General features: G+C 33.0%; 51 protein-coding genes and 1 riboswitch (2 of these 52 only partly in view). Of the genes, 42 read left to right on the top strand and 9 right to left on the bottom strand.

Features of this window, described 5'->3' with window-relative positions:
- On the bottom strand, positions 1-1,084 hold the 5' portion of the coding sequence (locus EDC18_RS06020; RefSeq protein WP_132251314.1) for a helix-turn-helix domain-containing protein. Its footprint begins 146 nt before the window's first position; the window shows 1,084 of its 1,230 coding nt (coding positions 1-1,084); its start codon is at positions 1,082-1,084; its stop codon lies beyond the left edge, outside the window.
- A gap of 216 nt (positions 1,085-1,300) precedes the next feature.
- Between EDC18_RS06020 and EDC18_RS06015 the strand changes: the two genes are divergently transcribed.
- The 12 genes from EDC18_RS06015 (at position 1,301) to EDC18_RS05960 (ending at position 16,180) form a co-directional block, all read left to right on the top strand.
- Positions 1,301-3,529 carry a glycoside hydrolase family 2 protein gene (locus EDC18_RS06015; RefSeq protein ID WP_132251312.1) on the top strand — a complete coding sequence of 743 codons (2,229 nt, stop codon included), beginning with the start codon at positions 1,301-1,303 and terminating at the stop codon, positions 3,527-3,529.
- Between the two features lie 198 nt (positions 3,530-3,727).
- Positions 3,728-5,248, top strand: a complete 1,521-nt coding sequence (locus EDC18_RS06010; protein WP_132251310.1) for a sugar ABC transporter ATP-binding protein — start codon at positions 3,728-3,730, stop codon at positions 5,246-5,248.
- Positions 5,249-5,257: 9 nt separating this feature from the next.
- A complete protein-coding gene (locus tag EDC18_RS06005) occupies positions 5,258-6,217 on the top strand; it encodes an ABC transporter permease (RefSeq protein WP_132251308.1) in 960 nt (319 codons plus the stop codon).
- A gap of 18 nt (positions 6,218-6,235) precedes the next feature.
- The gene (locus EDC18_RS06000) at positions 6,236-7,510 is read left to right on the top strand and encodes a hypothetical protein (protein WP_132251306.1); all 1,275 of its coding nucleotides are present in this window, start codon (positions 6,236-6,238) and stop codon (positions 7,508-7,510) included.
- Between the two features lie 115 nt (positions 7,511-7,625).
- A complete protein-coding gene (locus EDC18_RS05995; RefSeq protein ID WP_165878494.1) occupies positions 7,626-8,567 on the top strand; it encodes an ABC transporter permease in 942 nt (313 codons plus the stop codon).
- Positions 8,568-8,582: 15 nt separating this feature from the next.
- Positions 8,583-10,340 carry a glycoside hydrolase family 3 protein gene (locus EDC18_RS05990; RefSeq protein WP_132251302.1) on the top strand — a complete coding sequence of 586 codons (1,758 nt, stop codon included), beginning with the start codon at positions 8,583-8,585 and terminating at the stop codon, positions 10,338-10,340.
- A 4-nt stretch (positions 10,341-10,344) separates the two neighbouring features.
- A complete protein-coding gene (locus EDC18_RS05985) occupies positions 10,345-11,154 on the top strand; it encodes an HAD family hydrolase (RefSeq protein WP_165878493.1) in 810 nt (269 codons plus the stop codon).
- 123 nt (positions 11,155-11,277) lie between these two features.
- Positions 11,278-12,678, top strand: coding sequence for a methyl-accepting chemotaxis protein (locus EDC18_RS05980; protein ID WP_132251298.1), 1,401 nt, complete (start codon positions 11,278-11,280; stop codon positions 12,676-12,678).
- Between the two features lie 90 nt (positions 12,679-12,768).
- Positions 12,769-12,999, top strand: a complete 231-nt coding sequence (locus EDC18_RS05975; RefSeq protein WP_132251296.1) for a hypothetical protein — start codon at positions 12,769-12,771, stop codon at positions 12,997-12,999.
- Positions 13,000-13,348: 349 nt separating this feature from the next.
- Positions 13,349-14,020, top strand: coding sequence for a GntR family transcriptional regulator (locus EDC18_RS05970; protein ID WP_132251294.1), 672 nt, complete (start codon positions 13,349-13,351; stop codon positions 14,018-14,020).
- Positions 14,021-14,286: 266 nt separating this feature from the next.
- Entirely contained in the window at positions 14,287-15,330 is a 1,044-nt protein-coding gene (locus tag EDC18_RS05965) for a mannonate dehydratase (RefSeq protein ID WP_132251292.1), read from the top strand.
- Positions 15,331-15,334: 4 nt separating this feature from the next.
- Positions 15,335-16,180: an SDR family oxidoreductase gene (locus EDC18_RS05960; protein WP_132251290.1), complete on the top strand. Its 846-nt coding sequence runs from the start codon at positions 15,335-15,337 to the stop codon at positions 16,178-16,180.
- 131 nt (positions 16,181-16,311) lie between these two features.
- Here the strand turns inward: EDC18_RS05960 and EDC18_RS05955 are convergent, their stop codons facing one another.
- Positions 16,312-16,563, bottom strand: coding sequence for a helix-turn-helix domain-containing protein (locus tag EDC18_RS05955; RefSeq protein WP_132251287.1), 252 nt, complete (start codon positions 16,561-16,563; stop codon positions 16,312-16,314).
- 149 nt (positions 16,564-16,712) lie between these two features.
- A riboswitch (cobalamin riboswitch) is annotated at positions 16,713-16,888 on the top strand.
- 32 nt (positions 16,889-16,920) lie between these two features.
- Between EDC18_RS05955 and EDC18_RS05950 the strand changes: the two genes are divergently transcribed.
- The 9 genes from EDC18_RS05950 to EDC18_RS05910 all read left to right on the top strand — a co-directional run bounded on the left by EDC18_RS05950 (position 16,921) and on the right by EDC18_RS05910 (position 24,149).
- Positions 16,921-18,414 carry a cobyric acid synthase gene (locus EDC18_RS05950; protein ID WP_132251285.1) on the top strand — a complete coding sequence of 498 codons (1,494 nt, stop codon included), beginning with the start codon at positions 16,921-16,923 and terminating at the stop codon, positions 18,412-18,414.
- Between the two features lie 12 nt (positions 18,415-18,426).
- Positions 18,427-19,386, top strand: a complete 960-nt coding sequence (cbiB, locus tag EDC18_RS05945) for an adenosylcobinamide-phosphate synthase CbiB (protein WP_132251283.1) — start codon at positions 18,427-18,429, stop codon at positions 19,384-19,386.
- Between the two features lie 12 nt (positions 19,387-19,398).
- Positions 19,399-20,472, top strand: a complete 1,074-nt coding sequence (locus EDC18_RS05940) for a pyridoxal phosphate-dependent aminotransferase (RefSeq protein WP_132251281.1) — start codon at positions 19,399-19,401, stop codon at positions 20,470-20,472.
- Positions 20,473-20,486: 14 nt separating this feature from the next.
- Positions 20,487-21,044 (top strand): bifunctional adenosylcobinamide kinase/adenosylcobinamide-phosphate guanylyltransferase, encoded by a 558-nt coding sequence (gene cobU / locus EDC18_RS05935; RefSeq protein ID WP_243115073.1) that lies wholly within the window; start codon positions 20,487-20,489, stop codon positions 21,042-21,044.
- Between the two features lie 16 nt (positions 21,045-21,060).
- Entirely contained in the window at positions 21,061-21,795 is a 735-nt protein-coding gene (cobS, locus tag EDC18_RS05930) for an adenosylcobinamide-GDP ribazoletransferase (RefSeq protein WP_132251277.1), read from the top strand.
- Positions 21,777-22,355 carry a histidine phosphatase family protein gene (locus tag EDC18_RS05925; protein ID WP_165878492.1) on the top strand — a complete coding sequence of 193 codons (579 nt, stop codon included), beginning with the start codon at positions 21,777-21,779 and terminating at the stop codon, positions 22,353-22,355. The genes cobS and EDC18_RS05925 overlap by 19 nt, the downstream gene beginning before the upstream one ends.
- 18 nt (positions 22,356-22,373) lie before the next feature.
- Positions 22,374-22,865, top strand: a complete 492-nt coding sequence (locus tag EDC18_RS05920) for an ECF transporter S component (protein ID WP_371829312.1) — start codon at positions 22,374-22,376, stop codon at positions 22,863-22,865.
- A 68-nt stretch (positions 22,866-22,933) separates the two neighbouring features.
- The gene (locus EDC18_RS05915; RefSeq protein WP_132251273.1) at positions 22,934-23,365 is read left to right on the top strand and encodes a DUF4944 domain-containing protein; all 432 of its coding nucleotides are present in this window, start codon (positions 22,934-22,936) and stop codon (positions 23,363-23,365) included.
- A 31-nt stretch (positions 23,366-23,396) separates the two neighbouring features.
- Positions 23,397-24,149, top strand: a complete 753-nt coding sequence (locus tag EDC18_RS05910; RefSeq protein WP_132251271.1) for an AIR synthase related protein — start codon at positions 23,397-23,399, stop codon at positions 24,147-24,149.
- A gap of 176 nt (positions 24,150-24,325) precedes the next feature.
- Here the strand turns inward: EDC18_RS05910 and EDC18_RS05905 are convergent, their stop codons facing one another.
- From EDC18_RS05905 to amrA, 3 genes are all read right to left on the bottom strand, one after another.
- On the bottom strand, positions 24,326-25,534 hold the full coding sequence (locus EDC18_RS05905) for an NAD(P)/FAD-dependent oxidoreductase (protein WP_132251269.1): 1,209 nt from the start codon (positions 25,532-25,534) through the stop codon (positions 24,326-24,328).
- A 260-nt stretch (positions 25,535-25,794) separates the two neighbouring features.
- On the bottom strand, positions 25,795-26,655 hold the full coding sequence (gene amrS, locus EDC18_RS05900; protein ID WP_132251267.1) for an AmmeMemoRadiSam system radical SAM enzyme: 861 nt from the start codon (positions 26,653-26,655) through the stop codon (positions 25,795-25,797).
- A gap of 7 nt (positions 26,656-26,662) precedes the next feature.
- Positions 26,663-28,069 carry an AmmeMemoRadiSam system protein A gene (gene amrA / locus EDC18_RS05895; protein ID WP_132251265.1) on the bottom strand — a complete coding sequence of 469 codons (1,407 nt, stop codon included), beginning with the start codon at positions 28,067-28,069 and terminating at the stop codon, positions 26,663-26,665.
- A 211-nt stretch (positions 28,070-28,280) separates the two neighbouring features.
- Here amrA and EDC18_RS05890 point away from each other — a divergent pair, with 211 nt between their 5' ends.
- The 4 genes from EDC18_RS05890 to tpx all read left to right on the top strand — a co-directional run bounded on the left by EDC18_RS05890 (position 28,281) and on the right by tpx (position 33,313).
- Positions 28,281-29,990, top strand: a complete 1,710-nt coding sequence (locus tag EDC18_RS05890; RefSeq protein WP_243115072.1) for an ATP-dependent metallopeptidase FtsH/Yme1/Tma family protein — start codon at positions 28,281-28,283, stop codon at positions 29,988-29,990.
- A gap of 225 nt (positions 29,991-30,215) precedes the next feature.
- Positions 30,216-31,007, top strand: coding sequence for an ABC transporter ATP-binding protein (locus EDC18_RS05885; RefSeq protein WP_442929347.1), 792 nt, complete (start codon positions 30,216-30,218; stop codon positions 31,005-31,007).
- 3 nt (positions 31,008-31,010) lie between these two features.
- Positions 31,011-32,651: a hypothetical protein gene (locus tag EDC18_RS05880; protein ID WP_132251263.1), complete on the top strand. Its 1,641-nt coding sequence runs from the start codon at positions 31,011-31,013 to the stop codon at positions 32,649-32,651.
- 143 nt (positions 32,652-32,794) lie between these two features.
- Positions 32,795-33,313: a thiol peroxidase gene (tpx, locus tag EDC18_RS05875; protein WP_341472715.1), complete on the top strand. Its 519-nt coding sequence runs from the start codon at positions 32,795-32,797 to the stop codon at positions 33,311-33,313.
- A 67-nt stretch (positions 33,314-33,380) separates the two neighbouring features.
- Here tpx and EDC18_RS05870 read toward each other — a convergent pair whose 3' ends face one another.
- Both EDC18_RS05870 and EDC18_RS05865 read right to left on the bottom strand, forming a co-directional pair.
- A complete protein-coding gene (locus EDC18_RS05870; protein ID WP_132251261.1) occupies positions 33,381-34,409 on the bottom strand; it encodes a 3-deoxy-7-phosphoheptulonate synthase in 1,029 nt (342 codons plus the stop codon).
- A gap of 221 nt (positions 34,410-34,630) precedes the next feature.
- Positions 34,631-35,800, bottom strand: a complete 1,170-nt coding sequence (locus EDC18_RS05865; protein ID WP_132251259.1) for an iron-containing alcohol dehydrogenase — start codon at positions 35,798-35,800, stop codon at positions 34,631-34,633.
- A gap of 416 nt (positions 35,801-36,216) precedes the next feature.
- Between EDC18_RS05865 and EDC18_RS05860 the strand changes: the two genes are divergently transcribed.
- Genes EDC18_RS05860 through EDC18_RS05850 form a run of 3 tightly spaced genes read left to right on the top strand, consistent with a single transcriptional unit; the run spans position 36,217 to position 38,493 of the window.
- The gene (locus EDC18_RS05860; RefSeq protein WP_132251257.1) at positions 36,217-36,450 is read left to right on the top strand and encodes a TIGR04540 family protein; all 234 of its coding nucleotides are present in this window, start codon (positions 36,217-36,219) and stop codon (positions 36,448-36,450) included.
- Between the two features lie 19 nt (positions 36,451-36,469).
- The gene (locus EDC18_RS05855) at positions 36,470-37,522 is read left to right on the top strand and encodes a DNA cytosine methyltransferase (protein ID WP_132251255.1); all 1,053 of its coding nucleotides are present in this window, start codon (positions 36,470-36,472) and stop codon (positions 37,520-37,522) included.
- Positions 37,510-38,493, top strand: coding sequence for a DNA cytosine methyltransferase (locus EDC18_RS05850; RefSeq protein WP_132251253.1), 984 nt, complete (start codon positions 37,510-37,512; stop codon positions 38,491-38,493). The genes EDC18_RS05855 and EDC18_RS05850 overlap by 13 nt, the downstream gene beginning before the upstream one ends.
- 37 nt (positions 38,494-38,530) lie before the next feature.
- On the opposite strand, the gene EDC18_RS05845 is transcribed toward EDC18_RS05850, so the two are convergent.
- Both EDC18_RS05845 and EDC18_RS05840 read right to left on the bottom strand, forming a co-directional pair.
- Positions 38,531-40,081, bottom strand: a complete 1,551-nt coding sequence (locus EDC18_RS05845) for a hypothetical protein (protein ID WP_132251251.1) — start codon at positions 40,079-40,081, stop codon at positions 38,531-38,533.
- Between the two features lie 26 nt (positions 40,082-40,107).
- Positions 40,108-40,860, bottom strand: coding sequence for a hypothetical protein (locus tag EDC18_RS05840; RefSeq protein WP_132251249.1), 753 nt, complete (start codon positions 40,858-40,860; stop codon positions 40,108-40,110).
- Positions 40,861-41,090: 230 nt separating this feature from the next.
- Here EDC18_RS05840 and EDC18_RS05835 point away from each other — a divergent pair, with 230 nt between their 5' ends.
- The 14 genes from EDC18_RS05835 to EDC18_RS05765 all read left to right on the top strand — a co-directional run.
- Complete coding sequence (locus tag EDC18_RS05835) at positions 41,091-41,282, top strand: hypothetical protein (RefSeq protein WP_132251247.1); 192 nt, start codon at positions 41,091-41,093, stop codon at positions 41,280-41,282.
- A 662-nt stretch (positions 41,283-41,944) separates the two neighbouring features.
- Complete coding sequence (locus tag EDC18_RS05825) at positions 41,945-42,274, top strand: hypothetical protein (RefSeq protein ID WP_132251243.1); 330 nt, start codon at positions 41,945-41,947, stop codon at positions 42,272-42,274.
- 420 nt (positions 42,275-42,694) lie between these two features.
- A complete protein-coding gene (locus EDC18_RS05820) occupies positions 42,695-45,424 on the top strand; it encodes an AAA domain-containing protein (RefSeq protein WP_132251241.1) in 2,730 nt (909 codons plus the stop codon).
- Positions 45,425-45,582: 158 nt separating this feature from the next.
- Positions 45,583-45,984, top strand: a complete 402-nt coding sequence (mscL, locus tag EDC18_RS05815; protein WP_132251239.1) for a large-conductance mechanosensitive channel protein MscL — start codon at positions 45,583-45,585, stop codon at positions 45,982-45,984.
- A gap of 148 nt (positions 45,985-46,132) precedes the next feature.
- Entirely contained in the window at positions 46,133-47,287 is a 1,155-nt protein-coding gene (locus EDC18_RS05810; protein WP_132251237.1) for a PucR family transcriptional regulator, read from the top strand.
- A gap of 207 nt (positions 47,288-47,494) precedes the next feature.
- Positions 47,495-48,832 carry an aminotransferase class III-fold pyridoxal phosphate-dependent enzyme gene (locus tag EDC18_RS05805; protein ID WP_132251235.1) on the top strand — a complete coding sequence of 446 codons (1,338 nt, stop codon included), beginning with the start codon at positions 47,495-47,497 and terminating at the stop codon, positions 48,830-48,832.
- Positions 48,833-48,845: 13 nt separating this feature from the next.
- Positions 48,846-49,967 (top strand): iron-containing alcohol dehydrogenase family protein, encoded by a 1,122-nt coding sequence (locus EDC18_RS05800; RefSeq protein WP_132251233.1) that lies wholly within the window; start codon positions 48,846-48,848, stop codon positions 49,965-49,967.
- 35 nt (positions 49,968-50,002) lie between these two features.
- Positions 50,003-51,313, top strand: coding sequence for a M20/M25/M40 family metallo-hydrolase (locus tag EDC18_RS05795; RefSeq protein ID WP_132251231.1), 1,311 nt, complete (start codon positions 50,003-50,005; stop codon positions 51,311-51,313).
- 27 nt (positions 51,314-51,340) lie between these two features.
- A complete protein-coding gene (locus tag EDC18_RS05790; RefSeq protein WP_341472713.1) occupies positions 51,341-52,672 on the top strand; it encodes a M20/M25/M40 family metallo-hydrolase in 1,332 nt (443 codons plus the stop codon).
- Positions 52,673-52,702: 30 nt separating this feature from the next.
- The gene (hydA, locus tag EDC18_RS05785; RefSeq protein WP_132251229.1) at positions 52,703-54,064 is read left to right on the top strand and encodes a dihydropyrimidinase; all 1,362 of its coding nucleotides are present in this window, start codon (positions 52,703-52,705) and stop codon (positions 54,062-54,064) included.
- Positions 54,065-54,097: 33 nt separating this feature from the next.
- Complete coding sequence (gene preA, locus EDC18_RS05780) at positions 54,098-55,606, top strand: NAD-dependent dihydropyrimidine dehydrogenase subunit PreA (RefSeq protein WP_132251227.1); 1,509 nt, start codon at positions 54,098-54,100, stop codon at positions 55,604-55,606.
- 93 nt (positions 55,607-55,699) lie between these two features.
- Positions 55,700-56,470 carry an ABC transporter ATP-binding protein gene (locus EDC18_RS05775; protein WP_132251225.1) on the top strand — a complete coding sequence of 257 codons (771 nt, stop codon included), beginning with the start codon at positions 55,700-55,702 and terminating at the stop codon, positions 56,468-56,470.
- 2 nt (positions 56,471-56,472) lie between these two features.
- Entirely contained in the window at positions 56,473-57,273 is an 801-nt protein-coding gene (locus EDC18_RS05770; RefSeq protein WP_207669171.1) for an ABC transporter permease, read from the top strand.
- On the top strand, positions 57,270-57,671 hold the 5' portion of the coding sequence (locus EDC18_RS05765) for an ABC transporter permease (RefSeq protein ID WP_132251223.1). It continues 366 nt past the right edge of the window; 402 of the gene's 768 nt are visible here — the first part of the coding sequence; it begins with the start codon at positions 57,270-57,272; the stop codon falls past the right edge of the window. The genes EDC18_RS05770 and EDC18_RS05765 overlap by 4 nt, the downstream gene beginning before the upstream one ends.

Genomic DNA, 57,671 nt, shown 5'->3' with positions numbered 1-57,671 from the left:
TATTCAGGAGCTTAATAGCGGTTTGAATACGTAATTGATTAATGTACTTGATAATTGTTATCCCTACTTCTTTTTTAAAGAGACTGGATAAATACGGAACAGATAAATTATATTTTTCAGCAAGATCGTTTAGATTGAGTTTTGAATCAAGATTGAACTCAATATGGTGTAAGATCTGACGAACCGTTGGTGAATATTGATTGGTTGATTTATTTCGTACTAATAGACAATAGTCTCGAATCATTTTTTCATACAAGTTGTTTAAGGCGGTACTTGTAGAAGCATTTTCAATTTGATTAACAAATTTACTAGAAATCTCATGAAGATATATTGGGTGAATTTCGTTTCTTTCTATAGATTTTCTAAATAAAGCATTGGCAGTGCTAAGTAAATATTTTAGATTCCGTAAAGAGTTTTTTAACCTAGGTTCAAAAGGGGCACTAACGAACTTTTCTGCTTCAGCTAATGCACTTTTTTGATCTCCGTTACTGATGTATTTTAATAGTCTTTGCTCCGTTTTATATCGTTCAAAAACCCGATTGGCATAAACATCAAAATCATTTTTTGGCTGATACAAATCATCACCATTTTTTTTATTTGACATTTCATGATATTTTACTGTATATGGTTCTGTTTCAGGATTAATATAATGAACAATATTATTTATGATTGAGATTAAATGAAGGTTATTATCAATGGTCGGCATACCATAAAGAAAGCCCTTTAGTTTTTGCACTTGAACCATTGAAAGTTTGTTCTCGTTTGTAATTTCAAGCCAGTAATCGTCGTCTATCTGAGTGTTGAAGTAAGGTCCAATAGAGATTAAGTCTTTTTTATATTCGTAAGGATAGAAAAATATATAATTGAGGTGGTAGCCGTCTTTTAATATGTAGAAAGTATTATGATCTATTGTTTGAACAAAACGTTGTACTTGGTTGTATAAGATTTCTGAATTCTGAAGACTATTTCTTAGAAAACGGTCAAATGTAGAAAGGTCATTGTAAGGTTCAATAAAATAATGCATATCTACTTTCATAGTATCTGATAATAATTTTGAAATAAAGTCTAATGTTTTATTATTCATATACAAGCTCCTGTTTAGTATTTTAACTTAATATTATAATAGTATTATACTTTTAAATGGTAAAAAAAACAATGATTTATTAAAGTTATATTAAAAATGTACTAATAAAAAGAGGATTTTTCTACTTGAATAGGGATAAGTATGATATAGTTTACTCAAGATTTGTATTGTTGATTAATAAAAGACGATTATTGATATGCTGAAAGGAAGAGTGATATGAGAAAACAATATTCATTAAATAAAGGATGGCGTTTTGATAAAGCTACAGAGGGAAATGATAAATTCTCCGGCTACCTTGGTCAAAGAGGTGTTGAGATAAACTTACCACATACATGGAATACAGGAACTGATAATTTTAGAGGTTTATGTATGTACCAAAAGGTGTTAAAAATAGAAGAAGAACATCAAAAAGATCACATATTTTTAGAGTTTTTAGGTGCAAATTCAGTATGTCGAGTATATTTGAATGACAAATATATTGGAGAACATCGAGGTGGGTATTCGACTTTTAGATTCGATATTACCCAAGTATACGATTGGAAAAAAGAGAACATTCTTCGTGTATACGTTGATAATGGTCATACTAACGACGTTTCACCCCTGATGGGTGACTTTACCATATACGGAGGACTATATCGTTCTGTCAATTTGATTTGTGTACCTAGTTCTCATTTTGATTTATTATTTTATGGTAGCGATGGTGTTATACTTCAAAGCGAAGTTGATGAAAATGATAATGGTGTTTTAAATATTGATTGCCACGTTGTGAATGGAGAAGATTTATTTCTCGAGATGGAAGTACTTGATGCAGAAGGCATAGTCGTAATCAAGAGTGAAAGTTTACCAGAGAATAGAAAACAAACCTTAATCATTAAGAAATGTGAATTTTGGAATGGTAAATCTAATCCTTATTTATATCAGCTAACAGCAACATTGAGATCGGAACAAAAAATCTACGATCAAGTCAAACTGCCTTTTGGCTTTAGACAATGCCATTTAAACAGTGAGACAGGATTTATATTAAATAATGAGCCTATGAAGATTAATGGTGTAGCAAAACATCAGGATTTTTCAGGTGTGGGTAATGCGATCACATCAGAACATATTAATAAGAGTTTTGAATTAATTGAGGAAATTGGTGCAAATGCATTAAGACTTTCACATTATCAGCACGCTCAAGAAGTATATGATTTGTGTGATCAATTAGGTTATGTAACCTGGGCTGAGATACCGATGATGTCAATGCCCAATCATGAAGGTGTGCTAGACAATGCTAAAGAACAGCTTATGGAATTAGTGTATCAAAATTGTCACCATCCTTCTATTTGTTTTTGGGGGATTCAAAATGAAATCGCCATGGGTGGAGAATCCTTAGCCATGTATAAAGGTGTACATGAACTTAATGATCTATTCCATACCATTATGCCTAATGGTATATCGGCTTCAGCAAATATGTATTATGTTAAAAATCCAAGTCCTTTGAATTTTATTACAGATATGCTTGGTTATAACTTATATTATGGATGGTATTATGAGGAAATTGAAAAATTAGATGAATGGTTTGATCAGTTTCACAAAGAAAATCCTGGGGTCAATTTAGGTATGTCGGAATATGGTGCGGACAGTAATTTAGCATTCCACTCAGACAACCCTAAAGTAAAAGATTATTCAGAGGAATTCCAATCATTATACCATGAAAAAACATATGCGATTATCGAATCTAAACCGTATTTATGGGGAAGTTTTGTATGGAATATGTTTGATTTTGGTAGTGATATACGTGATGAAGGCGGAACTAAAGGAAAAAATTGTAAAGGCTTGATTACTTTTGATAGAGAAATAAAAAAAGATGCATTCTATTTTTATAAAGCTAAGTGGTCTGATAAATTTTTTGTTCATATTTGTGAAAAAAGATACGTTAATAGAAGTGATGAAGAGATTACGGTTAAAGTATACAGTAATTTAAAAAATGTTACGTTATTTATCAACGATGTACAAGTTGGCTCATTAGAAGGAGAAACAATTTTTAGCTTTAAAAATGTTCCATTGCAAAAGGGTGACAATAAAGTTGTTGTAATAGCAAATCAAAATGGAAATGAATATCAAGATATGGCAGTCTTTGTAAGAAAAGACACCAAAGATGAATCTTATGTTTTTGTTGATCCCAATCCAGGACTTAATGTAGAAAATTGGTTTACTCAGGAGAAAGGTGAATTAGACTTTTTTCCTGAAGGTTATTATTCTATTAAGGATAAGATTGGTGATTTAATGGAAAGCAAAGAGGCTTGGAGGGTGTTAGAAGAAAAAGTGCCCCAAGTTGTTAAACGCTCCTCCCCAGGATCACCAATAACTTTAATGTGGGTCTTTGATAAAATGCGAAATCATTTTTCAGAAGAGGCAATTTTGGAGATTAACAGTCAGTTGATTAAAATTCCAAAAAAGTAAAATGTAAGAATAATTTCTATAAAATTACAATATTTATTTTTGTAAAAGGAATAAAGTAGTAAAAATAAAACAAACAAACAAAAATAATATTAAAATAATACTAGTATAAATTGTTTTATTCTATTGGAACAGGAATTAATGTGCTATAATATCGTTATATAATCAACTAGAAATTTATTACGGAGGTTAATTTATGCTATGGAAATAATAAAGAATGGTAAAAACGAAAAACCTTTAATCCGAGTAGAAAAATTAAGCAAGCATTTTGGTGTGACCATTGCTTTGAATGAAGTATCCTTTGAGATTCCCAAAGGGGTAATATGTGGATTGGTTGGAGAAAACGGAAGTGGAAAATCAACATTTGCTTCAATTTTTGCAGGGATAATCGAAGAAACAAAAGGTGAGATTTATTTTGAAGATAAATTATGGAAGCCTTGTGATGTTTTAGAGGCACAAAAAAATGGTGTTGCTATGATTGTCCAGGAAACAGGGACTATTGAAAATATAACAGTAGCTGAAAATATATTTTTGGGTCAAGAAATGTTGTTTTCTAATGGGCTTTTCATTAGTCGAAAAAAAATGTTTGCAGCAGCTCAAGAAATACTAGATGATCTTGAAATTAGTTCTTTTAGAGCAGACACACCAACCCATCGATTAGACATGCAGGGTAGAAAACTTGTTGAGATTGCTAAAGCTATGTACTGGAAGCCTAAAGTTTTTACTGTGGATGAGACAACAACGGTTTTATCTCATACAGGTCGACAATTATTGTATTCTTTAATGAAGAAGTTAACAAATAATGGAACAACAGTAATTTTTATCAGTCATGACTTGGAAGAACTTGAAGAACAGTGTGATATCATCAGTGTTTTGCGTGATGGAGAATTCGTAGGTACTTTGAAAAGAGAAGAATTTGACACTGACCGTCTTAAGCAGATGATGATTGGACGAAATCTGGAAGGCAATTATTATCATGCTGATGATGAAGGGTATTCTGATGAAGTGGTTTTGCGAGCGGAGAACATTACAACTTTGGAAGATCTTCTTTGTTTTAATATTGAGCTACATAAAGGAGAAGTCCTTGGAATCGGTGGATTATCAGATTGTGGTATGCACACCTTGGGAAAAGCATTGTTTGGTGCAGAAAAAGTCCTTGACGGTAAAGTTAACTTAGGAGATGGAACAGTCATCGATAATACAAAAACAGCAGTAGAACATAAAATGGGCTATATGTCTAAAAACAGGGATAAAGAATCTTTGGCGTTAAATGCTACGGTTAAGGAAAATATTGTAAGTATTGCTCACGATGTTAATCGAATGTTTGGACCTATCATTTCATTTAAGAAAGAAGCAGGCTATGCTAAGAAACAAATCAAAGATTTATCAATTAAATGTGCTTCACCAAATCATTTGGTCAGCACTTTATCCGGTGGTAATAAGCAGAAAATTGTTTTTGGAAAGTGGATGGGTGTTGATTCTCAAATTATTATTATGGATTGCCCAACAAGAGGTGTTGATATCGGTGTTAAAGCAGCAATGTATAAATTGATTTACGACATGAAGAAAAGTGGTAAGTCCATTCTGTTAATCAGTGAAGAATTACCGGAGCTTATTGGAATGAGTGATAGGATTATTATCATGAGAGATGGCGAAATAAGCGCAGAGATTCAAAGAAGTGAAGGATTTAATGAACAGAAGTTGATTGACGCAATGATATAGGAGGTAGAAATGAAAGCAAAGTTAATCCAATTAAATGAACAACAATTTTTTATTAGGATAGCACCAATTGTACTGTTGCTGGTTATGGGTATTGGGTTCAATATAGCGACAAACGGGAGATTCGGTAGTGCAAGAAATTTGAACTTAATTGTAACCCAGGCGATTATTGTCGCTACTGTAGCAACAGGGGCAGTGTTTATTTTCGGAACAGGGAATATCAGTATTGCTTTAGGAGCCACCACAGCAATAACGGCAGCAATAATGGCTAATGTTTATTTGATGACAGAATCTGTTGTGATCATGATTGTTGTTGCTATAGCCGTTGCTATATTAATTATGATAGTGACAGCAGTTTTAAGTACAGTATTGAAAGTGAGTGTTATGTTCGTATCCATTGTTATGATGGTACTGTTTCAAGCTATTCTTCAGACAATATTGGGAGCAGGAACTATAAGATTACCATATGCTATGACATCTGCATTGACAAGGGGGAACTTTCATTACTGGTCATTTATCGTTTACTTCATACTATGTGCAATTTTATTTCACTTTACAGGAATTGGAAGGTCTATTAAATTTATTGGATCCAATAACTTCTGTGCAGAACAAAGTGGTATCTATACAAAAAAATATTTAATGCTGGCGTTTATAATTTCTGGTGTTGGTATTGGGTTGGCAGCAATAATGACGAGTATTCGTACGGGAACAATAGGTGTTAATACTGCCTCAAGTCTAAATATGGATGTTGTTCTTGCCATTGTACTTGGAGGAATGTCCGTATTTGGTGGAACTAGATCTTACATATACGCAGGGGTACTTGGCGCTATAACAGTTACATTATTAAACAATGGATTGTTAATGGTGGGCGTTAGTCCAACTATTTTGCAATTAGTTAGAGGGATTATCTTTCTAACATTGATATTTGCAGGTCAAAAAAGACCTGACAGGTTACCAGACAAAGAAATATAATTTTAGGAGGAAAAGAAAATGAAAAAGAAATTAGCTTTTATAATGGCAGTATTAGTACTTGTTTTTAGTTTAGCAGGGTGTGGAAGTTCAGGAGAAACTCAAAATGAAGATTCCAATAACAATCAAGTTTCAAACAATAATGACACTAATAAACCTCAAGAGAATATTACGATTGCTGTTGCATGGAATTCCATGGATGCATCAACTCAAACAAGAATGAGATATTTGGAAAGTCACATAGGACCAGCATTAGGCATTGACTTCATATTTTCAGAAGCAATTTCTGATACGTCACAATTAATCACTTTTCTTGAAAACGCATATGCAGCAGGTGCTGACGGTTTCTTATCTTCAGTTACTGATGGTACGGAACAACTTGTGTCTAGAGCAGATGAGTTAGGTATTTATACGGCAGTAGTATCATCTAGGTTATATGAAGAAGTTGTTGAAGTGCCAACGTTTATGGGAGTTACTGGTATTGCTTTGTCTAGAGTTGCTAGCGCTTATGGTGAACTTATAGATTCACAATTTGATTCTGCTGAACCAGCAAATTTCATTATCGTTTCAGGTGGATCGGCAATGGGTGTATCCTCTCATAATGAGGCAACGAGATCAATGCTTGAGACACTTCGAGTTAAATATGACTTAACCTATGACCGTGATGTAGCGGATTTAGCAAGAACAAATGCAACATCACCAATTAGTACAGGCAGAGAAGATGTGAACATTACTATTGTTCCTGGTTTCTCTAATATGGATGGTTATTTATCTGGTGTTTCCAGTTTGCTTCAAACAGGTAGGTTTGATGCGATATTATCTGTATATGCAACAGTAGATACTTTTTCAACGGCTATTGATGAAGTTGAAAGAGCATTAGGAAAGAATATTAAAGTACTTTGTCAAGCAAACTTCGGTGAAAATACAAAGAGAGCTTTTGAAACGTTAGACTCAACAGGTAACCCTACTTTAGATGGTGCAATTATTTATGCAGGAACAGTAAATGATGCATATGGTGTTGTTCTTTTATACAACGGTATTACAGGTCATGGAGATGCTATCAAGCCAGAAGGTAGAGCTATTGTAATGGGACCAGCGCCATTGGTTGTTGCCAATGCACAAGAATATGGATTGTTATCACAATTAGATACACGTGACGATATGTATGTTTATACTGCTGATGAAATTAAGAATTTACTTAAAGTATATAATGAAGATGTTGATTATGAATTTCTTATGAATGTAACTGCTCAATTTTCAACAGATAATATTCTTGAGCGCCGTGGTTTAAAGTAAATCATTTGAGTAAAGGAGTAAGACTATGATGAAAAATAAAAAGAATATTTATAAAACTGCATATGTACTTTCTGTGCCATTGGTAGTAGGGCTTATAATGGAAGTAATTGTTTATATGCAGACTGGAGGACATCTGATTTCGTCAATGCTGGATATTAGAAACATCATTAGAGATTTAGGTGTAACAGCACTCATAGCCTTTGCATTATCCTTAAACCTTGGAAGCGGAAGATTTGACTTATCACTAGGAGCACAGCGATTAGTTGCCACCATTATTGGTGGTAACATCGCTTTGAGACTGGGATTCAATGGAATAGGCGTACTTATAATGGCTATTTTATTTGGATTGCTTGCAGGTTTTGTTGTGGGTATGATATTTATCACTTTCCGCGTACCACCAGTTATCTTAGGATTGGGTATGGCAATGGTTTATGAAAGTCTTGCATTTGCAGGTTCAAGAGGACTTGGGCTTCAGTTATTTGGTGCGCCAAATACTAGAATGCTTGTAAATCCTAATTTTACACTGATGGTCCTAGGGTTAGCTACCCTTTTTGTATTTGTATTATTTACATATACAAAGTTCAGATATGAGATGCAAGCAATGAGGGGTTCTCAGAAAATAGCAAAGACTTCAGGAATTAATGTGTTTAGGCATGTTGTAATTTGTTATACCATTGCCGGTGGATTGGTTGCTATTGCAGGGGTTTTAAGTGCAGCTATGGCAGGTGCGTTATTACCAACACTGGGTATGACAAGTAACAGTGCAGTTATTGCGATGACGTTCCCAATGTTTATCGGTACATATTTATCACGACGCAGTAATATAGCGCTTGGTATTATCAGTGCATCATTAACTATAAGGTTATTTGGTTTCGGAATGGTAGCATTACAGATTTCCACTGCTCTTAACACAACGATTAACATGATATTATTTATCGGTTTCCTTGCTTTTTTAGCTAATCGACATATCCCTGATTTACGAAAAAGAGAGAAAGCTAGAATCAAAGAAGCGAAAGCAAAAATAAAAGAAAGAAAAGAGCTTAGCTTAGCAAGCTAAGCTAAGGAGGTAACAATGGTCGATTTAAGAAAAAAACCATATCAACTCAATGATGAGCAAATTGAGTGGGTTAATCATAATTTAGAAACAATGTCTTTGGAAGAAAAAATCGGACAATTGTTCATTATGCTAAAAACTGAACCGGGTGTCAACGAAGCTAGGATTAAAGAGATCCTAGATAAATACCATCAAGGTGGTCTTCGTTGGCAAGGTGGTAATAAGGAAGCTGTTTATTTGCAAAATACGACTTATCAAAAATCATCTAGGATTCCTCTGCTTATTGCAGCAAACTGTGATGATGGAGGAATTGGTTGTCTTCCAAATGAAGGAACTTTTGTGGCTACTGCTGCTCAAGCAGCTGCAAATGAATCAGAAGAAACAGCCTATCATATGGGCTTGGTTTCTGCTCGTGAAGCAACGAGTGTTGGATGTAACTGGTTATTTAATCCTGTTGCAGACATATATATGAATTGGAGAAATACAATCGTAAACACAAGATGTTTTGGGGATAACCCTGAAACAGTTATAAGAAATACAAAAGCATTTATTAAGGGTGCTAAAGATGGTAATCCTAATATGGCTTGCTGTATTAAACATTTTCCTGGAGACGGTGTAGAAGAGCTGGATCAGCATTTGGTCATGGGTGTTAATGATTTGAGTGTAGATGAATGGAAAAGTACTTACGGCAAAGTATATAACGAATTAATCAATGAAGGTATTGAGTCCATTATGGTAGGACATATTGCGCTACCAGAGATGAGTAGAAAATTAAGACCAGGGATTAAAGATGAAGAAATTATGCCAGCTACTTTAGCACCGGAACTTTTGACGGATTTGCTCAGAGAGGAAATGGGGTATAATGGACTTCTTTTAACTGACGCAACCCATATGGTTGGTTTAGCAGCAATGAAAAAAAGGGAAGAAGCAATGCCCCTTGCTATAGCTGCAGGCTGTGATATGATACTATTTGCCAACGATATTGAAGAAGATATTGCGTTTGTTAAAAAGGGTATTGAAAATAATATATTAACAATTGAACGTTTGAATGATGCTGTTACAAGAATTTTAGGATTGAAAGCAAAACTGGAATTAATGAATCCTTCAGTAGCGATTCCTAATCCAGATTTAATAAATACAACAGTTAACACAGAGGAATATTTAGGTTTTAGAAGGTTAGCAGCTGATAGATGTACAACTCTTGTAAAAGATGCTGCTAAATTAATTCCTGTAAATCCATTAGAAAAGAAAAAGATTTGGTTGGTTTATGTTCAATCTGTACCAACAACCATTGAATACATACCGGATCCATCTCGACAAATAATGATTGAAGAGTTAGAACAAGCAGGTTTTGATGTAACATTGGCACCGTGTTTTTATGATTTGGAAGCAGAAAATGGACCAAACCCAATGAATATGGTTAAGATGCTTGGTAGAGGACCAAGGAAAGAGTTTCAGGAAAAATATGATTTGGTTTTAGTAGCAATCAATATTAAAGGATATGCTCAAGAAAACAATGTGAGAATTAAGTGGAGCCAGCATCATAGCCAAGAGCTGCCATGGTATATTCCAGAAGTGCCTACAATTGGCATTAGCTTGAACTATACAAATCATCTAATTGATATACCGCAGGTAAAGACCTTTATCAATGCATTTGGAAGTACAAGAGAAAACATAAAAGCTGTCGTTGAAAAAATGTGTGGAAAATCAGAATTTAAAGGTGAAGTAAAAGAACATTATTTCTGTAATCGCTGGGAAGCCAAATTATATGGGTGATTTGATGAAAAATAAATTTTTAGTATGTATCGATTCAGATGGTTGTGCCATTGATTCTATGACGATTAAACATAAAGAGGCTTTTGGACCAGCCTTTATTAAAGTATGGGATATAGACGATTCTAAAAAAAATACAATATTAGATCAATGGAATAATATAAACTTATATAGTCTAATGCGAGGGATTAACCGATTCCAGGGATTTTTGGCTATATTGACCCTACATCCAGAATTAGTTGATAATGAACAGCTGAACGTGTTCGCAGAATGGATAGAAACAACAAAAGCTTTGTCTGATGAAAGTCTTCGGGAGAAATATAAACAAACAGGGCTAGAGATTATGGGTAAAGCATTAGAGTGGTCCGACTTAGTTAACTCGAAGATAGAGGTATTGCCATTGGCTCAACCATTCGATGGCGTAATGGATACAATAGAGCTAATTAAATCAAAAGCTGACATTGCAGTAGTATCTTCAGCAAACTTTTCAGCTATAAAAGATGAGTGGCAAAAATGTGGATTATTTAAGTTAGTTGACTATTTCTACTCTCAAGCAGATGGCACCAAAAGTGAATGTATTAATAAGCTTATTGGAATGGGTTACGAGAGAGATAAAATGATTATGGTTGGCGATGCCCTTGGTGATTACAAAGCAGCTGAAAATAATCAAATATGGTTCTTTCCTATATTAGCGGCAAAAGAATCATTATCATGGATTGACTTAAAACATAAGTATTTACACCTGTTTCTTGTTCAACAATTTAATAAGGAAATTCAAGAGGACCTACTTTTGAATATGAAAAAAAACTTGTCATAGAGCTAAGAGGTGGTTGCAAAGCAATTACCTCTTAAGTTTTATCAGCACAAATAAAGATACTGTTTTCAATATGTTTCTTAGGACAAGAGGTATAAACTTGAGTAATTGGAGGTATTTTTTTATATGAGGATACTATTTAATAATAATGGCAAAAGGGATAAAGAAGATTTTTCAAAAATTGAGTCTGATCAAGTAGATTTATTAAGGTCAGAATTAGCGGTAACGTTAAATCAATGTTCTAAATTTAACGGGTTTGGAGAAGTATTATCAATAAAAACTTCTACACCTATAACTGATGACATCAATGAATTATTAGAAATTAAAACAGAACAAATCCGTGAACTATTTTTAGACACTTGTGAGATTATAAATGATCTTACAGAAATGAATTATATAAAGCAAATGATTGATTATATTACCAATCAAAGAAAAGAAATAAAGAAAATACATTTGAGTACTAATGAAATGAGCTCAGCTATTGAAGATGTTGCTTCTCAAGTTCAAACGTCAATGACGAAAACGCTTGATACTATTAATAAAGCTCAAGAATCTATACAATCCATTACAAAGACGTTTAAACATATAGAAGATGCTTACGATGAAATAATAGCATTAAAAGTAGAAATTCTAAGTCTTGTTACAGACATTAAAGATATTGCAAACATTAGTAAATTTATTAATGATGTAGCGGAACAAACAAATCTATTAGCATTAAATGCATCAATTGAATCAGCGAGAGCAGGTGAAAGTGGTCGGGGTTTTGCTGTCATTGCTGATGAAATAAAAAAATTAGCGGACAGTACAAAAATTTCAACAGGCAGTATCAAAGAAAAGATTGATAATCTTACAAATGAATTTTCTAGCGTTACACTTAAAATAGATGCTACAGCAAAAGTATTTGATTATTCAAAAGAAGCGATTTCAAATTCGAAATCAGCTATTGATTATATGGAATATAATCTAAATGATATTGGCACGTCATTTGAAGATATATCCTCTAGTATTGAAGAAGAAAGCGCAACAATGATTAGCATTGATGAGAAAATCAATGCATTGGAAGAAGAATCAAAATTATTAACAGAGGTATGCATGAGGACAGGACAAGGTGTTTATAACTTGAGCGAAAAAGTTATTAAGCATAGAAATAAAGCTGTACCATGGTATAAGAACTTAAATATGGAGCAGTCATTAGAACTTGCTGCTATTGAACATTCTACACTAAAATGGAAAGTTTATAATGTATTATGTAATTTTGCTAATATCTCAGAAAATGACATAGATAACCATACTGAATGCAATATTGGACGATACTATGAGTCCATTAAGAAAAATGGAAATCAAGAAGAACTTTTTTTAAAACTGTATCAATCACATAAAGAGCTTCATACCCTTGCAAAAGAACTTGTTGCTAATAATAACAAATATACAACTGATGAAATAAATTTAAAACTGAAACAATTAGAGGTGCATACACAAAATTTTAAACATTACAGTAAAGACTTTGCAATGAATATTAGAAGATAAGTAGATAATAGGCTGAGATAGTTTAGAAAAGTCTATGGTACACTTATTATGAAAAAACCATAATGGGAAAAAAATAAGGAGTATTTACATATGAAAATTAAAGAATCTATATTAAGTGGCGTTATTGGAGGAGGAATGGGATTGCTTATATCTTTTCTGATTAACTATTTCCTCTTACCTGTTCCACATAATGTATTGGAAAATGCAATTGGTAATGGTATAAGTGGTTTGATGAGTGGGTTCTTCGCTGGAGGTATAGGAGTGTTTGCCTACATATCTTCACAAGAAAAGAAGAAAATGACTAAGAGACGCAGGAATTGATAGAGACTATATCACCATATTACTTGAAAAGTATGATTTATAGATAAGGGCATTTTAGGACTTGCATTCCCTGTCATGGAACAGGGCTCTCTTATGTAGAAAGATAGAAAATTATCTACAATGATAAAGAAAGCACGACTATTTATTTGGTCGTGCTTCTTTATATATCGGCCCATTGTCAACCAGCTAAAGATTGTGAAGAGTTAAAGTAAAGTAAGTTCTTTGATATTGTGGAGAAATATCCTCTTTTTTTGAATTGTAATCTATCTTAGAATCTGATACACTTTAATCAGTTGTATACATTACTTTTAAGGAGGGGATTTCTATTATTGAAAAGAAAGATAATAATATGCCTAATCAAGTGTATACGAGATTAAAGGATGAAATATTATCATTAAAAATAAAACCAGGACAATCTATTGGAGAAATAGAGATTGCCAATAGATTCAATGTTTCTAGAACACCTGTCAGAGATGCGTTTAAGAGATTGGAATATGAAAATTTATTAGAAATAAGAGCTCACAAAGGAACAAGTGTAACTTTAATAGACATTAATTATATAACGGATATTATTTATATAAGGGAAAAGTTAGAGTTTGCAGTCATACAAGAGTTATGTAAGAATTGTACAGAAAACAAGCAGTTTCAATTAAATTTATTATTAACCAAACAAAACAAATTATTTGAGCAAGGGTATTCTCAAGAAGAGTTGGCAAGAGAATTTATTAAGTCAGATAATGAATTTCACGCTATGCTTTTCAAATTAGCCAATAAGGAAAATGTTCTATCTTTCATAACATCCATTAGCCATCATTATGAGAGGTTTAGAATGTTCATTAACATTATTGAAGAGAACATTCTTTATGAATTATTTGAAGAACATAAATTGCTTGCTGAATGCATTGTAACTAATAATATAGAAAAACTTCAAGAGGTTTTTAAAGAGCATCTTTATAATGGTATTCGTAAAAGTTCTGAGAAGGTTTTTGAGTATCCAGAGTATTTTACAGATATTAAGTAATAAACACGTACTAGATACCTGAATTTTTAGGTTGATAGTACGTATTTTTTTATTAAAAATACAGTAATGTATACATACATAAAAAGTCTTGTTTGTAGGATGAGTAACTGAGAGTCAAGGGAAAGAAAGAAAATAATTGACATATGTATACAAGAGTGATAAAATAGAGATATATTATAAAGTAATTACTAGTAATTATAATGTATACATATTTGAGATATAAATAATTGATAAAAATATTCTTTAAAATTAAGGAGGGAATCACAATGAAAATGACCTTTAGATGGTATGGCAATGATGATCCAGTTACGCTTAAAAATATCAGACAAATACCAAACATGTCAGGTGTAGTGACAGCAGTTTATAGCGTTCCAGCAGGAGAAGTATGGCCAGAGGAAGACATCCAAAAACTTAAAGAAGATGTTCAAGGCTCAGGATTGGAAATGGAAGTTATAGAGAGTGTCCCTGTCCACGAAGATATTAAATTGAGAAGAGGCAATTATCAAACATACATTGATAATTACAAAGAAATTATAAGAAGACTTTCAAAATATGGAGTGAAATGCATTTGTTATAACTTTATGCCTGTATTTGACTGGACCCGTTCTCAGTTAGATAAAGAATTAGAAGATGGTTCAAAAACATTGGTGTATTACAAAGAACAAGTAGATCAGATGGATCCTACAAAATTAGCATTGCCAGGATGGGATGCATCCTATACTCCAGCAGAAATGACAGAGCTCATTGATGCCTACAAAGCACTTGGAGAAGAAGGGCTATGGAGTAATCTTGAATATTTTATTAAGGAAATTATGCCAGTAGCAATAGAATGTGATATTAATATGGCTATTCATCCAGATGATCCACCATGGTCAATTTTTAATATTCCAAGAATCATTAAAAATGAAAATGATTTAGATAGATTTTTATCTTTATATGATGATACTCACCATGGTTTAACCTTGTGTAGTGGGTCATTAGGATGTGGGAAGTTTAATAATTTTGCCAATATGGTTAGAAAATATGGTGAGATGGGAAGAATTCATTTTGCTCATATAAGAAATGTAAAATTATTAGAAGATGGTTCGTTTGAAGAAAGTGCCCATTACTCTCCTTGTGGATCGTTAGATATCTTTGAAATATTAAAAGCATACCATGACGTTGGTTTTAAAGGATATATTAGACCAGACCACGGCAGAATGATATGGGATGAAACAGGTAAGCCAGGTTATGGTTTATACGATAGAGCCCTGGGATCTACATACATTACTGGGATTTGGGAAGCTCTAACTAAGATGAAAGGAGTGTAAGACTATGAAATTACCATTTAATATAGATTTAAAAGACAAAGTAGTGGTTATAACTGGAGCAGGTGGTGTTTTATGCGGAATGTTTGCAAAAGCATTGGCAAAAACAGGAGCTAAAGTGGCTTTGCTTGACTTGAATCTGGATGCTGCAACAAATAATGCCAATGAGATTATTGAAAACGGTGGCATTGCAAAAGGATACCAATGTAATGTACTGGATAAAGATAATATAGAAAAAGTCCGTCAAGAGATTAATGAAGACTTAGGAACCTGTGACATTCTTGTTAATGGTGCAGGTGGTAACAGTCCAAAAGCAACAACAGAAAATGAATTTTTTGAAGAAAAAGACTTGAACAATATGAAGACATTCTTTGATTTGGATGCAGAAGGTGTTCGATTTGTATTTGACTTAAATTATATGGGAACATTATTACCTACTCAAGTATTTGCCATTGATATGTTGAATAAAGAAGGTGCTAGTATCATCAATATTTCAAGTATGAATGCATTTACACCTTTGACCAAAATACCAGCATATAGTGGTGCAAAAGCAGCCATATCTAATTTTACACAGTGGCTAGCGGTACATTTTGCAAAAGCAGGCATTCGTTGCAATGCTATTGCACCAGGTTTCTTTATATCCAAACAAAATGAAAAACTATTGTTTAGTGAAGATGGTACACCGACTAAAAGATGTGAAAAGATATTAAGAAATACACCTGTGAACCGTTTTGGTAAAGAAGAAGAATTAATAGGAACCCTTCTGTATTTAGTTTGTGAAGAAGCGTCAAGTTTTGTAAATGGCGTTGTAATACCTGTTGATGGCGGTTTTTCTGCTTATTCAGGGGTATAATCAAAAGGAATGATTCTGCAGGGTGCAATCAAAAGAACCTTCCAATATGATTTTTCATAAAAAACTTTCCTCCTCGGAAAAAAGGATTGTTCTTTTGTGGTACAACCACCTCTGGTTTATATCAGAGGTGGTTATTTATGTTTTTTTATAATTATTCTAAACTGTAAAGGTGTAATACCTTCTTTCTTTTTAAAAAGCCTAATAAAATTACTTTGACTATTAAATCCAGAATCTATGGATATAGCAGTAATATTCTTATCGGTATAATACAATTGGTTTTTAGCAAAAGCAATTCTTTTTAAAAGGATATATTGCTTTATGGTAAAGCCTGTCACTTCTTTAAAAGTATGTAAAAGATAATACTTATCTAGGAAAATACTCATTATACTCTCTATATATCAAAATAAGTAAAGAGGATAAAGGGGATATAAATTCTATATGCCAAAAAACTTTTTTCTTCATATATAGAAAGTAACTTATTTAATAATAAAGTTTCTAAATTGACACTTCTAATAAAATCCAGTATGATAACACTAATATGCTTTATATCTATAAATAAGAAGAAATTCTTAGGAAGTTCGGTGAAAATCCGATGCAGCCACCGCTACTGTAATAACTACTTATATACAAAAACCACTGGGAAACTGGGAAGGGGTATATAGGGTTTGATGTTAGAGCCAGGAAACAGATAGATATAATACGTTGTTCTGAATTTCGGATGGAAAGGAAGATTTATTTTTATGTCTAAAAAAATAATGTTTCAAGGCACTGGCTCAACCGTTGGAAAAAGTCTTATAACGGCAGCCATATGTCGTATCTTAAATGATAAGGGTTACAATGTAGCGCCTTTCAAATCACAAAATATGTCCTTAAATTCTTACGTTACCCAAGATGGAAAAGAAATGGGACGAGCCCAAGTGGTACAAGCGGAAGCGGCTCGTATAGAACCTATGGTAGAAATGAATCCAGTATTATTAAAGCCTACAAGTGATATAGGCAGTCAAATCATTTTAAATGGCAAAGTCTTTAATCAGTTAAAAGCCAGTGACTACTATAGAAACAAAGAATACTTGATGACAGAAGTGATCAAGGCATTTAGAACACTTGAAGAAAAATACGACATCATTGTTATAGAAGGTGCTGGAAGTCCAGCAGAAATTAATCTAAGAAAAAACGATATTGTCAATATGGGTCTAGCAGAGGCCATAGACACACCTGTTGTATTAATAGGGGATATTGATAAAGGTGGTGTATTTGCCTCTATTTATGGTACCTATATGTTACTAAGCTCTTCTGAACAAAAAAGGATAAAAGGGTATATTATTAATAAATTTCGCGGAGACGTTACGCTACTTCAGCCAGGAATAGATATGTTTTATGAAAAACTACCGATACCATGCTTAGGCGTAATTCCATATTCAGATTTTCAAATCGATGATGAAGACAGTGTGACAACAAGATTTGAAAAGCCAAAAGAAGGCAGCATTCATATTGGTGTTATCAGGTTGCCTTATATGTCTAATTTTACAGACTTTACTGCGTTAGAACTTGAACAAGATGTCTCTGTAAAGTATTTAGCCACAAAGGATGATTTTGAAGAGATAGATTTACTGATTATTCCAGGAAGTAAAAGTACAATAGCCGATAGAATATATCTTCAGAACAGTGGGCTAGATGAAAAAATATATAGATGTCATAAAAAGAGAACACCTATTATAGGCATCTGCGGTGGGTATCAAATCTTAGGAAAAACCATAAAAGACCCCTTTGGTGTAGAAACAGAAAGAAAAGAAGTGAATGGTCTAGGATTATTAAATATTAATACGGTGTTAGAAGAAGAGAAAAAAACCATACAAAGAACAGGACAAATACTGGTCAACTTTGATAATGGGGGAAAGACACAAGGTAAAAATGTAGAAGGTTATGAAATTCATATGGGAAAAACAGAGCACCTTGATAATGAATCAGATTTTATTCTACTAGAAGAAGGGTTATACGACGGTTGTGTGAATCAAGAAGGAACTGTATTCGGAACATATCTTCATGGCATATTTGATTCTCATGAATTTAGAGAAGCTTTATTAGAACCGATTAGAAGGAAAAAAGGATTAAATCTGAACCCTTCAAGACATTATAGAGAATTAAAGGAAGAAGCTTATGATTATCTTGGAAAAGTAGTAAATGAATCTCTGGATATAGAAGCTATAATGAATATTATAGAATCATCCAATTAAGCTAGGTGACATATGGAAAATATAATTGTATTGATAAGTGTTATTGTAATGGATTGGCTATTAGGAGATCCATTAGGATGGCCTCACCCCATCATTTATATGGGGAAATTGATCCAGACATTAGAAAAAATCATCAGAAAGTACTTTGAAAACTTGTTTGTTGGTGGTTTCTTTTTACTGGGTTTATCTCTTTTTATCGTTCTAATAAGTGTTTCTATAATTTTAAAGGGATCAATGGTCATACATCCCTATTTCCATACCATAGTAACCATCTACTTGTTATACACTGGAATAGCAGCAAAATGTCTTCATACTGAAGTAAAAAAGGTCATAAAAGGGTTATATCAAAGTATAGAAGAGGGCAGAAAGTATCTGTCTTACTTAGTTGGAAGGGACACTGCAAACCTTACACAGGAACAAGTGATAAAAGGCGCAATAGAAACCACTGCTGAAAATACCATTGATGGTGTTATTGCCCCTCTATTTTATATAGGCATAGGGTTTTTAGTAGGCTACCCAATTCATTTTCTTTTTGCTTATAAACTGGTTAATACTCTCGATTCTATGGTTGGTTATATCGTAGAGCCTTATAAAGACATTGGGTTCGCATCCGCAAAAGCAGATGATATTCTTAACTATATACCTGCTAGAATTGGAAGTTTGTTTATGGTATTAAGTAGTTTATTATTAAAACTGAATTGGAAAAATAGTTGGAGAATCTTAGTAAGAGATAGACGAAATCACAAAAGCCCTAATTGTGGCTATCCAGAAGCGGTAGTGGCAGGGGCGTTAAAGATTCAACTAGGTGGAACACATAAGTATTTTGATACCATAGTAGAAAAGCCGACCATAGGCGATTTAGATAAAAAACCAGAGTCAGTAATGATAGAAGATACCATTAAAATTATGTATGTAACAGAACTACTTTTTACACTATTTTTTATTATAGTGTATTTGCTTATATATTTCTAAGGAGTAAGTGATATGGGACTTGTAATAGAAGCTAAAAACAATAGACAGAACAACAATAAAATGAATATACATGGTGGTGTCATCAACGAAAAAATACTAGATTTTAGTGTGAATATTAATCCTATTCCTCTATCCCCTTCAGTAAAAGAAGCTTTAGTGGAAGGGATTAATGAGATCAATAAATATCCTGAGATTATAGGAGAGTCTTCAATTAAATTCCTAGGGGATTATTATAATACTTCAAGCAAACGGATTATTATAGGCAATGGGGCAATGGAATTAATTTATTTATTTGCTAGAGCCTTTAAACCAAAAGAAGTCATGATTATATCTCCAACCTTTAATGAATACGAACGAGCCTTTAAGCTAAATGGTGCTAAGATATACCATTATGTCTTAGAAAGGGAGAATCAGTTTAAACTGAATGTAGAAGATTTTTTACGAACTATAGTAAAAAAGAAACCAGAATGTGTGGTTATATGTAATCCAAACAATCCTACAGGACAAATTATAGATAAAGAAACCATTAAAAGAATCGCAACCCAATTAAAGTCTTGGGACGGTATGCTTATGTTGGATGAATCTTTTATTGACATTTCATTTGGAGCAAGCTGTTACAATATAAAACCTCAAAATATAATGGTCATTCAATCTTTAACAAAATATTATAGTATACCAGGTTTAAGGCTAGGCATTGGATTTGCCAGCCCAAGTATAATAGAAAAACTATATACCTATAAAGAACCTTGGACGATTAATACTTTGGCCCTTGCTGCTTTAAATCCTTTACTAGAAGACAGTGAGAGAAAAGAAAAGACCATACAATGGTTATTAGACGAAAAATACTATATAGAAACCAATTTAATGAAGTTTCATTACTTGAATTTTTACTCATCTAATACCAATTTCATTCTCATAAAACTAGAAGATTCTAGATTGCCAAAATGGCTATTAAAAGGAGATAATCCAATCAAAGTAAGAACATGTGAAGATTTTATTGGATTAGGAAAAAACTTTATACGCATAGCCATAAAAGATCATAATGACAATAGACGATTGATTCATAAAATGAGAGAATACAAGTAATGGGTAGGTGTAAAATGAGTCTTATAATGATAACTGGCGGCGCAAGAAGTGGTAAAAGCACTTTTGCAGAAGAAAAAGTCCTTGAAATAGGACGGCAGATTAGTTATATTGCAACTGCTAAAGTCACGGATAAAGATATGGAAGACAGAATAGAAAAACACAAACATTCTCGTCCTAGTGAATGGCATACTTTTGAAATGTATAACAATTTTCAAGAGATAAAATCTCATAAAGCATTTGAAAAGACAGATACATTCTTATTAGACTGTATAACCATTATGGTGACAAATATTATGTTTGATGAAACAATTGATTATGATACGTGTTCTAGTGAAGCAATAAGTGAGGTAGAAAAAAAGATATTTGTTGAAATAGACCAATTAATAAATACAATGAAAGAGAATCAAAAACAGTTGGTAGCGGTTACCAATGAAGTTGGCTTTGGCATTGTTCCTGCCTACCGATTAGGAAGTATCTTTCGTGATATTGCAGGGAGAGTCAATCAGTATCTAGCAAAACAAGCAGATGAAGTATACCTTGTTGTATCAGCAATTCCAATGAAGATAAAATAGTGTATAGAGGTGTTGTATGAAATCATTTTTACTGATGATCACGTTTTTAACAAGAATCCCATTCCCTATAAAGTTTGAGTTTAATGGGGAAACCTTCGTAAAAGGCATTCTGTTTTTTCCTATTATAGGTGTTATAATTGGTGCTTTATTATCACCAATAGCTTTACTATCCAATGTTTTACCCAATACCTATGTGAATGTCTTTATAATAATTGGCTACCTAATCATCGTAGGGGGATTGCATTTAGATGGCTTAGCAGATGTATGTGATGGTATCTTTAGTTGTCGCAAGAGAGAAAGAGTTTTTGAAATTATGTCTGACAGCTTAATTGGTGCATTTGGTGTTATAAGTTTGGTTCTATATTTTCTTACTTTTTTTGTATTCTTGAATCCACAGTGGCAGGTGGTATTGGCTTTTCCTATTGTGGGAAGATGTGTGGGTTTAATAACTTGTGGGTTATTTAACTATGCAAAAAATGAAGGCATGGGAAAAGCAATGGTAGATAAAGCTACATTGAAATATGCTTTATATGCTTTTGTTTTTGGATTGGTTAGTACCTATCTATTAGGTTGGGTGACTTTGTTTGCTTATGGGATTACTGTAATAATAAGCCTTCTTATGGTTCTAAGAATTAATAAAATCCTTGGTGGCATTACAGGAGACGTTATTGGATTAATCTTAGAAACATCACAAATTCTATTTTTAATAAGCACAGGTGTGGGAGGGATTTTGTGGACATTTATATTGTAAGACATCCAGAAACAGAAGGAAACATCAATAAAATCATATATGGTAAATCCCACTATCCTTATACAACAGAAGGAAAAAAACAGTTTAATCAAATCATAGAATCTGTTAAAGAAATGCATTTAGATAAAATATATAGTAGCCCATTAAAAAGAGTTAAAGACTTGGCAGAAGAAATATCACAAATTAAGGGCATGGCCATTCATTACGATGAAAGAATAGAAGAAATGGGCTTTGGCATCTTAGAAAAACATACATACAAAGAAGTGGATGAGCTTTACCCTGAGGTTTATAAGAATTATCTTGAAAACTATAGAACTTATAAAATACCTGAAGGGGAAAGTTTTCCTGAATTTAAAAGAAGAGTATTAGATTTTATACAAGAAGTTGTGAAAGAAGAATGTGAATCAATACTCATATTAAGCCATGGAAGAGTAATCAAAGAGATACTGGAATTTTTATTGAATCTAAATAGTGGACAAGGCTGGTGTTTTAAGATTAAGAACGGTTGTATCATTCAAATAGACTATAAAAAAGGCTATGGGCAAATGATGCTAAAATAAATTAATGGAGATGATGAGTTGAGTAAAATAAATTCAAGACAACTAGCATATATGGGGCTTTTTATAGCATTATCATTTGTAGGGGCACAGATTAAGATTCAAGGGAGTGTTGCCTTTGATTCTATGCCAGCTTTTTTGGTAGCTTTGATTATTTCACCCGTAGCAGGAGGAATAGTAGGTATACTAGGACATATGCTAACAGCAGTTACAAGCGGTTTTCCACTTACATTGCCTATTCATATGGTTGTAGGTGTACTAATGGGGATCACTTGTTACTTATTTGGCTACCTAAGTAAAAAAGGTAAGAAATACATTGCAGTAATTGTAGCTTTTTTACTTAATGGACCGATATCACTAGGCGTTAGCGCCTATATAATGTATGCACTAGGGTATGAATTTGCAGGAGTTGCTTTGTTTAGTTTTTTAATCGTGCCACTATCTATAGCTGCTATACTTAATATTGTTATAGCTGTTGTTGTGGAACCTTTTTTAATTAGAAAAAAATATTGATTGATTTTATAATCTTAGGTAAAATTATAAATGATATATAATATTTTGATAATTACTAGGGGGTAAATATGAAAAAAATAATAAGAATCATTTTTACAATATTTATTGTGTTAATAGTGGGCCTTTTGCTAAATGGCTTAATTAGAACGCCAATATGGATAGGGGAGTCATCTGATGGCAATTGGACCGCAGTATATGAAAGAGTATTTCGAGCTAGAAATAAAGAGTATTGGGATGGGACTCTTTATTGGAATGGTGACAATAATGTCAGGCTAAAATATACACAATTTTATGTGAACGGGGAACTTCACGCTGGAGTTAATGATCCATCAAGGGGACAGGAAAGGTTACTTAATGAAGCTAGCTTTGTAGCTTTAGGTCAGAGGGAAGATAAAGGGAATGAATTAAAAGTAGCTTTAGGATGGAGACACTCTGGTAATGAAGATTTACAAGAGGAAGAAATAATACTTAAAAGAAAAAGACGTTTTCTACCTTTTTAGTAAATAGAATATTTTACAACAGGAGAAGGTAATGATTAGAATTAGAGATGTATTTTTGACACCCATATCTGAAAGTGAATATTTGGTTATAACTTGTGATTCTTGTGGTGGTATTGGCAATAAAGAGCATGACATCGTAAAAGTTGACCCTTTTTATGTGGGTTATTTTACAACAGTAGTTGCCCTAGCTGAAAACTTAGCCATTGGTGGAGAAGTCTTATCCGTTGTGGATACTTTGTCTCTTTCTATGGTAGGGGATGGGGAAAAGATTCTAGAAGGTGTTCAAAGAGCCATGGAAGAAGCAGAATTATCACCTACTCAGTTAATAACAGGATCAACAGAAGAAAATATCCCAGTGACACAGACAGCAATAGGGGTAACGGTTATAGGTAAGATCAATAAAGAAAAAGTAAAATATCCAAAATCTCAAAAAGGGGATTTATTGGTATTACTAGGTTTACCTAAAATGGGCAATCAACTAGTAGAAGAAGAAATCCTCCAAACTAAAAGTGAGATTATTAAATTAAAGCACATCATACAACTAAGCAAACTAACCTTTGTTAAGGAACTAATACCTGTAGGTTCCAAAGGCATAGACTATGAATGTCAGGAAATAGCCAGCTTAAACCATTGTAAAGTAGTATATAAAGAAGGGGCAATAGATTTAAATGTATCCGCAGGTCCAGGGACTTGTGTGTTGATTACTATAGATAAAAATAATATACAACAACTACTGACTAAGAACATAAATATTCCTATCAATATTATTGGGGAATTAATTTGAAAATCTTGACAACAGTTAGATGAACCTCCGTGTTGCTCAGCAATATTTGGGTTAAAAAAGATGACTGTTTTAGCCATCTTATTGCATCACTAGAAAATTTAATTAGGTTATTTTTTGGAACAGCATTTAAGAAAATAAAACCACCTTGTTTTTTGCTATTTTTACATATTTCATAATCATCTATAAAAAGAAAACAAATCTGCATCGTGATGATAGTCATATAAAAAGAGGTCTCTTAGTATCTGCGAACCAATAATACAATATAAAACACCATTTGCCCCATAACCAAGTAAAAAATAACAATTGGGATACTCTTCAAGGGAGCCTACGTAACCAAGTTCATCGTCAGTGGAAGCAAATATACCAGCAGAAACAAAATCTTTTTCAATATCTAAAGTAGGAAACAATTCTTTGATTTGTTTTAAAAGAAGTTCTCCTTTTTTTTCAATTGTTTCAGTACTTGGCATATAACCTTTATAATTGGTATCATAGCCACCAACGATAATCCGATTGTCTTTGGTTCTTCGGATATAAGTATATGAATTTTTAGCTTCCCAAATTAAAGAATTGTCTTTCCATAGTTTTTGTGTGTTTTTAATAGGCTTTGTTGTTAAGGTATAAGTTGTTTTAAATTTAGTTGTAGTATATGAATCAACTAAGGATTGGGCCTCATAGCCTGTAGCAAATATTATTTTTTTTGCTTTAATCGTTGCATTTTGTGTATAAGCTATATTATACCCTTTTTTATAATCAATAGAAATTAGTTCAGTGTTTTCATAAGCTCTTAATCCATTAAGTGAAGAATAATGAATGAGGTTTTTTGTAAACATATAAGGGTTAATTTCTGCCCCATCATAAGAGTAAATACCTGCACTGTATTGCAATTTAAAATGCTCTTTCATAATTTTTTTGTTAATGAAAGATGCTTTAAAACCAGCGTTTTTTCTAGAGCGGTATTCAGCTAATAACTTAATATCTTCAAATACATTAGAGGATACATATAAACTTTTCCTAGGAACATATTCACAATTAATATTTGTATGATTAATTAAAGTTTTTAAGTCATATAAAGATTTGCGACACAATTGAAAGCATCTAATAGCATTTTGTTTTCCATAGATTTTACTAAGTTTATTGAGGGTTGTATCAATTTCATAATGGAGTAATGAGGTATTAATTATTGTGCTGCCAGAGGCAAATTCATTTTTATCAATTAAAACAGTAGATACTTTAGCTTCATTCATATAATAAGAACATAATGCACCAGTAATACCACCACCCACAATAAGCACATCACATTCTATATTTTTTGTTAAGTTTGGAAATTGTTTTATATTCATATCTGTAAGTATAGACCAATAGGGACTTCCTGTATATAATTTCATCTCATTTTATCACCTTTCGTATATAAGTAATTATCTATTTAGATTGTCCAAATGAGTGTATAATTATAAAAATGTGTTGATTTTCCCCTTTCATTTTACCTAGTACATATTCTAGAGTATACGAAAATTTATTGGAATTGTTTTTACCAATTAGTAGAAGAAGAGATTATTCAAAACAAAGGTGAGATTATTAAATTAAAACATATCAAACATTTAAGGAATATGTCATCATAATTAGAAAATTTAACTAGGGACACTTTTTAAACACCCACATTCCCAAGGACAACATTATCCAAATATTTTAACGCCACTTCCTTAGCATCTAACATAAAGCCTATATCTGTAGCAGGATGATCCATTTTGTATCTTGGAAAATACCTTGATAAATGTAGGGGTATTTTTTTATCTATGCCTTGAATGAACTGTGCAATTTCTTTAACTTCTTGTATAGAAGCATTTTCTTCACTGACTAGCAATGTCGTAATTTCCACGTGACATTCTTTGGCGGCTATTTCTATGGTTTTAAGAACAGGGTCTAATCTAGCACCACAAAGATTCTTATAATAATTAGAGTTAAAGCTTTTCAAGTCAATATTCATAGCGTCCACATAAGGCAGTATTTTACGAAGAGGCTCTTCACCTATAAACCCATTGGTGACCATAACCACTGAGGCATCCTTGTCTTTTTCTTTCAGCAATTTTGCCGTATCATACATATATTCATACCAAATGGTTGGTTCGTTATAAGTAAAAGCAACCCCAATATTTTCTTCAATATTCAATATCAAGTCCACCAAAACTTCTTTAGGAATATAATCACTTGGTGCTTTTTCTTGTGAAATATCATGATTTTGACAGAAGGTACAAGTCATATTACAACCAAAACTGCCTACAGAGAAAATATTGGTTCCAGGTCTATAGTAATGCAAAGGTTTTTTCTCAATAGGGTCTAAGGATGAAGCAGTAACTTCTCCATAATTAAGAGTATAAAGTGTCCCTGAATCATGCATTCTTACATTGCATTTTCCATAGTGTTTATCCTCTATAACACAATGATGCGGACATAAAAAACAGTGGATTTTATCATTCGCTTTTTCATAAAACATAGCTTCTCTTTTCATAAATCACCTATATTTCTGAATGTCTTATGACTTCAAAACGTTTAAGTTCGTAAGGCTCATCTTGCTCTATACCAGCTTTTTGTAAAACAATAGACAATTGTTCTTCTACAGTATCTATACCTTCTAAGTTAGGCAACAATAAGCCTTTTTTTCTTGCGTTATAAACAATGACACCATAATTCTTAGGATCTAATTGATCAGTCGTTGCAGGTTCTGCTTGTCCTAATACATCAACAGAAAAATCAATATCCAACAATTCATCTTTATTGACTTCATAGAATCTTGGGTCATGTAACCCAGCTTCAACCGCATTTCTTATAATTTCTTCAGCAATGGAATTCGTTGTAGGTAAAATAGTACCTATACACCCTCTGAGTTCACCATTTTTCTTTAAAGAAACAAATACACCACGTTTTTCCTTTTCCATTTCATCAGTGACATAAGAAGGTAATTCCTTTAGCTCCTTACCTGTTTCTAAATAAGTGGTAAGGCTTTCTCTTGCTAACTTAACATAAGGATTCGCATTATTGAGCTTTTGTTCCTTCTTATTAGAAATGGCTTGTTCAATTGCCCCTAACTTAGAGTCTTCTTTGCCTACTATGCTAAAAGACATCACACCATAGCCAACACCAAAAGGGCCTTCATAACTATGTCTTTTACTTTGTACCTTATAACCATCAAGAACACCAAGCATAATTAATACAGATCTAAAGCCACATTCACCTGCTTCACTAATAAGCTTAGAATCCATACTAAAAATATCTCTCACTTGATTCTTTTCCAGTAATTCAACAAAAGTCGTATCAAATGTTTTACCATAAGGACTATAATCATATGGACCATCATCTTTAAGTTTATGAGATAAATCACCACTTGCAATCACAATGGCATTTTCATTTAAAGCCTCTATAGCTTTTGTAATAATGGTACCAAATTGGTACAATTCTAAATCATTTAAAGGGGCATAAGTGATATGAACAATCCTATAATCACTATAAAACTTATTCACATAATAGAGGGGCACAAGGGTTCCGTGGTCTAAAGAAAGTTTTACATCAAAGGTTTCTAGAAAATCCTTTGAAGATAAAACAACTGGAACATTCTCATCATTGGATAAGGTCTCAATTTCCCCAGTAAGTTTTTGGTTAATAAGACATTTCATAGAAACTTCAGGCACACCAAACATACTTAAATCCCCTTCAATAGAAGATTCATTGACCATAGAAATAGCATCATTAAACATAGTGCCATGAGGGGTAATAATTACAATTGTACTTGGAGATTTTTCTTTAATATCTTTGCCTATAGCATTTAAACTATTAATTGTATCTTGAATACGTCTTTCTTGCCCTTGTCCCACTTCTGGTAAAATGATAGGGGGATGGGGCATTAGATACGTTCCTAATATTGGCATTTTCATCACCTCTACAGTTATTATACACAAAATAGCACTATAATAAAACAAACAACACCAGAATTGAATTTCATAATTCTTGGGGCAAAAAAGTGGTAAATGGAATTACCATGGTTGCCATGTTTTTTAACTAGAAAAAAGTTGGTGTTAACGTTACAATTGTATAGATGACTTATGTAAACCGAGGGGAAATATTGTGGAGGTGTAATAGGTGAAGAAAATCTATATTATATTGCTAGTCGTTACGCTTATTGCGGGTATAGGATTTGCCGGAATGAGTTTAATAAATAATAAACAAGAAGAGATGACATATAATGAATTCCTAGTGGAAGTAGAACAAAGCAATGTTAGTGAAGTGGTTTTTTCTGAGACAGGGAATTCTTTTACAGTGGCATTAAATAATAATGATACAGTATTTACAGTACCAAATCCAATGAAAGAAGACTTTGTTGAGTTTTTATTACTTGAAGACATTACAATAGCTTATGGTCAAGTAAATCCATTGGTTAGAGTGTTACAAGTATCTGTATTTTTTATTATTGGTGGTGCTGTTTTATATTTTGCGCGTTTTCATGGAGATAAAAAATTAATAAAAGATGCTAATAAAAATGACAATAAATCAAGCATTACTTTAAATGAAGTGGCGGGAAATATTGAAGCCAAAGCTATGGTAGAAGATATAATTAACTTTATTAAAAAACCTGAAAAATATGCAGACATTGGCGCTAAAATGCCAAGAGGTTTATTATTATATGGACCACCAGGAACAGGTAAAACCCTTATGGCAAAAGCAATTGCTGGTGAAGCAGATGTGCCTTTTTATGCTATGAGTGGTTCTGACTTCGTACAAATGTATGTAGGGGTTGGTGCGAGTAGAATTCGTAATTTATTTAAAAAAGCTAAAAAAAGTGAAAAAGCTGTTATTTTTATAGATGAGATTGATGCAATCGGTAAACAAAGAGGAAGAACCAATTCAGCAAGTAATGATGAACGTGATCAAACATTAAATGCATTGCTTACGGAAATGTCAGGGTTTAACGATAGCAATGGCATTATCGTTATTGGTGCAACCAATAGATTAGATACATTAGATGAAGCCCTTTTACGTCCAGGTCGTTTTGACAGACAGATTGAAATTGGTTTACCAGATGTCAATGCAAGAAAAAAAATCATTGAACTCTATGGGAAAAGCAAACCACTGGCTGAAGACATTAGTTTTGATGAACTTGCAAAATCTACAGTATACTTTAGTGGTGCAATGATTGAGAATTTATTTAATGAAGCAGCCATTTTTGCAGCAAATGAAAATGAACCTGTACTCAATAAAAAACATTTAGACAAAGCATTTTATACAGTAATAGCAGGTGCTGAGAAAAAAGATAGAAGCTATATCTCAGAAAGAGATCGAAAAGTAACAGCATACCACGAAGCAGGTCATGCTTTAGTAACAAAATTATTATTGCCACAACATTTTATTTCAAAAGTAACCATCATCCCAAGTGTACGTGGTGCAGGAGGATTTAGTTTAAGCATACCAAAGGACGCACTTTATCAAACACAAAAACAAATCAAAGCCAATATACAAGTGTTACTGGCTGGTAGAGTAGCAGAAGAATTGATTTTTGGAGCAGATGAAGTAACAACAGGAGCAAGCAATGACATTAGCAAAGCTTCCAATATGATGGTAGATTTTATTAATAAATTTGGTATGGACAAAGATTTAGGATTGTTTAATATTCAAGCCATAGAAGGCTTGCAAGATAATCAAATCGTAGGCAAATGTAGAGATCAAATGAATGAGCTATATGAAGAAACGAAAAAGCTTCTTCAAGAAAATATCCTTTTATTAGAAAAAGTTGCCAATGAATTATTAGAAAAAGAGTCTATCAATGGGGATGATATTGATCGTCTTAGTGCTTAAAATCACTTACTCTAAATTATTACAGTAAAAAATAAAAGCAAAGTTATGGGGAGTGTCTTAGATTGATTTCTGAGACAACTCCTTTTTTACTTTGTAGGAAAGTTCTATTTTATAAAGTAAAAGTGGATTAAATGGGATATGAAAGATTTAATATTCGAATTTGTTTGTTATAATCATAATATTATGCTAAAATTTAACTATTATTTTAAAGGGGAGGAACAAATAGTGATTAGCACAGATGCTGAAATTGCGTTACAAATTAGAGACTTGAAGATGAGCTTTGGACAGAAGGAAGTTTTAAAAGGGGTTAATCTGGATGTCTATAGAGGACAAATCGTGGGTTATATAGGTCCTAATGGTGCTGGGAAAAGTACCACTGTTAAGATTATACTAGGCTTAATAGAAGGGTATGAAGGGCAGGTAAATCTTCTTGGGCAAGATATTTCAAAGGATGCATACGATTATAAAAGTAAGATAGGGTATGTTCCAGAAATGGCTGAGGTTTATGAAAATCTTACCGCTAGAGAATACCTTAATTTTGTAGGAGAATTGTATGGTTTAAATAAAACGGCAATAGATAATAAGGCTACAAGGTTGATGGAGATTTTTGAGATTGGAAGTGTCTATGACTCGAGAATTGCTTCTTATTCTAAGGGGATGAAACAAAAACTTATTATTATATCTAGCTTATTACATAATCCAGATATTTTGTTCTTGGATGAACCGTTAAATGGCTTAGATGCCAATAGTGTTATGGTTTTAAAAGAAATATTAGGGATGTTAGCAGCACAAGGGAAAACAATTTTTTATTCTTCACATATTATGGATGTAGTTGAAAAAATAAGTCATCGAATTATTTTGTTAAATGATGGACAAATTTTGGCAGATGGAAGTTTTGAGCAACTAAAACAAACGAATAAAGAAGGGTCTTTAGAAGAGATTTTTAATCAGCTAACAGGATTTAATGAATATAAAACACTTGCCAATGAATTTGTTGCTGTGGTTCAAGGGGTGTAAGTTATGAAGAATTTTATGTCTTTAAGGATTCTAGATTTATTTGGTGGGGTAATTAATAGAGTTGGTGCTGACTACAAAATGGTAAGAAGGATAATGCAAGTAAAGTTGACTTTAGATCGTAGAAGGGTACCTACTTTGTTTAATGATTCCAATAAAAAGGATAAAGATCAAGATAAGAATTATTTCTTTTGGTCAATGCTCTTTTATATGTTTATAGGAAGTGTTGTACTTGTTCCTATTGTTGTATTAGGTGAAAACTATATGTTTCAAATGAGTTTGATTTTTGGTGTTCTAATGTTTATGATTATGACACTATTAATTTCAGATTTTTCTTCCGTTCTATTAGATCTTCGAGATAAAAACATACTTGGAACCAAGCCTGTTAGTAGTAAGACCATAAATGTGGCTAAGATACTACACATACTTATTTATATGATGTTACTAACTTTTTCTTTGTGTGGCACAGCCCTAATTGCTGCTTTATTTAGACATGGATTTGTGTTTTTTATAGTATTTTTAGTGAGTATTATTTTTGCAGATTTGTTGATTGTTGTTTTGACAGCTTTATTTTATCTATTAATTTTACGAGTGTTTGATGGAGAAAAATTAAAAGATATTATAACTTATGTTCAAATTGTCCTCTCCATTGGAATAACAGTGGGTTATCAGTTTGTTGGACGATTGTTTAACTTTAGTGATTTGCAATTTACTTATGAATCAAAATTTTGGCATTTATTTATTATTCCTAGTTGGTATGGGTCAACTTTTGATATGATTCTTAACAATCATTATACAAGTTATAATATAACCTCTGCTATATTAGCCTTTGGGGTACCTATTATAGCTATTTGTATATATATTAAGTTAATCCCTGTATTTGAACGGAATTTACAGAAGTTGAATCAACACGGTGAGAGAAAGAAAAAATCTAGAAATTTTGCAGAAGCTGTATCAGTTTTGTTTAGTATAAACAGATATGAAAGGACTTATTTTAAATTTGCATATAATATGTTTAAGACAGAAAGAGACTTTAAGTTAAAAGTATACCCAAGTTTAGGAATAGCCTTGGTATTCCCATATATTATGCTTTTTAATATTTTACAGGGTCAAGGGTTTGGAAGTTTGTCAAATAGTAAAATGTATTTATGGCTCTATATGTCTGCACTTATTATTCCAAATATAGTTATGATGTCTAAACACTCAAGTCAATGGAAGGGCTCATGGATTTATAGAATGGTCCCATATGACTCGAAAGAGTTCATAATTAAGGGCACTTTAAAAGCAGCATTGGCTCGTTTGGTAGTTCCTATCTATATCATTAACGCTGGTGTTTTTATTGGGCTATTTGGCGTAAGCATTATACCGGATATTGTAGTGATTTTCATTAGCTTACTAGCATTTACAGTAATATGTTTTATTGGCTTGGATAAAGGCTTGCCTTTTTCAGAAAACTTTGAGGTAGTGAAGGAAACAGAAGGTTTAAAGTTTTTAGGATTAATCATTGTTTTAGGTGTATTTGCTTTCCTTCATTATATCTTTTTAACATTCAAGTTGGGTATTTATTTGTATTTGGTTCTCCTTTTAATTTTCAACTTTTTAATTTGGAAAATAGGAATAAGATTGGGTTCGAAGAAGGTCCTTTAACAAAGACATATTTGAAGATAATGCCCACATACTTTTTGATATAGGGTTTATTTTTTATAAAATTGTAGAAAATACTCTAGAATAGTTTAAATGAATAAATTTTACTTATTAAAAAAATTTTAATTAGCGTGGAGGAAATAATTATGATGAAAAAGAATGGTATTGTAAAATTTGGTGGAAACCCAGTTATGTTACTAGGTGAAGAAGTGAATGTAGGACAGAAAGCAGAGAATTTTACTGCGGTAAAAAATGACTTAAGTGTATTTGATTTTTATAAAGAAACAGAAGGTAAAAATGTGATAATAAGTGTTGTGCCATCGGTGGATACAGGGGTTTGTGAACAACAAACTGTAAGATTTAATCAAGAGGCTTCTAACTTATCAAATGATGTTGTTATTATAACCATTAGTGTGGATTTACCTTTTGCTCAAAGTAGATTCTGTGGGGCACAAGGCATTGAAAACAGTATTGTGGTATCGGATCATAAAGAGTTAGACTTTGGAAGTAAGTATGGATTTGTAATAGAAGAGTTTCGTTTATTAGCAAGAGGTATTCTAGTTATTGATAAAGAGAGAACATTAAAATTTGTAGAGTATGTATCAGAAGTGACAAATCACCCAGACTATGATGCTGCTTTAAAGGTTGTACAACAATTATCTTAAGAACTAATAACATAAAAACGCCCTATTAAAATTATTTTAATAAGGGCGTTTATTAATTGATTATTTTTTATAGTTTATCTGCAATATCATAAATCATTTTTTCTGTTACATCCCATCCAATACAAGGGTCTGTAATAGATTTACCATAAACACCTTCATTGACCTCTTGTCTACCGCCTACAAGGTAACTTTCAATCATTAGACCTTTAATTGCTTTTTTAAAGGTTGAGTCATAGTTTCTATTACGAACGACTTCTAAAGCAATTCTTGGTTGTTCTTGATATTGCTTATTAGAATTAGCATGATTTGTATCAATAATAATAGCTGGATTGTGTAAGTTCATTTTTGCATATAAATCAATAACATATTTAAGATCTTCAAAATGGTAATTAGGAAGACTTCTGCCATAATGATCTACTGCACCTCTTAAAATAGCATGTGCTAAAGGATTACCGCTTGTTTCAACTTCATGACCACGATAAATATAAGTATGATCAATTTGAGCTGCTTTAATAGAATTAAACATTACATTCACATCACCACTTGTAGGGTTTTTCATACCTACAGGAATATCAATACCACTAGCTGTTAAACGGTGTTGTTGATTTTCAACAGATCTTGCACCTACAGCAACATAACTTAAAAGATCATCTAAGTAAGCATAGTTTTCAGGGTAAAGCATCTCATCAGCAGTTGTTAAGCCTGATTCCATACCTGCTCTAATATGCATATTTCTGATGGCTTTGATACCTTCTAACATATTAGACTTTCCACTTGGATCTGGTTGATGAACCATTCCTTTATACCCTTCACCAGTCGTTCTTGGTTTGTTGGTATAAACTCTAGGAATCATTAGAATTTTATCGCTCACTTTTTCTTGAATGGCACTTAACTTACTAATGTAATCACAAACAGAATCTTCATTATCAGAAGAGCAAGGACCAATGATTAAAATAAATTTATCACTTTCCCCTGTAAATACTTTTCTGATTTCCTCATCTCTTTGTATTTTGAGTTTTTGTAATTCAGCTGGAACTGGAATATTGTTTTTTATTACATAAGGTTCTGGTAATTGTTGTATATATTGAAAAGACATCTTATTTCCTCCATTCTGTATCATCTATTCTAACGCAACTTATGACTCTTGCATCCCAAGAAACATAAGTATCGCTGAAAATGTAATTTCTGTGTAGTATCTATTTTAACAAGATACGATCAAAATTACAATACTAACATTTAGTAAAGTTTTATCAAGTTAAAAATTCAACGCGCTAAACCATCCATCTCATTGATCAATACTCAATGGAGATATATATATTATTGTGCTAATTTTAAAATATTAACAATATCTTTGCTATTTAATTTAACAAAATTACCTAAAGGCGATGCATCATTATCAGTGGCTTTATTAGCCATTTCTTCATAACGATCATCTTCAATGCCAAGACCTTTTAAGGTAATAGGCATATCAATAGATACAAAAAACTCTTCTAATTTTTTTATCCCTTGTAAAGCCGTTTCTTCAGGAGAGAAAAATTCTTGCTCCACATTCCAAACTCTCACAGCAAATTGTACAAAACGATTCATATCATGTTTGTATAAATATTTCATCCAAGCAGGGAAGACCACAGCTAACCCAGCACCATGGGCAACATCATAAATACCACTTAATTCATGTTCTATATTGTGAGAGCCCCAGTCACCAACTCTTCCAGTGTTAAGTAAATTATTATGAGCAATGGCACCAGCCCACATCACTTCAGCCCAAGCATCATAATCTTCTTGGTTTTTAAGAACCTTTGGTACATTATTAATGATGGTTTTCATAGTAGATTCAATTAGACGATCAGTAAACTCAACATTTTTTGAATTGGTAAAATACCTTTCCATTAAATGCGCAAGGATATCTGCTGCACCACATGATATTTGATATCTAGGTAGGGTATAGGCCAATTCAGGATTAAGGATTGAAAACTTTGGATAGATAAGAGCAGAATTATAAGGTTTTTTATACCATCCATCTTCATTGGTAATAACAGAACCTGTACTAGATTCACTACCTGCTGCTGGAATGGTTAAAATAGTCCCAACAGGCAATGCCTCAGTGGCATCGGCTTTATCTGTGTAAAAGTCCCATACATCCCCATTATAAGGCACACCTATTGCAATGGCTTTTGCAGAGTCTATAACACTTCCACCACCAACGGCTAAGACAAAGTCAATACCATTGTCTCTACAGATCTGAATCCCTTCTCTAACCAAACTAAGTCTTGGATTAGGCTTAACCCCTGGTAATTCAATAAACTCTATATTTGCTTCTTTTAAAGAAGCAACCACTTTATCATAAAGACCTGATTTTTTAATGCTACCGCCACCATAATGAAGTAGAATCTTTTTGCTGTATGAACTAACTTCTTTACCAACTGAGCTTTCTGTATTTTTACCAAATATTATTTTTGTAGGGTTTTGAAAAATAAAATTATCCATAATTACCTCCGTTTATATTGTTCAATTATTTTGTATTCTTTGGAATAGTATAATACTAAAAAAAGTGCTATTCAATCATATAAATGACAATGAGCAAAAAAATGCAAGTATCATTCAAAATTAACAAGATATATCAAGTTGGTTGTGAGTGTAATGGGGTAGATTTTATGAAGATTATAGAATTCTTTGTATAACTTAAAGGGTTGTTTGGTAAAAGCCTATCCATTGATGTCTAAACACGTATATCAAAATTAGTATGGAGATGAAACAGCAAAAAAAATAAAAAAAATTAGTGTAGTTCTTAGGTTAAGGTTTTGTGTATTTTAATTTGACATTGAGAAAGCATAATAGTATAATTTTGGTATAGAAATAGTAATAAAATGGTATGGTATTGATATAAGAGAGAAGGTGTATAGATGATAGCTAAATCATTTTATAGGAATCAACGAGAATTAGCTGATACGTTAAATAACCTAGTTGATATGTATTGGAGAAATGAGTTAGACGAGGATTTACTAATTCAAAATATAAGCAATATATATATGAATAATAGGGGGAAAATTTTGAAGTTTGATCAGTTCACCAAAATTCTACAACAGCAATGTGGGAAAAAAAGATTAGAAGTTATAGAGAAAATAATAACAAAGTGAGCTGGAAAGAGGTTGAAAGATGTATAAAATTATTGATTTGTTTTGTGGTATTGGTGGATTTTCATATGGATTTGAAATGACAAATAGATTTAAGACTATGTTAGGCGTTGACTTTTGGGATGTGGCTTTAAATACTTTTAAGAAGAATCATCCATCAACTGAAGTAAAACAAGGTGATATTAGAGAACTAGATGAGAAGTTTTTTGAAAAATACATAGGAAAAACGGATGTTGTTATTGCTGGACCTCCTTGTCAAGGGTTTTCAATGGCTGGAAGAAGAGATGTCCTAGATGAAAGAAATAATTTATTTAAAGAGGTAATTAGAATTGTTGAAATAGTGAAACCTAAAGTAGTCGTTATAGAAAATGTATTGGGTCTATTATCTATGACAATACCATCAGGTGAGAATGTAAAAGATGTAATTGTATCTGAATTGAAAGAACTAGGATACTATGTTGACGTAAATGTGCTTACGGCTTCGGAATACGGTATTCCTCAAAATAGAAAAAGGGTTATATTTATAGCATCATTAGTAGATAATGTTAAATTTCCACAACCACAATATGGTAATGGTAAAAAGCCAGTTATAACAGTTGGAGATGCGCTAGGAAATATCCCAAAGGATGGAAGTGATTATCTAGAACCTAAAAATGAATATCAAACATTAATGGCGGGACGTAAAGCCATACTTAATCATGAGCCTATAAAACACGCGCCTCTAATAGTTAAAAGAATGCACAGTGTTCCACAAGGAGGAAATTGGCAGGATATCCCTATAGGACTAGGACAAGGTGGGGGAAAGCATAGCAATAATTATAGAAGATTAAAGATGGATGAACCATCAATTACAATAAAACACGTATCGAAATCTATGATTATTCACCCTATTTATGATAGAACTCCAACTGTTAGGGAAGTTGCAAGAATTCAATCATTTAATGATGACTTTGAATTAACAGGGACAAAATATGATCAGCATCAGCAATTGGCAAATGCAGTACCCCCTATATTAGGGAAATCAATAGCTGATGCAGTGTTAGAAATGTTGAGGGATTATAAATGCTTAAAATGATCGATTTATTTGCAGGAATTGGTGGTATCAGAATTGCTTTTGAAAATAATGGTATTAAATGTGTTATGAGTTCAGAAATAGATAAATATGCTGCAGAAACATACGCTATAAATTTTGGAGAGACTCCTAAAGGGGATATAACAAAGATACCACTAGATGAAATACCTGAATTTGATATAATTGCTGGAGGATTTCCATGTCAGCCTTTTTCTATAGGAGGATTGAGAAAAGGATTTGAGGATACAAGAGGGACGTTGTTTTTTGAGATTGAAAAAATTATTAAAGAAAGAAGACCTAAAGCTTTTTTCTTAGAAAATGTAGCAGGATTAGTTAGTCATGATAATGGAAAAACACTTGAAGTAATAGAAAGCAGACTACATGAACTTGGATATAATTCTAAGTGGAAATTAATGAATGCTTATAATTACGGAGTGCCACAAAACAGAAATAGATGGTATTGTGTTGGATTTAGAGAGGACTTGAAAATTGGCTTTCAAGAACAAAAAAATGCAATATATAGTAAGTTCTATCAATTTCCAAAGGAGCGTAAACTTACTTTTACAATAAATGATATTGTAAAAGACATTGAAGATGAAAGATATAATATTACTGAAATTGCTCAATTTAATATCAATAATTTTCTTGCAGAATATTTAGTGAGTAAAAGATATAATGCAAGTCAAGGTAATATCATTTTAGCAAATGAAATAAGAGCTTCAAGATGCAACTTTCGTAGTGATGGTATTTCTCCTTGCCTTACAGCAAAGATGGGGACAGGTGGAAACAATGTTCCTGTCTATATAAAACAAATGAGAAAATTAACTGAAAGAGAGTGTTTGAAAATCATGGGATTCCCAGATACTTATCAAATAAAAGAAAATTCATCACACTCATATAAACAAATTGGAAATAGTGTAGTTGTGTCTGTAATTGAAGAAATTGCAAAAGAAATTGTAAGAGTTTTGTTATAAAAAAGACCCCGTTATGTATAGAATGGGGTCTTTTGGACTATTTGGGTTTTATCTCTATAGTATATTTCCCTTTGCTTCTTCCAGAGCCAGTAGTTACGGAAAAATTTGTAGGAGTATTAAATTGAAGAGTTTGATTTTTGAATATAAAATGAGCTACATAAGGTTCTTCAAAATTCCCCATTCCTTTAAAAATTAAATCAGACTTACTTGAATCATCTTGTATCAGTTTCTTTATTTGTTCATTACAATATGTTTTTAGTGTTTTACATATGCTTACCTTTTCTTCAATAGAAGCTGTAGAGTTTAGGATGCCAATTTTTTTAACATTTGGAAAGCTATTTATTAACTCGTCATAAGTTAGTCCCCAAGCTGAAATGACTGCATCATTTTTGTTGATTTCTTTAGTGTTACAATATAAAGAAGCTCCTGCAGCTAAATAAGTGTTTCCAAATAGAGTATTGAACGAGTTAACAGATAGCTTCTGTATAGTGTACTTTGTTGAGTCTGGTCGTTTGATAGAAATTCCAGAACCGGGGATAATTTTAAATGTTTTATCGTTAAGTAAATTCTCATCTAATATGTGATTGTTAAGTAATAGAAATTGAGGATCCAGTTCAGCTTGTACAAGATATAAGTCTGTTTTAGGAAGAACTTTCATATTAGCTAATTTTGAAAAAACGTTGTTAGATACTTTTACAGCATAGATATTATCAAGCGATTCGGGTAAATTTACATTCTCAATTAAAAACTTCCAATATCGATTTGAATTGCTTTTACTTCGATTTAACTCTGTACAAAAATTAAATTCTCCTGAGTCACCTTCTTGAGTCCCCATATTTAAAGTTATATTGGTTTTCCGTATATTAGAGATATCGGTTTGAATTGCACCCCATTTAAGTTGTATAGTGTCACGTTCGTTTTCTTTTTTATGGCCTTCTATACATCTATTCCAAGTTTGAAATGTAGTGTTACCTAACTTGATGCCACCACGAGATTTTGCAGAGTAATCGTTATGAAAATTAAGTGCATCTTGTGTAGCACACCAAACCCCACTTAAAGGTGTTCCGTAGTAAATATAATCAATATGTCCATTAAATCTACCAGTAACGAGAAATCTAGTTAATAACTCTTTTTTATGTTGGTGAAAAAATGATTGAATGTTGTTAATGATATTTGGATATAATTTTTTTATTTTGCTTGCATTTAATCGATTCTCTTTTAAACCACTGCCATCATATGTTCCATCTCCCCACACAAAGAAGCGAATATCATTAGCTAGGGAATCAGATATGGAGTAGCTTTCTTTAAGTATCTTGATAAATGGCTCTAGTTTCTCTTGGTGAATACTATTTCCAGAACCAGTTTTAACACTGATGAAGTAAGTTTTATTAGCTATCAGAATTTGAATATCCTGCTTTTTCATACTTGCATTATATGGACACTGAATAAGTGTATCATCAGTTACTGTAGGGTGGATCTCTTTAATAAAAGTTCGTAAATTTAAGTTTGCGAGATCTTTGTGCTTTTTATTATGAAGTGAAGCAGAAAGTGATTTTTCGTTTGTATTGCCGTGTAAATTATTACCCATGATTACCTCCGTTTCGTGATGTTTATTTAATTTCGATGACGCTGTATATATAGTAAGTCATTAGTTAGGCTAGGCCATTTGACTTGCATAACATGACGTCTGCTGGAAGTGTTTGGATTGTAATTTAAGTTTCTATTCCAAACTTGATATGTTAATTTGCTAAAATGCACATTTGTAGCAGTGTTGTTTACAGAGAGTAAATAGCTAATAACTTCAGAGCGACTTGCCCAAAGCCCTTCGTTAATAGTCCCGTGGTATATTACATCTACAATTGGAGCATCAGGTATATTGCCTATAAATAGAAATTTATTAAATAAAGCCTGCAATAGATAAGGATTATTGAAATCCCTATTCATTTGAAAAACTTTTTGTGGATTATTAGCTTGCCATGTAGTAGCATTAATTCTTGGACCACCATTACCATTAGTTGAACCATCACCATAATGAAATTCTTTTAGATATGTAATGGAATTAGGGGGTACTGATGCTGCAACAAGGAAGGATTCAAATACAGTTAGAGGTTCTTGATGAACACTATTTCCACTACCTTTTTTTACACTTACAAATTTGGTTATTCCATTTATAGTTATACCAATATCTGGTTTCACCTGTCCTTTAGGTTTATATGCACTAATTGAAAATCTAGTTAAATTAGCATCAAATAAAAAGGAGAGAAAATTCTTGAAATTTTGATTTAATAAATCAAATGATCTACAAGAATTTATATAATTTATTATTTTTATTTCATTTGTAAAACCTTCACTGTTATCACCAAACATGTTATTTCCTCCATCAAAATTTAAAAGTAGTTAATTGTATCACAAAACTTTAAAAATGTATATATTTACTGTTTAATGACAAATTACTTTAAAACACACCTAAATCTAAAAGTTTTTTAGAAGAATTTATAATTAAAAATTAATTAATATTAGTGAGTTGCTGTTTTTAGGGCTAATAACAATGAGAAGCAAAGGAAGTTGTCTTTTCAGATTTTGTAAGAGATAATAAGATGGCAAAACTTTATGAGATATTTATTTCAGATTTTTATAAGTATTATCAAAGAAATGATGAAGTTACAGTTCAAGCACCAAAATTGAACTGCAACTTAAACTATGAAATAAGTAAAGAAAACTTATTATTGCCTGAGATGAGAACTGATATTTTGTGGAAAGTAATAAAAAGAAAAGGCAAATGTTATTGACACTAAATAGTACTACTCTTATACATTGATAGTAAATAACTGGTCAGATTTAAAAAGAGTGAGGACAAACCATCTTTATCAGATTTATGCATATGCAAGTCAAATTAAATTTGAAGGAGCTGTAATAAGTTTGCTTCTTTATCCTACAATAACTGAAGAGGTAAATGAACTTTTTCCATTAGATAAAGAAATCAGAATTAAAACAATAAACTTAAATAGTGAATGGAAATTTATTTATGTTTGATAAATTTTGCTCATGAAAAATCCCCTTCTAATAAGCAGTTTAAAATGGTTTCTTTTATCTGTCTACTATAAGGGGATCATATCAGTGGCTTGGGGGTTGTTTTTTACCCCCCAGGAATCTAGCGTTTACCCAGATAGTATTCTAGATATAATATAATTAACTGATATTGAAAGTATGTTCAATTTGTAATATTATTAAAATAGTGAACTAAGGGTGAAAAATAATAATTAAACCATATATAATAAAAGATAAGAACTTAATTCGTGAAATATAAATATTCGTTAAGAGTTGTTTATGAAGTGTTTATATGGAGGGGTAGTATTAGTCAGTTACTATTAAATAGGGAAATGAATCAATTAATAAATTTCTAGGGTATTTTGAGAATTATTTTAGTTAAAATATAGGAGTGATATAAACGATGAAAAAAGTTAAGCCGCTTTCAGGCAAAGATACAGAAATTTTATATGAAATAAAGAATGGTGAAGTTAAGAGCACTTGGGGGACAACCCCATATAAATTCCAAAGTGCAGTTTTTGCAGATGTTTTAGATAATTATTTAATTGATGAAAACAAATGGTACCCATTAGGTGCAAGTTTTGATAAACCTATTAAAGGTGGACTAGGGGAATATCTGAGAGATAATCATAACTTAAATCCTAGATATGCTTCGTTAATAGGACCAATAATGCAAAAAGAAAATTACATATATAGTAAAGGATTTAAACCAGTATTAATTAAGAAAAAATGAATTATTTGATTTATAAAAAGGTTATTTACATATGTTAAAAGATAGTAGGATTAGGTGAATAAACGTAAAAAAACAAGGGCTATTTATTATATTCGAACACATCAAAGTTGAAAAATTCGTAATAAACTGTTTGGGTTGTCAGAGCTAATAGAGTATAAAGGGGAATATTTTATCGGTGCAAACGGAAAGCAACTCTTAACTAGAACTAACTGTGTAGGAATTAAAAAAGTAGCAGTAATAGTAATTTTAATATGGGATTTTGTAGAGGGAGTTTGATGCACAATCAATTTTAAGACATGACCATCATTATATAAACTTTCTTGGGAGATAAATTATATTCTAGCTCAAAAGGTTAAAGAGGTATAATGCAATTTCTTAAAGCTGTTTTTATAGTAAATGGTTAATAGGGGTGATCTAATATTGAATGTAGAAAGACATCTTATCCTTGCAAAAGGTCAAGATAAAACTGAAGAAATTAAAAAATGCATATATGATAAGGGAAAATGGCAGGTTACGTTTAATGATAACAAAGTTTGGAGTTATGGATATAACAATATAAAATGGTTGAAAGATCCAATAATAATTAACCATGAGAATTATTTTGTTTATGATAATGACCAACCCCTTACAGGTATTGGAAAGATACTTGATTTTGGTGATTATTATAGGATTATTTATAAGTCTGGCTACAAAAAGATTTTTCCGCGAAGAAGTATTGTCCTTAAAGAGAGAGGCTTAAAAACTAAATCAGGACAAGACCTTTTAGAATATTTGCATAAACTCGCTGATAAAGTTAGTATGAAAAATGAAGAAGATGACTACAGCTTTTTAAGCAATCAGTTTAGTAAACTTACAATTAATCCTAGAAGTGTTTTGGCTAATTATATTGAGAATAAACCAATAAATAAAAAAGACAATTTAAAACAACCAATCTTTCCTTTTGGATTCAATCTAAGTCAAAAATCTGCAACTGAAAAAGCGATAACTGAGCAAATCAGTGTTATAGAAGGACCGCCTGGGACTGGTAAAATACAAACAATCTTGAATATAATTGCAAATGCCATAGTTAATAAGGAAACGGTAGCTATCGTTTCTAATAATAACTCTGCAACTGCCAATGTCCTTGAGAAACTTCAAAAGTATGATGTTGATTTTATTGCTGCTTATTTAGGTAACAATGATAATAAAGAAAAGTTTTTTGCAGAACAAAAACAAAACTATCCCAGCATGAGTAATTGGGAATTGTCTCACTCAGAGATTTTAGAAATCAAAGCAAATTTAAAAGAAGCGCAGAAGAAATTAAATGAAATGCTTGAGCTTCAAAACAAAAGAGCGGTATTAAAGCTAGAGTTATCAGGGCTACTAACAGAAAGTGAGTATTTTGATAAATACTATACTGAATCAAGCGTGGAGCCTTTAACATTAGCTGGATTTTCGCGACCGAGTGCAGATAAAATTCTAACGGTATTGATAGATTATCAACGTAATATTGAAAAGGAAAAGCATACATTAATAACAAAATTATATAATCTCATCTTTTATGGTATATATAGCTTTAAGTTTTATAAAAATCCACCAGAGTTAATTGTTTCATTTCTTCAAAAGAACTACTATGATAAAAAGATTAAAGAAATAAAGAATAAAATAAAAGATATATCAAGCGAACTTCAGGATTATAATTTTGATAATGAAATGGAAAAATACAGTCAAAATTCAATGAAGTTATTCAAAGCCCAATTAGCAAAGCGATGTACGGCTAATGGTAATAGGAGAAAGTTCACTAATGATATTATTAGAAAAAACTTTCAAGATTTTATTAAAGAATATCCTGTAATCTTAAGTACGACTCATTCTTTAAGAAGTTGCGCAAGTGAAAATTATTTATTTGATTATGTGATAATTGATGAAGCATCACAAGTTGATTTAGTTACTGGGGCTTTGGCTTTATCTTGTGCTAAAAATGCTGTAATAGTAGGTGATGTGAAGCAGCTTCCTAATGTTGTACCATCAGAAGTTGAAAAAGCTTCAAGGGATTTATTTGAGTCTTATAAATTAAATAGTGCATATAGTTATGCAGATAATAGCTTATTATCATCTATTATTACTCTATACAAGGATATTCCTAAAACATTGTTAAAGGAGCATTATAGATGTCATCCTAAAATTATAGGGTTTTGTAATCAAAAGTTTTATAATAATGAACTCGTTATACTCACTAATGAACAAGATGATGATAAACCTCTCAAAGTATATAAAACTGTTAAAGGTAATCATGCAAGAGGTAATTTTAATCAACGTCAGATAGACGTAGTCTTTGATGAGATAATTCCAAATCAAGGGATAAATGAGTCACTGCAATCCATAGGCATTATTTCACCCTATAGATTACAAACGGATGAACTTAAAAAGGTAATTGGAGACCGTAATATTGAAGCAGACACAGTTCACAAATTTCAAGGACGAGAAAAGGATATCATTATCTTGACAACGGTTGCAAATGAAATATGTGCAAATGACTTTGTGGATAATCCGAACCTTATTAACGTTGCTGTTTCTAGAGCAGTCGATGAATTAATCGTTGTTGTATCTGATGGTTGTGACGAATGGAAAGGTACAAATATTAATGATTTAGTAAAATATATTCAATATAATAATTTAGAGGTAATCGAGAGTCAGATTTATTCTGTCTTTGACCTACTTTATAAGAGTTATTCTAAGAAATTATTAGAAGTCATAAAGAATACAAAAAAAGTGTCTAAGTATGATTCAGAAAACTTGTTGAATGTAATAATTGAAAAAGTGCTAAGCTTACCAGAATTCAAAGATCTTAATCATATAATACATCAACCGCTTAAAATGCTAATAAAAGATCCAAGTAAACTTAATGATGAAGAATGTAAATACACTATGAACATCTTAACCCATACAGACTTTGTGATATTTAATAAATTTGATAAGATGCCTGTTTTAGTTGTTGAAGTTGATGGATACGCATATCATGCAAAAAATCCAAAACAACTTGAACGCGATAAGATGAAAGATAATATTCTAGAAAAGTACAGCATACCTATTCTAAGACTTCAAACCAATGGAAGTGGAGAAGAAAGAAGGCTTCAAGAAAAACTTCAAGATTTATTAGTTAAGAAATAGATGGGTTCTAGTCTAAAAAGCTGATACATTTTATAAATGTCAGCTTTTGTTTTTTGGGGTAAGAGAAAGATCCAAAGACATTCAATAACATAGTATATTTGAAAACCTCATAACATTATAGTAGAAGACTTTTCTAACTATCTTAGGAGGCCCCATCTATGTTACAAGAATTTAAAAAATTCGCAGTAAGAGGTAATATTATAGATTTAGCTATTGGTGTGATTATTGGAAGTGCCTTTAGTAAAATTGTCTCATCCTTGGTTAATGACGTTATTATGCCTTTTTTAGGTATTCTAACTGGAAGAATAGACTTAACAGCATTAAAGTGGGTCGTTACAGAAGGTAGTGAGAATACTAATGAATTGGCCATTAGGTACGGACAGTTTTTACAAACCATGATAGATTTTTTGATAGTGACTTTCTCTATTTTTTTAGTGGTTAAGTTTTTAAACTCACTAAGAAAAAAAGAAGTGTATAACCTTAAAAAAGTAGAACCTTCTTACCAAGAGAGGTTGCTTAAGGATATAAGGGATATATTGAAAAATAAAAAAGATAAGTGATATAGATAGAGATTAGATATGGATGTATAAACTTACAAGTAGAATGCTTGCATAATACACGTTACCATGATAAAGTTATAAAAATATAAGAATAGAACTCTAAAGATACAACGCTTACATAAACAACAAGATAGAAAGGCTGATAACCATGGCAATCACCCTAAGACACCTCTGCAAATACGCAAAAGAAAACTACGGTATGAAACTAATCTGTGGAGAAAAAAACATGAACAATGTGGTGACTTGGGTTCATATGCTTGAAGATCCAGAGACGGCCTCCTTTCTTCACGGACAAGAGTTGATTTTTAGTACGGGTATTGGTCAAGACAATACCGATTGGTTTGTTGACTTTGTTAAAGGGTTAGTAGATCACAAAGCCAGTGGATTGGTGTTAAATCTTGGTCCGTATATTAAAGCTGTGCCTCAGGACTTAATTGATTATTGTAATGAAGTACAATTTCCCTTATTCACAGTGCCTTGGAAGACGAGAATTGTTGATATTACAAATGATTTTTGCCGTAAGATTGTTAAGGCGGAAGAGAATGAGGAAACCGTAGCCTCTGCTTTTCGTAATGCCATCTTTTTTCCTGAGAAGAGCTTTGAGTACCGTCCTATTTTAGAACGAAAAGCCTTCAATTTGGATGCGGAATTTAGTGTTGTAGCCATTTCTCTTCAAGTGCCATCCAATGATAAATTAGCAGAGTATGATAAAAGTGTTAGGTTGCATTTAAAGAAGCTCTTAGATCATCACAGCGATCGTTTTAGTATTTTTCGTCAAGATAAATACGTAATTGCTGTTTTACAGAACTTTCCACTAAAGCTTATAGAAGGTTCTTTAACCCGATTAAAAGAGATCTGTAACAATGGACAATCTTATAAAATACGTTCTGCCATTAGTGAGAGTGACTTTGGTATACTATCTTTACCAAGGAATTATAGAAGAGCCATTTCTGTTTTGCGTGTTGCAGAAAGACAGAATAAGGATCAATTGTCCTATGGCAATATTGGTCTTTACCAACTCCTTATAGAGGTTGAAGATATGAAAGTATTGAAGAAGTTCTATGAAGATACTTTAGGGCCATTGGCCAGTTTTGATGAAAAAAATGGTACGGATTATATGGACATATTAAAAAGCTATTTAGAGCATAACAACAGTGTGGAGAAGGTAGCCAAAGAGGCTTATGTCCACCGCAACACCATCAATTATAAGATTAAAAAGATAAAAGAAATTCTTGGTAGTGATCTAGATTATCAAGAGGGTTTGAAGCTATTAATGGCTTTTCATATTATAGAATTTCTATAATTAACACACCTATGTGCTGGAGCACAAAAGATTTTGTGCTTGAATTTCTTGAAAAGGGTTAAAAGTATGATATGATAGTTATAAGTTTAACGCAACTCAAATAATAAATAATAATTAATAGTAAACAATGGCAAAGGGGCCTGACACTAGTATTAGATAACTAGTTTCAGGCCCCTTTTTGCAATTCAAATAATGAGGTGATTGTCAATGGAACTAGAATTAAAGACATCAAATGAAATAATAGAAACATCAAAAAAATACAATTTGCACTCTTGGAGTAACCAAGGTGCCATCAATCCTAAAGTCATGGCAAAAGCAGATGGCATTTATTTTTGGGATGGGGATGGCAAGCGTTATTATGATATGTCCTCTCAATTGGTTAATCTGAATATAGGGTATAACAATAAAAAAGTCATCAAAGCCATACAAAATCAAGCAGAAAAATTGGCCTTTGCCTCACCAGCCTATGCAATAGATGTTAGATCCCAATTAGCAAAAATGGTTGTTGAGTTAGCACCAGATAATATGGGAAAGGTATTTTTTACTTTAGGGGGGGCAGATGCCAATGAAAATGCCATTAAAATAGCTAAGATGATAACAGGACGACATAAGATCTTCTCAAGATACCGTTCATACCACGGGGCAACATATGGGGCAGCGAACCTAACAGGAGAACCTAGAAGATATGCTTGTGAACCAGGGATTCCAGGGTTTGTAAAATTCTTTGATCCTTATACATATAGAGCACCATTTGAATTTCATAGTGAAGAAGAAGGAACACAATACTACTTAAGTCAATTAAGAGAACAAATTATTTATGAAGGCAGAGACTCTGTAGCCGCTATTTTCTTAGAAACTATAACAGGAAGCAATGGGATTATTATTCCACCAAAAGGGTATTTACAAGGTGTTCGTGACATATGTGATGAGTTTGGCATCTTAATGGTATGTGACGAAGTAATGACTGGATGGGGCAGAACAGGTGAATGGTTTGGTGTTAACAATTATAATGTAAAGCCAGATATAATCACATTTGCCAAAGGTGTTACCTGTGGTTATGCACCTATTGGAGGCGTCCTAGTGAGCAAGGAGATAGGCGCATTCTTTGATAATAATTTCTTAAGTTGTGGTTTGACTTATTCAGCCCATCCAATAGGTTGTGCAGCTGGGATTGCAACAATAGAAGTTTATAAAGAAGAAGGTTTACTTGAAAAAACAAAAGAAAGTGGCATATTATTAGGCCAACTTTTAGAAGATATAAAAGAAAAACATCCTTGTGTAGGTGATGTGCGTTACATTGGATTGTTTGGTGGCATAGAACTTGTAAAAGACAAAGCAACCAAAGAACCTATTGTAGAATACGGTAAAGATCCTGAAAAAGTGATGAAAACAATTCTAGGGATGTTAATAGAAAAAGGCTTTAGTACCTATACTCATGAAAATGTCATCATCGTAGCGCCACCACTGATTATAACAGACGAAGAATTAAAAGAAGCTATGACAATAATGGATGAGGTACTTGTAGAAGTAGACAAAATGATATAAGAAGGAGGCATTTATGAATTATAAATATTTTATGCCAACTAGAGTGGTAATGGGAAATGACTGTATTGTGAACAATAGCAATTTGTTTCAATCTCTTGGTAAAAAGGCGTTAATTGTAACAGGCACTAGATCAGCCAAATCAAATGGTTCAGAAAGTGATGTTAAAAAAGCGTTAGAAGCTGAAGGGATTGAGTATGTAGTATTTGATAAAGTGATGAGCAATCCAACAATTTCTTGTGTGTATGAAGGGGCTAGGATTGCCAAAGAAAATAATATAGATTTTATTATTCCAATAGGTGGGGGGTCACCTATGGATGCGGGTAAAGCCATTGCATTGCTGGCTGCTCAAACAATTGATGAGGAAAATTTGTTCTCAGGAATCTATGAAGACAAAGTCCTTCCCATAGCCATTGTGCCAACAACAGCAGGAACAGGATCAGAAGTAACTCAGTACGCTATACTTACCAATGATAAAGCGGAGACAAAAACCAGTATTGCAACGGATTTAATATTTCCTAAAGTGGCTTTTTTAGATCCTAAATATATGACACAACTAGGTGTAGAAACCACTATTAATACAGCAATAGATGCCCTATCTCACGCAGTAGAAGGGATGTTGTCAGTAAAGGCTTCAACCATTTCAGATGCTTTGGCAGTAGAAAGTATAAGAATGATTATGGAAGTCACACCAATAATGTTAGAGGCCTTAGAATCAAATAACCAATCAAAGTTTGATTTGAAAACCAGAGAGATTTTATTACATGCCTCTTTAATTGCAGGGATGGTTATTGCACAAACAGGAACAACAGCCGTTCACGCGATGGGATATTCCTTAACGTATTTTAAAGACATTGATCACGGAAGAGCCAATGGATTGTTGTTAGGAGATTACTTAAGATTAGTAGAAGAACAAAAACCAGAGTTAGGAAAAAGAATATTAAATGCTATGAATATGACTGGTTCGAAAGACTTTAAAGACTTAATGAATAAAATGTTTGGTAAAAAAGAAGTTATTACTTTAGAAGAGATTAGTAAATTCAGTGGGTTAGCCATACAGACTCGTAATATTGGCAATTGTATTGTTAAACCAACAGAAGAAGATATCGTCCAAATGTTTAAAGATTCATTTTACTAATAAGGACTATTCATAGAAAGAAGGGGGTAACCAAGATGGAGAATATAAAAGGAATACTAAGTAAAATGGCAGGAGAACTAAAACCTAATATGATTGAATTTTGTCAAAAGCTCATTCGGGTACCAGCACTTCCTGGAGATGAAAAAGGCGTTGCAGATTTGTATTTAGCAGAGATGAAAAAATTAGGATACGATCGATGTTTTCGTGATAAATGGGGGAATGTTATCGGCATCATTGAAGGCACTGAAGAAGGACCAACAATTATGTTCAATGCCCATTTAGACCATGTAGATACTGGAGATCACAGTGAGTGGGGCGGTTATGACCCATATGGTGCAGAAATTGATATCAATGAAATGGAGAATCAAGACAGAGATGGCTATGAGTCCGTTGAAGTCATTCATGGTAGGGCAGCTTCAGATGTTAAAGGCGGCGGTGCTTGCCAGATTTATTCAGGGAAAATGCTATTAAACCTTAGAGAAATGGGATACCCCATTAAAGGTAGATATATTTTTACAGGTGTGGTTCTTGAAGAACCGGCAGAGCAATTAGGTATGATCAAATTAATTGATGAAACCTTTCCAGAAGAAGGGATTACATATGACGGTGTTGTATCTTGTGAAGCCACTTCTTTAAAAATATACCTAGGCCACAGAGGTCGAGTTGAGCTAAAAGTCACCATTTCGGGTGTTACCTCTCACGGAAGTGCCCCGTGGCTTGGCATTAATGCAGTGAATAAAGCAACAAAATTTATTGATCAAGTAGAAGAATTTGTAGAAGAGAATCATAAAACAGACGAAAACTTAGGGAAGTCAAGTATTGCCCTTACAATTATAGATTGCACGCCTGGTTCTATGTGTATCGTACCAGACAGATGCCATATTACATACGATAGAAGATTTGTACCAGGTGAAACTTTTAATGGGTGTGTTGAAGAGATTCAAAAAATTATAGATGAGATATCAGCTGAAGACCCTGATTTTAGAGCCACAGTAGAAATAGCAACAGTTCCTAGAACCACCTACACAGGAAAAACAGTAGCAATGCCTAATGTAAAAGAAGCTTGGAAAATCAGTCCAGAGCACCCATTTGCCAAGGCAGCTGCAGAAGGCTTAAAGGGTGTAGAACAACCAGTAAAGTTTGGGTATTGGGATTTTGGAACGGATCTTTCAGTGATTAGTGGTCGGGAGAAAAAACCAGCCATAGGGTATTCACCAATGCAAGAATTTTACTGTCATAGACCGATAGACAAAGTAAGAATTGACTATATGGAAAAAGCCTTAGTGGGCAATGTTTCTATTTTTAATGAGTTAACCAAATTAGATCAAAAAGATTTTCAGCTATAGTTTAGATAGAAAGGTGAGTGAGGTAAATTGTTAAATCTATTAGATGATAAGTTAAAAAAGGCGATCAAAGAGATTACAGAAGAACTATACAAAGATATGATTGAATTTGTTCAAAAATTGATTCAAACACCAAGTATGAGTGGAGAAGAAAAAGATGTAGCAGATCTAAATATAGCAGAGATGGAAAAGTTAGGTTATGATGAGGTTTTTCGCGATGATCAAGGAAATGTAGTGGGGATTGTAAAAGGAACGGAACCAGGACCAACCATTATGTACAATTCACATATGGACCATGTAAGTCCTGGAGATGTGGATAACTGGGAAGGATATGACCCATATGGTGGATTCATTGATAGATGTAAAGTAGACAATCAAGACAAAGAGCCTGATGAAGCTGAGTGTGTTCACGGAAGAGCCGCATCAGATGTCAAAGGTGGAGAAGCTGTTCAAATATACGCTGGTGGTTTACTTGTAAAACTTCGTGAAAAAGGCTTTCCTATAAAAGGGAACTTTATGTTTACAGGTGTTGTTCAAGAAGAGCCAGCAGAGATGGTAGGGATGCTACATCTTATAGATAAAACCTTACCTGCAAAAGGATTAACATACGATGCAATGGTTTCTTCAGAAGCAACCTCATTAAAATTGTATTGTGGCCATAGAGGCCGTGTTGAAATGTTGGTTACAGTTTATGGTAGGACCTCTCACGGTAGTGCCCCTTGGCTTGGAATCAATTCCATTTACAAAGCTATGCCACTTATTGAAAGAATCAAAGATGAATTGTATCCAGCATTACCAACGGATCCAGATTTAGGGCAGGCGTCTATTTCTTTAAATATTATAGAATGTTCTCCAGGAGCATTATCTATTGTACCAGATAAATGTCTCCTATCTCTTGATAGGCGTACATTGCCAGGAGAAACAGCTGAAACTGCTTTAGGGGAGATTCAAAGTATTATTGATGATTTGGCAAGTAAAGATCCAGAGTTTAAAGCAGATGTCATCATAAAAAGTGCATTAGAAACCTCCTATACAGGTCTGGCGTATGAAGCTTCAAAAGATATGAGTCCTTGGAAAATCAGCAAAGACCATCCTTTTGTTAGGGCAGCAGCAGAAGCATTAGAAGCCGTTGGTCAAAGTGTAAAATTCGGGTACTGGGATTTTGGAACAGATGCTAGTAAAACCTGTGGAATAGATAGAAAACCAACCATTGGGTATTCACCAATGCAAGAGCAATATGCTCATACCCCATATGACAAATGTCGTACAGATTTTATGAAAATAGGATTAGAGGGAAATGTGGCCATTTTCTTGAATGTAACATCAGCAGGGGAAGAGGCTTTTGAAAAAGTGGAATGGTAGAGATTAATTAGATTTAAGGAGGTCATTCATATGGATTTAATTATTAAAAATGGAACAATTATTTCTCCAACGGAGACTTATATAGCAGATATAGCCGTAAAAGACGGAAAAATTATAGGGATAGGTAAAGGGTTTTCTGAGGAAGAGGCAACCGTGGTAGATGCAAGTGGTAAATTGGTTTTACCAGGTGCCATTGATGTTCATACCCATTTGGCAATGCCTTTTGGTGGGACTGTGTCAGCAGATAGTTATTTAGCAGGAACAAGAGCGGCAGCTTGCGGTGGTGTTACAACAGTTTTTGATTATCCTGTTCAAAGGTCAGGGATGTCCATTCTAGGATTAATCAACGAGAAAAAAGCCATTTGTGAAGAAGAAGCTTGTATTGATTATGCGTTTCATTGTTGTATTACAGACCTAAATGATGGGGCAATATTAGATGAAATGGAAAAAGCAGTAGAAGAAGGCATCACAAGTTTTAAATGTTTCTTTGTTTATAAAGGGATGATGGTGGATGATGGGACATTTACCAAGTTATTGTTAAGAGCCAAAGAAGTTGGTGCAATGCTTAATGTCCATGCAGAAAGTCCAGCCATTATAGATTTGAATATAGAGAACTTCCTAAAAGAAGGTAAGACGTCACCTTGGTATCATTATCTAAGCCGCCCTGAGTACGTGGAAGCAGAAGGGGATATAAGAGCTGTTCATTGGACAAAAAACCTTGATGCCTCCTTATACATTGTCCATATGGCCAATAAAGAAGGGTTAGAAGCAGCCGTTGAAGCAAAAAGAGAAGGGTATGATATCTATGTGGAAACTTGCCCTCAATATTTAGAATTTACAAGTGAAGTTTATAAAAGAGAAGATGGTAGAAACTTTGTGTGTTCACCACCAATGAAAGGGCAAGAAAGTCAAGATGCTTTATGGCATGCCATTAAAACGGGTGGTATAGATGTTGTAGCAACAGATCATTGTCCATTCCAAAGTTATGAAAAAGACTGGGGCAAAGATGATTTTACAAAGATTCCTAATGGTTGTGCTGGCGTTGAAAATTTGTACCCATATATGCTATCAGCTGCCAATGAAGGGAAGATCACTTTTAATAAAGCAGTGGAATTATGTTCAACCAATCCAGCAAAAATCTTTGGTTGTTCTGAAAAAGGGTCATTAACAGTAGGAAAAGATGCAGATATTGTGATTTATGATCCAGAAAAAGAATTTACCATTTCAGTGGATAATATGCATTCTGACTATGACCATACCATATGGGAAGGGGTACACTTAAAAGGTTATCCTACAATGACATTCTCAAGAGGTCGATTGGTTTATAAGGATGGCGCATTTGTTGGAGAACCAGGTTGGGGTAAATTTGTAAAACGCATTGGTAGAAAGTAATGAATTATATATATTTGGTTAGGAGGGTGTCTTATGGAACTAAGAACTTTAAATGAATTTTCAGCAAGAAATGAAATGGAAGGGTGCCTTATTTGTCACAATGCACCTTGTACTAAAAGATGCCCCCATGGATTAGATCCAGCAAAAGTCATTCGATCATTACGATTTGAAAATATAAATGGTGCCATAGCATCTGCAAAAGATAATGCAATATGTAAGGCTTGTGATACCAAAGACTGTGTAAAAACGTGTTTAAAAGGAAAAGTGGATCGTCCAGTAGAAATTCCAAGCCTTATGACATACATAGGAAATATAAATAAAAATAAAGGAATTAAAAAAGTAGATCTAGGTATTGAGTTTTGTGGCATACCTTGTGAGAACCCTTTCTTCCTATCCTCATCAGTGGTGGCCAGCAATTATGAAATGGTTGCAAAAGCTTTTGAGATGGGTTGGGCTGGCGTAGCATTTAAAACCATTGGTGTTTTTGTTCCAGAAGAAGTTTCTCCAAGGTTTTCAACCATTCGGAAAGAAGGGAATTCTTTTATTGGGTTCAAAAACATTGAACAAATCTCAGACCATACTTTAGAAGAGAATTTGGAATATCTCAAAAAGTTAAAAGAAGATTATCCAAGTAAAATTATTATTGCTTCTATTTTAGGTCAAAATGAAGAAGAGTGGACTTACTTAGCTCGACGTATGACAGAAGTAGGGGCAGATATTATTGAATGCAACTTTTCTTGTCCCCATATGACAGGGGAAGGATTAGGGTCAGATGTTGGTCAGAATCCAGATTTAGTTGCTCTTTATACAGCTGCAACAAGAAGAGGAACCCACTTGCCTATACTGGCTAAGATGACGCCTAACATAGGAAATATGGAGATACCTGCTATAGCAGCAATGGATAATGGCGCAACGGGAATAGCAGCCATCAATACAATAAAAAGCATTATGAACATACACTTAGATGATTTTAGTTCAGAACCTCAAGTAGATGGGAAATCCAGTGTGGGAGGCTATTCAGGCAAAACTGTTAAACCCATTGCCCTACGTTTTATAAATGATATGAAAAAGCATCCAAAGTTAGTGGATGTGCCTATTAGTGGTATGGGTGGTATAGAAAGTTGGAGAGATGGTGCAGAGTTCTTAGCTTTAGGGTGTGAGAATTTACAAATCACAACATCTGTAATGCAGTATGGCTACCGAATCATTGATGATTTAATTGAGGGACTTTCTACATATGTAGGGGAGATGGGATTTGATTCTGTTCAAGAGATGGTGGGTATGGCCTTACCTAAGTTGGTTCAAGCAGAAAAATTAAACCGCCATTCCATCTCGTATCCAAAGTTTGAGAAAACGAACTGTATTGGTTGTGGCAGATGTTACTTGTCTTGTTATGATGGTGGTCATCAAGCCATAGAAATGGATGAAGATCAAGAAAAACCAAAGTTATTGCCTAAAAAATGTGTAGGCTGCCATCTATGTGTAGTTGTATGTCCAGTAGGTGCCATATCTCCTGGTAAAAGAGTAGAAATAAGCCAGTAAAAATATAAAAGTAGAACTGCAAGGGCGCAGAAGAGAAATCTTTTGCGCCCTTTTTCTTAGATTGAGGAAATTTGTCCTTAGGAGGTTTTATATATGAATGGATCAGAAATCCAAATTAAAAATGTCAATATGATTTATAAAGGAAAAAGAGGGGAGGACATTGTTGCCCTAAACGATGTGAATCTCGATATTAGAGAAGGCGAGTTTATTTCTCTCTTAGGTCCTTCAGGATGTGGTAAAACCACATTGCTTCGTATCATTGCAGATTTGTTACGACCAACGACAGGAAGTGTAACCATTAATGGTCAATCACCAAAAGATATAAGGTTACAAAGAAAGTATGGTATTGTCTTTCAAAATCCTGTTCTTTACGATTGGAGAACAGTAAGAAGAAATATTTGTCTTCCAATGGAAATTATGAAAATACCAAGAAAAGAAAGAACAGCACGTATCGATAAAACTTTAGATCTAGTAGGTTTAAAAGATTTTGGTTACGAGTATCCCTTTGAGTTAAGTGGTGGTATGCAACAAAGGATTGGGATTGCAAGAGCCTTGGCATTAGATCCTGAGATTTTATTAATGGATGAGCCATTTTCAGCTCTTGATGAGTTTACCCGTGAAAAATTGAATGAGGATTTATTGAAGATATGGAGAAAGACGAAAAAAACCATTATTTTTGTTACACATAATATTCCAGAATCTGTATTTTTATCAGATAGAGTAGTGGTATTATCACCCCATCCAGGAAGGGTTTCAGCAGTGGTAGATATTGACTTGCCTCGCCCAAGAGAAAGTTCTCTAAGAGAGATGCCTGAGTTTTATGAATATGTGGCAAAGATTAGAAAAAGCTTTGAGGGGGTATAAGTATGGTGATTACAAAAAAAGAAAGGCGGATGGTGGCTTTTGTATGGTTTACAAGCATTTTTGTATTGCTAGAGGTATTGGCATTTTTCTTAATGTTTGTAATGAAAGATACAATGGCCGCAGCTAAGTTACCTTTTCCTCATACAATTTTCATTGTGTTTGTTAACAATTGGAGGTCTTTACTAGAAGCAGGCGTTATTACTTTTTCAAGAGCCGCTATAGGTTTTGGTATTGGGGCTGGGGTAGGTATATTCCTTGCTGTGATAATGAGTTTGTCAAAAACAGCAGAAAAAATTGCTTTTCCCTACTTGATTATGTCACAAATGATTCCTGTTTTAGGTCTGGCACCTATCATTTTCAATATTGTTAGAGATATGAATTTATCAAGAATTATTATAGCCGCATATATTACATTCTTCCCTGTATCCGTAAACATGTTAAGTGGATTAAAAAGTGTGGAGCAGGATAAAAAGGATTTATTGTATTCTATTGCGACGAGCAAATTTGAAGTGTATCGCAAACTAATGTTTCCCTTTTCCATGTCCTATTTGTTTACAGGCTTAAAAATAGCTGCACCTATGGCAGTTACTGCATCTATTTTAGTGGATATGTTAGGGTCTAGAGGGGGTATTGGTGTAAGAATTCTTTATTCCTTATATTCTAATACAACAGATATTTTTTGGGCATCTGTAATGACCAGTGCTTTAATGGGTATTTTTAGCTTTTATGTGATTGTTATAGCAGAAAATTTATTACTACCTTGGAGACGAGGCGCATCTAAAAAGGATGGTGAGAAAGTATGAATAATAAATTGAAAAATATATTGTGGCCATTGGCTTTTGGTATTGGATTTATTTTGATTTGGGAATTGGGTTATTTACATGAAGTGTTGGATTTAAGGCCCTTTCAGTTGCCAATACCTTCACAAATAATGACCACTCTGTACAATAATTTGCCTAAGGTATTAAAAGATGGTGGCGTTACCGTTATAGGGGCATTAATAGGTCTAACCATTGGTTCTTTTTTCGGTTTTATGATTGCCTTTTTAGCCACATGGTTTCCAAAATGGGGATATGGTGGAATGATTGTTGTAACAGCATTAAATGCAGTACCTATTGTTGCTTTATCACCAATAATGAACTTATGGTTTACAACAGGTATGGCCCAAAAAATTGGTGTGGTTACTGTAGTTTGTATGGCA

This window comes from Natranaerovirga pectinivora, assembly GCF_004342165.1.
GTDB lineage: Bacteria > Bacillota > Clostridia > Lachnospirales > DSM-24629 > Natranaerovirga > Natranaerovirga pectinivora.
The sequence above is the reverse complement of the archived record's forward strand: the minus strand, read 5'-3'. Positions and strand labels throughout refer to the sequence as shown.

Excerpts from the sequence above, each read along its gene's own strand:
- EDC18_RS06015 (WP_132251312.1), top strand. The coding sequence starts at position 1,301 with ATGAGAAAACAATATTCATTAAATAAAGGATGGCGTTTTGATAAAGCT.
- EDC18_RS06010 (WP_132251310.1), top strand. The coding sequence starts at position 3,728 with ATGGAAATAATAAAGAATGGTAAAAACGAAAAACCTTTAATCCGAGTA.
- EDC18_RS06005 (WP_132251308.1), top strand. The coding sequence starts at position 5,258 with ATGAAAGCAAAGTTAATCCAATTAAATGAACAACAATTTTTTATTAGG.
- EDC18_RS06000 (WP_132251306.1), top strand. The coding sequence starts at position 6,236 with ATGAAAAAGAAATTAGCTTTTATAATGGCAGTATTAGTACTTGTTTTT.
- EDC18_RS05995 (WP_165878494.1), top strand. The coding sequence starts at position 7,626 with ATGCAGACTGGAGGACATCTGATTTCGTCAATGCTGGATATTAGAAAC.
- EDC18_RS05990 (WP_132251302.1), top strand. The coding sequence starts at position 8,583 with ATGGTCGATTTAAGAAAAAAACCATATCAACTCAATGATGAGCAAATT.
- EDC18_RS05985 (WP_165878493.1), top strand. The coding sequence starts at position 10,345 with ATGAAAAATAAATTTTTAGTATGTATCGATTCAGATGGTTGTGCCATT.
- EDC18_RS05980 (WP_132251298.1), top strand. The coding sequence starts at position 11,278 with ATGAGGATACTATTTAATAATAATGGCAAAAGGGATAAAGAAGATTTT.
- EDC18_RS05975 (WP_132251296.1), top strand. The coding sequence starts at position 12,769 with ATGAAAATTAAAGAATCTATATTAAGTGGCGTTATTGGAGGAGGAATG.
- EDC18_RS05970 (WP_132251294.1), top strand. The coding sequence starts at position 13,349 with ATGCCTAATCAAGTGTATACGAGATTAAAGGATGAAATATTATCATTA.
- EDC18_RS05965 (WP_132251292.1), top strand. The coding sequence starts at position 14,287 with ATGAAAATGACCTTTAGATGGTATGGCAATGATGATCCAGTTACGCTT.
- EDC18_RS05960 (WP_132251290.1), top strand. The coding sequence starts at position 15,335 with ATGAAATTACCATTTAATATAGATTTAAAAGACAAAGTAGTGGTTATA.
- EDC18_RS05955 (WP_132251287.1), bottom strand. The coding sequence starts at position 16,563 with ATGAGTATTTTCCTAGATAAGTATTATCTTTTACATACTTTTAAAGAA.
- EDC18_RS05950 (WP_132251285.1), top strand. The coding sequence starts at position 16,921 with ATGTCTAAAAAAATAATGTTTCAAGGCACTGGCTCAACCGTTGGAAAA.
- cbiB (WP_132251283.1), top strand. The coding sequence starts at position 18,427 with ATGGAAAATATAATTGTATTGATAAGTGTTATTGTAATGGATTGGCTA.
- EDC18_RS05940 (WP_132251281.1), top strand. The coding sequence starts at position 19,399 with ATGGGACTTGTAATAGAAGCTAAAAACAATAGACAGAACAACAATAAA.
- cobU (WP_243115073.1), top strand. The coding sequence starts at position 20,487 with ATGAGTCTTATAATGATAACTGGCGGCGCAAGAAGTGGTAAAAGCACT.
- cobS (WP_132251277.1), top strand. The coding sequence starts at position 21,061 with ATGAAATCATTTTTACTGATGATCACGTTTTTAACAAGAATCCCATTC.
- EDC18_RS05915 (WP_132251273.1), top strand. The coding sequence starts at position 22,934 with ATGAAAAAAATAATAAGAATCATTTTTACAATATTTATTGTGTTAATA.
- EDC18_RS05910 (WP_132251271.1), top strand. The coding sequence starts at position 23,397 with ATGATTAGAATTAGAGATGTATTTTTGACACCCATATCTGAAAGTGAA.
- EDC18_RS05905 (WP_132251269.1), bottom strand. The coding sequence starts at position 25,534 with ATGAAATTATATACAGGAAGTCCCTATTGGTCTATACTTACAGATATG.
- amrS (WP_132251267.1), bottom strand. The coding sequence starts at position 26,655 with ATGAAAAGAGAAGCTATGTTTTATGAAAAAGCGAATGATAAAATCCAC.
- amrA (WP_132251265.1), bottom strand. The coding sequence starts at position 28,069 with ATGCCAATATTAGGAACGTATCTAATGCCCCATCCCCCTATCATTTTA.
- EDC18_RS05880 (WP_132251263.1), top strand. The coding sequence starts at position 31,011 with ATGAAGAATTTTATGTCTTTAAGGATTCTAGATTTATTTGGTGGGGTA.
- tpx (WP_341472715.1), top strand. The coding sequence starts at position 32,795 with ATGATGAAAAAGAATGGTATTGTAAAATTTGGTGGAAACCCAGTTATG.
- EDC18_RS05870 (WP_132251261.1), bottom strand. The coding sequence starts at position 34,409 with ATGTCTTTTCAATATATACAACAATTACCAGAACCTTATGTAATAAAA.
- EDC18_RS05865 (WP_132251259.1), bottom strand. The coding sequence starts at position 35,800 with ATGGATAATTTTATTTTTCAAAACCCTACAAAAATAATATTTGGTAAA.
- EDC18_RS05860 (WP_132251257.1), top strand. The coding sequence starts at position 36,217 with ATGATAGCTAAATCATTTTATAGGAATCAACGAGAATTAGCTGATACG.
- EDC18_RS05855 (WP_132251255.1), top strand. The coding sequence starts at position 36,470 with ATGTATAAAATTATTGATTTGTTTTGTGGTATTGGTGGATTTTCATAT.
- EDC18_RS05850 (WP_132251253.1), top strand. The coding sequence starts at position 37,510 with ATGCTTAAAATGATCGATTTATTTGCAGGAATTGGTGGTATCAGAATT.
- EDC18_RS05845 (WP_132251251.1), bottom strand. The coding sequence starts at position 40,081 with ATGGGTAATAATTTACACGGCAATACAAACGAAAAATCACTTTCTGCT.
- EDC18_RS05840 (WP_132251249.1), bottom strand. The coding sequence starts at position 40,860 with ATGTTTGGTGATAACAGTGAAGGTTTTACAAATGAAATAAAAATAATA.
- EDC18_RS05835 (WP_132251247.1), top strand. The coding sequence starts at position 41,091 with ATGGCAAAACTTTATGAGATATTTATTTCAGATTTTTATAAGTATTAT.
- EDC18_RS05825 (WP_132251243.1), top strand. The coding sequence starts at position 41,945 with ATGAAAAAAGTTAAGCCGCTTTCAGGCAAAGATACAGAAATTTTATAT.
- mscL (WP_132251239.1), top strand. The coding sequence starts at position 45,583 with ATGTTACAAGAATTTAAAAAATTCGCAGTAAGAGGTAATATTATAGAT.
- EDC18_RS05810 (WP_132251237.1), top strand. The coding sequence starts at position 46,133 with ATGGCAATCACCCTAAGACACCTCTGCAAATACGCAAAAGAAAACTAC.
- EDC18_RS05805 (WP_132251235.1), top strand. The coding sequence starts at position 47,495 with ATGGAACTAGAATTAAAGACATCAAATGAAATAATAGAAACATCAAAA.
- EDC18_RS05800 (WP_132251233.1), top strand. The coding sequence starts at position 48,846 with ATGAATTATAAATATTTTATGCCAACTAGAGTGGTAATGGGAAATGAC.
- EDC18_RS05795 (WP_132251231.1), top strand. The coding sequence starts at position 50,003 with ATGGAGAATATAAAAGGAATACTAAGTAAAATGGCAGGAGAACTAAAA.
- hydA (WP_132251229.1), top strand. The coding sequence starts at position 52,703 with ATGGATTTAATTATTAAAAATGGAACAATTATTTCTCCAACGGAGACT.
- preA (WP_132251227.1), top strand. The coding sequence starts at position 54,098 with ATGGAACTAAGAACTTTAAATGAATTTTCAGCAAGAAATGAAATGGAA.
- EDC18_RS05775 (WP_132251225.1), top strand. The coding sequence starts at position 55,700 with ATGAATGGATCAGAAATCCAAATTAAAAATGTCAATATGATTTATAAA.
- EDC18_RS05770 (WP_207669171.1), top strand. The coding sequence starts at position 56,473 with ATGGTGATTACAAAAAAAGAAAGGCGGATGGTGGCTTTTGTATGGTTT.